Source organism: Kitasatospora sp. NPDC036934 (assembly GCF_055608425.1).
The window spans coordinates 1-54,898 of sequence record NZ_JBVJQR010000038.1 but is presented as its reverse complement, the minus strand read 5'-3'; the positions used below and the strand labels follow the sequence as shown (position 1 = coordinate 54,898).

At 73.5% G+C, this 54,898-nt stretch carries 52 protein-coding genes and 2 pseudogenes (1 of these 54 cut by a window edge); 18 read left to right on the top strand and 36 right to left on the bottom strand.

Annotated elements, in window-relative coordinates:
* A protein-coding gene (locus tag ACZ7BZ_RS34860; RefSeq protein ID WP_470361853.1) for a GNAT family N-acetyltransferase crosses the window boundary here: on the top strand, positions 1-534 show its 3' portion. The gene continues 36 nt to the left of window position 1, outside the view; the window shows 534 of its 570 coding nt (coding positions 37-570); its start codon lies beyond the left edge, outside the window; it ends in the stop codon at positions 532-534.
* Positions 535-854: 320 nt separating this feature from the next.
* Here ACZ7BZ_RS34860 and ACZ7BZ_RS34855 read toward each other — a convergent pair whose 3' ends face one another.
* Together ACZ7BZ_RS34855 and ACZ7BZ_RS34850 are read right to left on the bottom strand one after the other, a co-directional pair.
* Positions 855-2,237, bottom strand: a complete 1,383-nt coding sequence (locus ACZ7BZ_RS34855; protein ID WP_470361852.1) for an erythromycin esterase family protein — start codon at positions 2,235-2,237, stop codon at positions 855-857.
* Positions 2,238-2,473: 236 nt separating this feature from the next.
* Positions 2,474-2,671, bottom strand: a complete 198-nt coding sequence (locus ACZ7BZ_RS34850) for a hypothetical protein (RefSeq protein ID WP_470361851.1) — start codon at positions 2,669-2,671, stop codon at positions 2,474-2,476.
* Positions 2,672-2,969: 298 nt separating this feature from the next.
* Here ACZ7BZ_RS34850 and ACZ7BZ_RS34845 point away from each other — a divergent pair, with 298 nt between their 5' ends.
* Entirely contained in the window at positions 2,970-3,407 is a 438-nt protein-coding gene (locus ACZ7BZ_RS34845; RefSeq protein ID WP_470361850.1) for a hypothetical protein, read from the top strand.
* A gap of 73 nt (positions 3,408-3,480) precedes the next feature.
* On the opposite strand, the gene ACZ7BZ_RS34840 is transcribed toward ACZ7BZ_RS34845, so the two are convergent.
* Complete coding sequence (locus ACZ7BZ_RS34840) at positions 3,481-3,876, bottom strand: DUF6087 family protein (RefSeq protein WP_470361849.1); 396 nt, start codon at positions 3,874-3,876, stop codon at positions 3,481-3,483.
* Positions 3,877-4,034: 158 nt separating this feature from the next.
* Here ACZ7BZ_RS34840 and ACZ7BZ_RS34835 point away from each other — a divergent pair.
* Both ACZ7BZ_RS34835 and ACZ7BZ_RS34830 read left to right on the top strand, forming a co-directional pair.
* A pseudogene (locus tag ACZ7BZ_RS34835) lies at positions 4,035-4,115 on the top strand (helix-turn-helix domain-containing protein); the annotation flags it as partial.
* A gap of 67 nt (positions 4,116-4,182) precedes the next feature.
* Positions 4,183-4,530 carry a hypothetical protein gene (locus ACZ7BZ_RS34830; RefSeq protein WP_470361848.1) on the top strand — a complete coding sequence of 116 codons (348 nt, stop codon included), beginning with the start codon at positions 4,183-4,185 and terminating at the stop codon, positions 4,528-4,530.
* Positions 4,531-4,704: 174 nt separating this feature from the next.
* Here the strand turns inward: ACZ7BZ_RS34830 and ACZ7BZ_RS34825 are convergent, their stop codons facing one another.
* The 3 genes from ACZ7BZ_RS34825 to ACZ7BZ_RS34815 form a co-directional block, all read right to left on the bottom strand.
* Positions 4,705-5,052: a hypothetical protein gene (locus ACZ7BZ_RS34825; RefSeq protein ID WP_470361847.1), complete on the bottom strand. Its 348-nt coding sequence runs from the start codon at positions 5,050-5,052 to the stop codon at positions 4,705-4,707.
* Between the two features lie 108 nt (positions 5,053-5,160).
* Positions 5,161-5,937, bottom strand: coding sequence for an AAA family ATPase (locus ACZ7BZ_RS34820; RefSeq protein ID WP_470361846.1), 777 nt, complete (start codon positions 5,935-5,937; stop codon positions 5,161-5,163).
* A 170-nt stretch (positions 5,938-6,107) separates the two neighbouring features.
* Positions 6,108-6,740, bottom strand: coding sequence for an AAA family ATPase (locus ACZ7BZ_RS34815; RefSeq protein ID WP_470361845.1), 633 nt, complete (start codon positions 6,738-6,740; stop codon positions 6,108-6,110).
* Between the two features lie 301 nt (positions 6,741-7,041).
* On the opposite strand from ACZ7BZ_RS34815, the gene ACZ7BZ_RS34810 reads away from it, so the two are divergent.
* The 4 genes from ACZ7BZ_RS34810 to ACZ7BZ_RS34795 all read left to right on the top strand — a co-directional run bounded on the left by ACZ7BZ_RS34810 (position 7,042) and on the right by ACZ7BZ_RS34795 (position 11,090).
* On the top strand, positions 7,042-7,848 hold the full coding sequence (locus ACZ7BZ_RS34810) for an SDR family oxidoreductase (RefSeq protein WP_470361844.1): 807 nt from the start codon (positions 7,042-7,044) through the stop codon (positions 7,846-7,848).
* Between the two features lie 27 nt (positions 7,849-7,875).
* Positions 7,876-8,769: a helix-turn-helix transcriptional regulator gene (locus ACZ7BZ_RS34805; protein ID WP_470361843.1), complete on the top strand. Its 894-nt coding sequence runs from the start codon at positions 7,876-7,878 to the stop codon at positions 8,767-8,769.
* 151 nt (positions 8,770-8,920) lie between these two features.
* Positions 8,921-9,742 (top strand): AraC family transcriptional regulator, encoded by an 822-nt coding sequence (locus ACZ7BZ_RS34800; RefSeq protein ID WP_470361842.1) that lies wholly within the window; start codon positions 8,921-8,923, stop codon positions 9,740-9,742.
* Positions 9,743-9,920: 178 nt separating this feature from the next.
* On the top strand, positions 9,921-11,090 hold the full coding sequence (locus ACZ7BZ_RS34795) for a 4-hydroxybenzoate 3-monooxygenase (protein WP_470361841.1): 1,170 nt from the start codon (positions 9,921-9,923) through the stop codon (positions 11,088-11,090).
* A 272-nt stretch (positions 11,091-11,362) separates the two neighbouring features.
* Here the strand turns inward: ACZ7BZ_RS34795 and ACZ7BZ_RS34790 are convergent, their stop codons facing one another.
* Positions 11,363-11,806, bottom strand: a complete 444-nt coding sequence (locus tag ACZ7BZ_RS34790) for a DUF2690 domain-containing protein (RefSeq protein WP_470361840.1) — start codon at positions 11,804-11,806, stop codon at positions 11,363-11,365.
* A gap of 571 nt (positions 11,807-12,377) precedes the next feature.
* On the opposite strand from ACZ7BZ_RS34790, the gene ACZ7BZ_RS34785 reads away from it, so the two are divergent.
* Positions 12,378-12,830, top strand: a complete 453-nt coding sequence (locus ACZ7BZ_RS34785) for a hypothetical protein (protein ID WP_470361839.1) — start codon at positions 12,378-12,380, stop codon at positions 12,828-12,830.
* Between the two features lie 384 nt (positions 12,831-13,214).
* Here ACZ7BZ_RS34785 and ACZ7BZ_RS34780 read toward each other — a convergent pair whose 3' ends face one another.
* Entirely contained in the window at positions 13,215-13,880 is a 666-nt protein-coding gene (locus tag ACZ7BZ_RS34780) for a fasciclin domain-containing protein (protein WP_470361838.1), read from the bottom strand.
* A gap of 92 nt (positions 13,881-13,972) precedes the next feature.
* A complete protein-coding gene (locus ACZ7BZ_RS34775; RefSeq protein ID WP_470361837.1) occupies positions 13,973-15,613 on the bottom strand; it encodes a molybdopterin-dependent oxidoreductase in 1,641 nt (546 codons plus the stop codon).
* An 834-nt stretch (positions 15,614-16,447) separates the two neighbouring features.
* Here ACZ7BZ_RS34775 and ACZ7BZ_RS34770 point away from each other — a divergent pair.
* The 3 genes from ACZ7BZ_RS34770 (at position 16,448) to ACZ7BZ_RS34760 (ending at position 18,304) form a co-directional block, all read left to right on the top strand.
* A complete protein-coding gene (locus ACZ7BZ_RS34770) occupies positions 16,448-17,032 on the top strand; it encodes a sigma-70 family RNA polymerase sigma factor (RefSeq protein ID WP_470361836.1) in 585 nt (194 codons plus the stop codon).
* Positions 17,029-17,772 carry an anti-sigma factor gene (locus ACZ7BZ_RS34765; RefSeq protein WP_470361835.1) on the top strand — a complete coding sequence of 248 codons (744 nt, stop codon included), beginning with the start codon at positions 17,029-17,031 and terminating at the stop codon, positions 17,770-17,772. Before ACZ7BZ_RS34770 ends, ACZ7BZ_RS34765 begins: the two co-directional genes overlap by 4 nt.
* A 169-nt stretch (positions 17,773-17,941) precedes the next feature.
* Positions 17,942-18,304, top strand: a complete 363-nt coding sequence (locus ACZ7BZ_RS34760; protein WP_470361834.1) for a DoxX family protein — start codon at positions 17,942-17,944, stop codon at positions 18,302-18,304.
* Positions 18,305-18,463: 159 nt separating this feature from the next.
* On the opposite strand, the gene ACZ7BZ_RS34755 is transcribed toward ACZ7BZ_RS34760, so the two are convergent.
* Positions 18,464-19,429 (bottom strand): amidohydrolase family protein, encoded by a 966-nt coding sequence (locus tag ACZ7BZ_RS34755; RefSeq protein WP_470361833.1) that lies wholly within the window; start codon positions 19,427-19,429, stop codon positions 18,464-18,466.
* Positions 19,429-20,046 carry an NAD(P)-dependent oxidoreductase gene (locus ACZ7BZ_RS34750; protein WP_380458098.1) on the bottom strand — a complete coding sequence of 206 codons (618 nt, stop codon included), beginning with the start codon at positions 20,044-20,046 and terminating at the stop codon, positions 19,429-19,431. Before ACZ7BZ_RS34750 ends, ACZ7BZ_RS34755 begins: the two co-directional genes overlap by 1 nt.
* 208 nt (positions 20,047-20,254) lie before the next feature.
* Here ACZ7BZ_RS34750 and ACZ7BZ_RS34745 point away from each other — a divergent pair, with 208 nt between their 5' ends.
* The 4 genes from ACZ7BZ_RS34745 to ACZ7BZ_RS34730 all read left to right on the top strand — a co-directional run bounded on the left by ACZ7BZ_RS34745 (position 20,255) and on the right by ACZ7BZ_RS34730 (position 25,633).
* Complete coding sequence (locus ACZ7BZ_RS34745) at positions 20,255-20,911, top strand: TetR-like C-terminal domain-containing protein (protein WP_470361832.1); 657 nt, start codon at positions 20,255-20,257, stop codon at positions 20,909-20,911.
* Between the two features lie 553 nt (positions 20,912-21,464).
* Positions 21,465-22,667, top strand: coding sequence for a hypothetical protein (locus tag ACZ7BZ_RS34740; RefSeq protein WP_470361831.1), 1,203 nt, complete (start codon positions 21,465-21,467; stop codon positions 22,665-22,667).
* Between the two features lie 161 nt (positions 22,668-22,828).
* Complete coding sequence (locus ACZ7BZ_RS34735) at positions 22,829-24,127, top strand: MFS transporter (protein WP_470361830.1); 1,299 nt, start codon at positions 22,829-22,831, stop codon at positions 24,125-24,127.
* A gap of 165 nt (positions 24,128-24,292) precedes the next feature.
* A complete protein-coding gene (locus tag ACZ7BZ_RS34730; RefSeq protein ID WP_470361829.1) occupies positions 24,293-25,633 on the top strand; it encodes a hypothetical protein in 1,341 nt (446 codons plus the stop codon).
* A gap of 46 nt (positions 25,634-25,679) precedes the next feature.
* Here ACZ7BZ_RS34730 and ACZ7BZ_RS34725 read toward each other — a convergent pair whose 3' ends face one another.
* The 11 genes from ACZ7BZ_RS34725 to ACZ7BZ_RS34675 form a co-directional block, all read right to left on the bottom strand.
* Positions 25,680-27,338 carry an FAD-dependent monooxygenase gene (locus ACZ7BZ_RS34725; RefSeq protein WP_470361828.1) on the bottom strand — a complete coding sequence of 553 codons (1,659 nt, stop codon included), beginning with the start codon at positions 27,336-27,338 and terminating at the stop codon, positions 25,680-25,682.
* 173 nt (positions 27,339-27,511) lie between these two features.
* Complete coding sequence (locus tag ACZ7BZ_RS34720) at positions 27,512-28,360, bottom strand: phytanoyl-CoA dioxygenase family protein (RefSeq protein ID WP_470361827.1); 849 nt, start codon at positions 28,358-28,360, stop codon at positions 27,512-27,514.
* Positions 28,361-28,498: 138 nt separating this feature from the next.
* Positions 28,499-29,443 carry a hypothetical protein gene (locus tag ACZ7BZ_RS34715; RefSeq protein ID WP_470361826.1) on the bottom strand — a complete coding sequence of 315 codons (945 nt, stop codon included), beginning with the start codon at positions 29,441-29,443 and terminating at the stop codon, positions 28,499-28,501.
* 89 nt (positions 29,444-29,532) lie between these two features.
* Entirely contained in the window at positions 29,533-29,943 is a 411-nt protein-coding gene (locus ACZ7BZ_RS34710) for a peptidase inhibitor family I36 protein (RefSeq protein ID WP_470361825.1), read from the bottom strand.
* Between the two features lie 556 nt (positions 29,944-30,499).
* Positions 30,500-31,609, bottom strand: coding sequence for a YncE family protein (locus ACZ7BZ_RS34705; protein ID WP_470361824.1), 1,110 nt, complete (start codon positions 31,607-31,609; stop codon positions 30,500-30,502).
* 63 nt (positions 31,610-31,672) lie between these two features.
* Positions 31,673-31,840, bottom strand: a complete 168-nt coding sequence (locus ACZ7BZ_RS34700; RefSeq protein ID WP_470361823.1) for a hypothetical protein — start codon at positions 31,838-31,840, stop codon at positions 31,673-31,675.
* A gap of 212 nt (positions 31,841-32,052) precedes the next feature.
* Entirely contained in the window at positions 32,053-32,475 is a 423-nt protein-coding gene (locus ACZ7BZ_RS34695) for a hypothetical protein (RefSeq protein ID WP_470361822.1), read from the bottom strand.
* 198 nt (positions 32,476-32,673) lie between these two features.
* On the bottom strand, positions 32,674-33,765 hold the full coding sequence (locus ACZ7BZ_RS34690) for a vWA domain-containing protein (protein ID WP_470361821.1): 1,092 nt from the start codon (positions 33,763-33,765) through the stop codon (positions 32,674-32,676).
* 298 nt (positions 33,766-34,063) lie between these two features.
* Positions 34,064-34,498, bottom strand: coding sequence for a hypothetical protein (locus ACZ7BZ_RS34685; protein WP_380462361.1), 435 nt, complete (start codon positions 34,496-34,498; stop codon positions 34,064-34,066).
* A gap of 64 nt (positions 34,499-34,562) precedes the next feature.
* Positions 34,563-35,189, bottom strand: coding sequence for a 2OG-Fe(II) oxygenase (locus ACZ7BZ_RS34680; protein ID WP_470361820.1), 627 nt, complete (start codon positions 35,187-35,189; stop codon positions 34,563-34,565).
* Positions 35,190-35,239: 50 nt separating this feature from the next.
* On the bottom strand, positions 35,240-36,316 hold the full coding sequence (locus tag ACZ7BZ_RS34675; protein ID WP_380462363.1) for a CaiB/BaiF CoA transferase family protein: 1,077 nt from the start codon (positions 36,314-36,316) through the stop codon (positions 35,240-35,242).
* Positions 36,317-36,499: 183 nt separating this feature from the next.
* On the opposite strand from ACZ7BZ_RS34675, the gene ACZ7BZ_RS34670 reads away from it, so the two are divergent.
* Positions 36,500-36,922, top strand: a complete 423-nt coding sequence (locus ACZ7BZ_RS34670) for an organic hydroperoxide resistance protein (RefSeq protein WP_470361819.1) — start codon at positions 36,500-36,502, stop codon at positions 36,920-36,922.
* A gap of 137 nt (positions 36,923-37,059) precedes the next feature.
* Here ACZ7BZ_RS34670 and hemL read toward each other — a convergent pair whose 3' ends face one another.
* The 12 genes from hemL to ACZ7BZ_RS34610 all read right to left on the bottom strand — a co-directional run bounded on the left by hemL (position 37,060) and on the right by ACZ7BZ_RS34610 (position 51,034).
* A complete protein-coding gene (hemL, locus tag ACZ7BZ_RS34665; protein WP_380462365.1) occupies positions 37,060-38,388 on the bottom strand; it encodes a glutamate-1-semialdehyde 2,1-aminomutase in 1,329 nt (442 codons plus the stop codon).
* A gap of 107 nt (positions 38,389-38,495) precedes the next feature.
* The gene (locus tag ACZ7BZ_RS34660; protein ID WP_470361818.1) at positions 38,496-40,538 is read right to left on the bottom strand and encodes an acetate--CoA ligase family protein; all 2,043 of its coding nucleotides are present in this window, start codon (positions 40,536-40,538) and stop codon (positions 38,496-38,498) included.
* Positions 40,535-41,851 (bottom strand): glutamyl-tRNA reductase, encoded by a 1,317-nt coding sequence (gene hemA, locus ACZ7BZ_RS34655; protein WP_380462367.1) that lies wholly within the window; start codon positions 41,849-41,851, stop codon positions 40,535-40,537. The genes ACZ7BZ_RS34660 and hemA overlap by 4 nt, the downstream gene beginning before the upstream one ends.
* A gap of 119 nt (positions 41,852-41,970) precedes the next feature.
* Complete coding sequence (gene hemB / locus ACZ7BZ_RS34650; RefSeq protein WP_380462368.1) at positions 41,971-42,996, bottom strand: porphobilinogen synthase; 1,026 nt, start codon at positions 42,994-42,996, stop codon at positions 41,971-41,973.
* Positions 42,997-43,132: 136 nt separating this feature from the next.
* A complete protein-coding gene (locus ACZ7BZ_RS34645) occupies positions 43,133-43,942 on the bottom strand; it encodes an aspartate/glutamate racemase family protein (RefSeq protein WP_380523923.1) in 810 nt (269 codons plus the stop codon).
* Between the two features lie 50 nt (positions 43,943-43,992).
* Positions 43,993-45,195, bottom strand: coding sequence for an FAD-dependent oxidoreductase (locus ACZ7BZ_RS34640; RefSeq protein WP_380462370.1), 1,203 nt, complete (start codon positions 45,193-45,195; stop codon positions 43,993-43,995).
* Positions 45,192-45,941: a maleate cis-trans isomerase family protein gene (locus ACZ7BZ_RS34635; protein ID WP_380462371.1), complete on the bottom strand. Its 750-nt coding sequence runs from the start codon at positions 45,939-45,941 to the stop codon at positions 45,192-45,194. The genes ACZ7BZ_RS34640 and ACZ7BZ_RS34635 overlap by 4 nt, the downstream gene beginning before the upstream one ends.
* Positions 45,942-46,068: 127 nt before the next feature.
* Positions 46,069-46,605 carry a helix-turn-helix transcriptional regulator gene (locus ACZ7BZ_RS34630; RefSeq protein WP_465748126.1) on the bottom strand — a complete coding sequence of 179 codons (537 nt, stop codon included), beginning with the start codon at positions 46,603-46,605 and terminating at the stop codon, positions 46,069-46,071.
* Positions 46,606-46,706: 101 nt separating this feature from the next.
* Positions 46,707-47,657, bottom strand: a complete 951-nt coding sequence (locus ACZ7BZ_RS34625; protein WP_470361817.1) for a DMT family transporter — start codon at positions 47,655-47,657, stop codon at positions 46,707-46,709.
* 223 nt (positions 47,658-47,880) lie between these two features.
* A complete protein-coding gene (locus ACZ7BZ_RS34620) occupies positions 47,881-48,846 on the bottom strand; it encodes a LysR family transcriptional regulator (protein WP_380462374.1) in 966 nt (321 codons plus the stop codon).
* Between the two features lie 89 nt (positions 48,847-48,935).
* Positions 48,936-49,859, bottom strand: a complete 924-nt coding sequence (locus ACZ7BZ_RS34615; RefSeq protein WP_470361816.1) for a TIGR03619 family F420-dependent LLM class oxidoreductase — start codon at positions 49,857-49,859, stop codon at positions 48,936-48,938.
* On the bottom strand, positions 49,856-51,034 hold the full coding sequence (locus ACZ7BZ_RS34610) for an MFS transporter (RefSeq protein WP_470361815.1): 1,179 nt from the start codon (positions 51,032-51,034) through the stop codon (positions 49,856-49,858). The genes ACZ7BZ_RS34615 and ACZ7BZ_RS34610 overlap by 4 nt, the downstream gene beginning before the upstream one ends.
* A 263-nt stretch (positions 51,035-51,297) precedes the next feature.
* On the opposite strand from ACZ7BZ_RS34610, the gene ACZ7BZ_RS34605 reads away from it, so the two are divergent.
* On the top strand, positions 51,298-52,959 hold the full coding sequence (locus tag ACZ7BZ_RS34605; protein ID WP_470361814.1) for a glutamate--tRNA ligase: 1,662 nt from the start codon (positions 51,298-51,300) through the stop codon (positions 52,957-52,959).
* 171 nt (positions 52,960-53,130) lie between these two features.
* On the opposite strand, the gene ACZ7BZ_RS34600 is transcribed toward ACZ7BZ_RS34605, so the two are convergent.
* Both ACZ7BZ_RS34600 and ACZ7BZ_RS34595 read right to left on the bottom strand, forming a co-directional pair.
* A complete protein-coding gene (locus ACZ7BZ_RS34600; protein WP_470361813.1) occupies positions 53,131-53,844 on the bottom strand; it encodes a helix-turn-helix transcriptional regulator in 714 nt (237 codons plus the stop codon).
* Positions 53,845-54,434: 590 nt separating this feature from the next.
* Positions 54,435-54,898: pseudogene (locus ACZ7BZ_RS34595) on the bottom strand (ParB/RepB/Spo0J family partition protein); the annotation flags it as partial.

The window sequence follows — 54,898 nt, the reverse complement described above, 5'->3', positions numbered from 1 at the left end:
CGCCACTTCGCCGCCACCGACGCGGACCTGCTGATCGAGCTGGACAGCGACCCGGCGGTGATGCGCTACCTGACCGGCGGCGCTCCGACCCCGCCGGAGGAGGTCCGCGACCTCGCCATCCCCAGCATCCTCGCCGGCTACGAGCGCTGGGATCACGACCTCGGCCTGTTCGCCGCGCACGAGAAGGACGGCGGCGCGTTCGTCGGCTGGTTCTGCCTGCGTCCGCTGCGCAGCGGCCCGCATGAGGAGGCCGAACTCGGCTACCGCCTGCGCCAGGCGGCCTGGGGCCGGGGCTACGCCACCGAGGTCTCGCGGGCGCTGCTGGCGAAGGGGTTCGCCGAGCTCGGCATCCGCATGGTCTGGGCCGAGACGATGACCGTGAACCGCCCTTCGCGCAACGTCATGGAGAAGCTCGGGATGACGCTCGCGGAGAACATCCCCACGCCGGACGACATGATGGCGGTCGAGGGTTCCGAGCACGGGGGCGTGCGGTACGAGATCACGAAGGAGCAGTGGGAGCGGCGGCAGGCGTAGGCGGCGCGAGGCGCGGGACCCGTGGATGTGAAGTCCGCAAGGGCGGGTCCGAGCACGGCGGCTGCTTCCGCGACGACTTCTTCGTGCGGGCCGAGGTGGGCCAGCTGCTGGAGGCGGTCGCTGCGGCTCTTGAGGACGAGCCGGTGACCGGAGGAGGTGATGCGGGCGCGTGCTGCGGCGGTCCCGGCCGCGTCCCAGGCCGCCCGGGTGCGGGCGGCGCCGGCCACCGCCTTCGCCCAGATCCGCTCCGGCCCGTCCGGTGCGCGCGCCGGCGGGGGCTCCGGCAGCACCGGACGGACGCGCCCCGGTGGACCGCGGGGTCAGAACTTCCGTGCCTGGCTGACCTGGTGCAGGTGAACCAGGACGTCGTAGGCCCGGCCGAGCGCGAGTTGCGGCTTCGGGTCGCTGACGTAGGTCGAGCCCGCCTCGTAGGTGGGGCGGGAGGTGTCCAGCCAGTCGCGGGCCGCCCGGGGGGCGGTGCGCAGGTCGACGTAGTAGTCCCGGTAGCGGACCCGGTCGAGGGTGTACTCGTTCATGTCCGGCGTGGCCGACGGCACCGTGACGGTCTTCCAGTCGTCTGTCAGGACGGCGTCGTTGGTGAGGAAGGAGCCGCTGTCAAAGGTGAAGCCGATCGCCGCGTAGTCGCGGCCGTAGGTGGCGCGCAGCCGCGAGCCCTGCGGCTCGGGGTACAGGAAGGTGTCGGTGGCCAGGTAACCGACGTGCCCGTTGTGCGCGGATAGCAGCACCTTGCCGCCCGTGTGGCGCTGCCACCATGCGGTGTTGTCCGCCATCGCCCGGTCGCGCAGCTGCTCGGCGGCGGAGACCGAGGCCCGGTCGGACATGTCCAGGGTCGCGAAGGCGAAGGTCTCGGCGATGTTCCGGGCGTGCTGCACCGCCCACGCGTGGGCGTCGTCGGCGGCGCCGGCGCCGGCGCCGCTCGCGGTGACCAGGTCGAGCGCCTGTTGTGCCTTGGCGCCGTTCTCCCGGCGTTCGGCGAGCGGCTTCTTCAGGTAGGCGAGGACGTCGTCGAGCGGCCGCAGGCCCGCGTAGAGGCCGTCGAGCTGAGGGAGGATGTCGGGGCGGGCCCCGCGCACGTACGAGGTGACCTGTTCGAAGATCCGGTCGCCGAGTCTCGGCAAGCCGAGATCGTCGCCCACGAAGTGGACCGGGTTCTGCGGGTGGCTCCGGTTGTACTCCCTCATCCAGGCGATCAGGTCGGCGAACTCCTCGCGGTCCCACGGGCTTCCGCCCAGGGCGTCCTTGACGAGTTGCCGCGCGTCGCCGGGCCCGCCCTGGACGTACTCGTCGATCTGCAGGCCGCTGCTCCAGCTCGTCTCCAGGGCGAAGGCGGTGAAGCCCTTCTCCTCGACGAGGTAGCGGAACAGCCGCTGCTTCATCGCGAAGAACTCGTGCGAACCGTGGGTGGCCTCGCCCAGACCGACCACCTTGGCATCGCCGATCATCGCGCCCAGGGCGCGCAGGTCGGTGGTGCGGCCGCCCGGTTCGGTCGTCCGCAACGGCTGGGCGACGCCATCCAGCGCGCGCACCACGGCGGAACGCTGCGACGCGACCGGGTCCGCGGCCGCGGTGGTCGCACCGGACGTCACCGGCGAGGCGACCGCCGCTACCGGGACCAGTGCGGCCGCAGCGGCCACCACCGCCGTCAGCAGTCCACGCCGCCCGATCCCCTTGGTGCCTGCCATCGTTGTGATCACTCCTCGACTCGACGGACTGCCGCTGCCTGCGGCGTTCGGTGAGTTGATCTTCACGGGGCGGGGCCTGCCGCGCGCTGGGGCGGACCGCCGTCTTCACCGGGGGGAAACCCCCGACCGGATTCGGCGGTCGTCCCCCGGCCGCCGTCGGCCCGCCGGCCGTTACCGCGCGACAGCCGCCCAGCCCGGTGCCCGGAGCCCCCACCGGGGCCGAGGAGCGGACGCTGTCAGTCCCAGAGCTCCGACGTGGGCGGCCGCCGGCGCAACACGCCCAGCGCCCGGCCGGCCAGCGGCCGCACCGCGTCCTTCCCCGTGTCGAGCTCGCGTCCGTGCAGCGTGAGCAGGCCACAGACAGTCGCCACCCGCCAACCGCCCGACTCCCGGTCCACCTTCACCGGGCGGGTGTCGCCGTACTGCAGCAGCACCGCGGACACCTCCCCCAGGCAGGGTCCACCACCAGGTAGACCGGCCGCGGCCCCTTGTCCGCCGGGCAGCTCTTCACCTCCCCGCCGAACGGGATTCGAACCAGGCGGTGTCGGCACCGCCGAAATCCATCTCGATCCGGCGGAACGGGGTGCCGTCGGACGGCAGTTCACCAGCATCGAGTGCGAGCACGGGCCACGCAGCGACATGGCTGCCCACGATACCCTGCGCCGCCTCGGCTCCGCGGACTGAGCGCGTGCTGAGCGGGTATGACCGGGCCGAGAAAAGTGAGGTGGCTCTGTGGTCGGGTGGATCGTGCTGGGCCTGTTGCTGGCGCCGGCTGTCCTCTTCCTCCTGGTGCTGGTCGTCGCGACGCTCCACCGACCGAAGAGCCCATTCGGCACCGCGCCTGGACGGCCGGCCGGGGCGAGCGCGTCCGTCGGCGACTTGGGCGCTGGCGGGATAGCACCGTCACCGCCGACGCCCACGCCCACGTCCACGCCCACGCCCACGCCCACGGGCGAGCATTCGTACTCCGAGTTCAATGCCTGGCTCGCGGCCTACCGACGCGCGCACCCCAACGCCACCCCTGAGATGGAGGTGGCCGCCGCACGCGAATACCACGAGGACAAGACGAAGTACCGCGGCGTGTCGCCGGGCGTAAGGGCCGCCCACAAGAAGCTTGAGAAGGAGCGCCGGGGTACCGGCTGGAACGACGACTGGGCGCGCGGCGGGTAGTTGAGCGAACTCTGGGCCGAATTGCATCGCTGCTGCCCAGCAGGCCGAGCACGCCGTGACCGTCTCAGCTTGATCATCCGGAGCCAAGGTGACCGGGCGAAGGTGCCGCTCGGACGCCGACACCGCTCGGCGAGGCCGTCCAGCAGAATCGAGCCCGAAGCACACCTCTCAGGATGACGGCGGCAGTTCGGGGAGGACGATCGCCACCCGGGCGTGCCCGTCCCAGCTCCTGGAGCAGCCGAGGGGCGGTGGGGTCCCTGTGCGCGGCGGCTGTGGTGACGACTCGTCGCGCTCCGACTCGGCGAAGACGCCTGGTGCGGTGTGCGGTCCACGCGCTGAGCGGTTCGTCGGCCACCGCCTGGTTCCCCTCTGGCTGGGTGGTCGGTGCGGTCAGCGTGGCAGGGGCCGGGCGGGGCCGTCCAGCCCCAGTACACGACCGGGCCGGCACCCCTGGGATCGCACTCGTCATCCGAACGAGCCCCGCGCTGTCAGCCGAGGTCAGCTCGTCTGACCCCGGCAGCCGAGGACCCCGCCCACCGGTTCCCTCGTTGCGTCAGGTGAACGCGGGTTCGGCCGACGAACACAGTTCGAAACGACTGAAGCCACAGACCGGCCAGCCCCGGTGACCGTCGGGGCACCGGGTCGGTGGTGACCTGGCGGCGGGCCCAGATGGTGCTGTCCGCCCAGCGCATGCCCGTGGCGAAGATTGGCGGCCGACCAGGACTTGAGTACCCGTACTCAAGACGAAGCCGGGGATCGGCGCGAGGATGACCGGATGCCAACGTGGATAGTCGACGTTCTCGTGGCCGTCGTCCTGACCACCGTGGAGGCGACGGCACTGGTCATCACCGCCTTCGCCCTCGGAATCAAACAGTGGGCCGCCGACAAGGGAGGCCACGGGATCACACCGGGGCTGAGACGGACCGTCCGCGCCGTGTCGGTGGCGTCCCTGGTGCTGCCCTTGGCCTGCGCCTACGGGCTGTTTCTCCTGCACCTACCGATCGCGGCGACCGCCCAACTGCTGCTGGCCGCGGCCGTCCCGTTCCTCCACCCCATCCTGACGGGCGTGAACCGACTCCGGGAACGCCTCACCCGCCACCGGCACGAACGCCCACCGCGCTGACACACCCGGAACCGCCACCAGGACGGGAGCGCCGGGAGGGCCGGCCCCGACGACCGCCGCCGCCCGGCGGCCCCGGACGACAGCCAGGACTCCCGGCACCCGGCGGCAGCGGCGGTCGACGGCACCAGGGCGGACGCCGTCCCGAGCAGCGCCTGCGGCCCGCCCGGCACCCTGTCACACCCACCGGTCGCGCCCGGACCACACACCGGATGAGGGGTATCCGCCCACGTCACAGCACGCGACAGCCCACGCCCGGTCCCAGCGGCGCGGGTCCGCCGGGCGGGGTTCGTCGTGGGCTCGGCCACCCGCGCCGTACGCGCCGATCTCGGTGACCAGCGCGGCGCCATCGGCGAGCTGCCCGGCGTTCCAGCCGGTGACGTCCAGCAGGAGGCCGCCGAGCGGGCCGCCGACCAGCTCGCGGTGGACGCGCCCCCGGCCCCCGTCCCCGGCAGGAACCCGGCACCCCGGCCCACTCCGCGGATCCCGGCCCGGGCGGACCGGGCAGGGCCGAAAACGGCGCATTCGTGGCCGCCTGGACCGACCCCGTCGGCTCAGGACCGACGACCGTACGTCAAGGATGAACAACGCCCCCGGACCAGGCCGTGCCGGTGTTCTTGGCCCGTTTCCGGGTCAGGGCCGGCTGGGGCGCGGTTCGTCCTCGCCGAACAGGTCGCGCAGGAAGCGCTCGGGCCGGTTCACGAAGGCGCGGGTCAGCGCGACGGGTTCGGCTTGGTCGTATCCCACCTGCTCGATGGTGCCGTCGGCTTCGAGCTGCAGGATCCGGGCGCCGGGGAGGGCAAGCAAAATGGGCGAGTGCGTCGCGATCACGAACTGGCTTCCCTGGGTGAGGAGTTCGCGCATCCTGACCATCAGGGCCAGGCAGCCCTGCACGGAGAGCGCCGCCTCCGGCTCGTCGAGGACGTAGAGACCGTTCGGCCCGAAACGGTGGAGCGCGAGGTCCAGGAACGACTGGCCGTGGGAGCGTTCGTGCGGGGAGCGGCCTCCGTAGGCGGGCAGCAGCGGGGTCGGACCTTCGCGGTCCAGGCGTTCGATCTCGGTGGCGACGTTGTAGAAGCTCTCCGCCCGCAGGAAGTACCCGGTGCGCGGGCGCCGGTTCCAGCTCAGCACCAGGTGCTCCCCCAGGACGGACTCGCTGGAGCGGGTGGCGAAGCGGAACGACTTCGACCCACCCTCGGCGTTGAATCCGGCGGCCGTGGCGATCGCCTCGATAAGGGTGGACTTGCCCGAGCCGTTGTCGCCGACCAGGAACGTCACCCCGGGCGCGAACTCGATCCGCCCCGACCCGGCGAGGCGGGCAACCACGGGCAGGTCGAACGGGTAGCCGCCGGCCTCAGGGCCCGGCTCGACCCGGACGTGATGCAGGAACCCCGGGGAGAAGACACTCATCTGACGATCGTAGGCTGGAGAAGGACGCGCTCGCCTGACCGTCCAGCCGGATCATGGCCGGCTGGCACTACTGGGGGCGGCGTGCGATGCGCTCCTGGGCGACGGCCCCCGCCCATTTCACCGCCGGCAGCTCGAAGTCACCCGAGACCGACGGTGCGGAAGGCGGTGGCTCAGTCGAACCGGATGTGCTTGGCCCCTGTCCAGGCCCGGCGGAGGCGCCCTCGTAGTGCGCTTTCGGTGTTCGGGGCGAGCGTCAGTCCCGAAGAGGCGGCGATGCGGTCGGCGACCTGCGGAATCGTGAGGCGGTCGGTCCACAGGTGCTCGGCGAACTCGGCCTCGCGCAGGCGCTCCAGACACACGTCGAGTTTCGACAGGGCGAAGCTTTCCCGGCGCAAAGGAGCGTCTTTCCCGGCGACGAACTGCACGGCGTGTCCGAAGCCACGCTCGCGCAGCCGTTGCAGCACCGTCCCGCGCTCGGCCAGCAACGCGAAGTGCCGGACGTCATGGCCACGCTCCCGCAGCCGACCGACGGTCTCGCGGAAGTACGCCGGCTCCACGACCGTCATCGGCGCGATCACCACGCCGTCGTGCTCGGCGAGAGCACGGTCCAGCACCTCGTAAACACCCTGCCGCCAAGCGGGAAGGTCCTGGAAGTCCCCGCGCAGTGGCGGGGGCGTCATCCGATGAAGACCGAAACCTACGTGCTCGGGGTCGCAGATGACACTGCCAGCAAGCCGCCGTTGGATCTCGTGCGCGGTCTGCGTCTTGCCACCGCCGAAAGGGCCGTTGATCCACAAGAGCATGCACAGACCCTACTGCGCTGATGCGGCAACGGAGCCGCGTCCCAGGCGGCCCGCAGCGCGCCGTCCACGGGCATCAAGCCGGCGGATCCCGACTCGGCGCACAGGCAGGGGGGTTCTGACAGTGCCTGTATCACCAGGGTCTCCCAGACGTCGAAAACGCCTGTCAACCTGGTCGAGTCGAGTCGAAAGCGCCGACGAAACTCCCTGGACACGCACTGCGGCTTACCCCGTCAGTCACATCAGCTGCGCCGGAGTGCGGCCGTGTCGGCGCACGGTTGCACGGCAGAAGGGACGGAGATCAATGGCGAACGCCCAATTCACCACTCGCACAGGACTTTTCGATCTGAGTGGGAAGTGTGCCCTTGTCACTGGCGGCACCAAGGGCATTGGGATGATGATAGCGCGCGGCCTTCTCCAGGCGGGCGCCCGCGTCGTCATCAGCTCACGCAAGGCGGACGCGTGCGCGGAGGCACAGCGTCTACTGTCCGGATTCGGCGACGTTCGGGCAATTCCCGCCGACCTGTCCAGGCACGACGAATGTCAGCGCCTCGCTGATCTTGTCAAGGCCGACGCGGAACGCCTGGACATCCTTGTCAACAACGCGGGGGCGATGTGGCGCGAGCCGCTGGCGACGTTCCCGGACGAGGCCTGGGACACAGTGATCGACCTCAACCTCAAGTCGCCGTTCTGGCTGGTGCAGGCGCTTCTTCCTGCACTTCGCAGGGCGGGCACCGCCGATGATCCCGCGCGGATCATCAACATCGGCAGTATCGCCGCCATCCACGTCGCCGAGTCGCCCAACTACTCGTACGCAAGCAGCAAAGCGGCACTCCATCAACTCACCCGGGTGCTTGCCAGAGAGCTGGGCCCCCAGCACGTCACGGTGAACGCGGTAGCACCGGGAGTGTTCCCCTCACAGATGACGGCGTCCACGCTCGATGCCATCGGCGACACGATCGCGGCGGCGGCCCCTCTGCGCCGGCTCGGCCGCGACGACGACATGGCGGGTATCGCCGTGTTCCTCGCCAGCCGGGCCGGGTCCTACCTCACGGGCACCGTCATCCCGGTGGACGGCGGCATCGCGACGACCGCAACGGGTACCCCCTGAGCTGCGGGACGGGCTTACGGTGAGGGAATGGCCACGATGGATCCACGCACCGAGATTCGGGAGTTTCTCAGCTCGCGTCGCGCCCGCATCGCACCCGAGCAGGCGGGCCTGCCCGCTTACGGCGGCAACCGTCGGGTGAAAGGGCTGCGCCGCGAGGAGGTGGCGCTACTGGCGGGGGTGTCGGTCGACTACTACGTGCGCATGGAGCGCGGCAGCCTCGCGGGTGCCTCCGACGGCGTGCTCGACGCATTGGCCTCTGCCCTGCAACTCGACGAGGCCGAGCACGACCACCTGTTCCACCTCGCGCGCCGATCCGGGGCGCCCAGCGGCCCACGCCGGCGCAGGTCGGCCTTGACGGTGCGCTCGGCACTGCAGCAGGTTCTCGATGCGATCTCCGATGCGCCGGCCTGGATCTGTAACGGCCGTTATGACGTGCTCGCCACGAATCAACTCGCCCGCGCGCTGTTCTCGCCGGTGCTCGCCGACCCGCGACGGCCGGCGAACACGGCGCGGTTCGTCTATCTGGACTCCGCGGCGGCCAGCGACTTCTTCGTCGACTACAACCACGTTGCCGGTGACGCGGCCGCGAAGCTACGCATGGAAGCCGGCCGCAACCCGCACGACGAGGAACTGATCGCCCTCGTCGGCGAACTGTCAACGCGCAGTGAGCTGTTCCGGCAGCGGTGGGCATCTCAGGACGTGCGGCTGCACCGGTCCGGACGCAAGCGGGTGAACCACCCGGTCGTGGGCCGGCTCGACTTGGACGTCGAGTCCCTGGAACTACCCGCCGAACCCGGCCTGCACCTCACCGTCTACACCGCAGCGGCGGGCACGCCGACCGCTGACAATTTGGCGCTCCTGGCGTCGTGGGCGGTCCCCCGACCGACGCCGAGGTCCGAGCTCGAAGCACACGACGGATAGCCCGACCGATGAGCTCGTCTCCCTGCGGGGAGGCGAGCTCCTTGCCCCCCGACCCGTTGCCCGGCGGGGAGAGGTGCCCGGTGCCCGAGGGACGCGTCCGCTCAGTCCTCGTCGACGTCCGCGCCGGCCGCCGCCGGTACGCTGGTGGCCGATGCCGGAAACCCGCCGACCCGTCCCGCCCGCCCCACCCACGCCGGCGCCCACCGAGCCCACCGAGCCGGCCGAGCCCTCGGCGCAGTCGCCCCGCTCTGCGGCCTGGGTCCCGCACGGCTACCACCTCGACGCCCACTCCCACACCCACGGCCAGCTCGTGTACGCCGCCGCGGGAGCGTTCAGCACCACGACCGGGCTCGGGACCTGGATCGCGCCGGCGAACCGGGTCACGTGGACCCCGCCCGGGTTCGACCACTCGCACCGGTTCCACGGCCGCACCGACGTCCGCGTGCTCGACGTCCCCGTCGACCTGTGCGGTGAACTCGCCGCCCGCCCCGCCGTCTTCGGGGTGAGCCCGCTGCTGCGGGAGGCGCTGCTGGCCCTGACCGACCGGCCGCGACTGCGTCCTGGCGCCGACCGGCGGCTTCTCACCGTGGTGATCGACGAACTTGCCGAGGCCACCGAACCGGCCCTGCACCTGCCCGAGCCGCGCGACGGCCGGCTGCGGGCCGTCACCGACCTCCTGCGCGCCGACCCCGGCCTGCCCGCGACCCTGGCCTCGCTGGGGCGCACGGTGGGGGCGGGCGAACGGACCCTGAGCCGCCTGTTCCACACCGATCTCGGTATGAGCTTCCACCGCTGGCGCACCGTTCTGCGCATCCACCACGCCCTGGTCCACCTCAGCGGCGGCCTCTCCGTCACCGACACCGCGATGGAGTGCGGGTGGTCCAACCCGTCGAGCTTCATCGAGGCGTTCACCGGGATCGTCGGACAGACCCCGGGCCGCTACCAGGCCGAACTGCGCGGTGGCGTGCCGTAGCCGCTCGGCCCGGCCTTCGGGTGGGCCCGCACCGCCCGTGGCACCCGTACCCGGCGTCTGTACCGCCTCCGCCGGGCTTGGCGGGTTTCCGGTATCCGCTGGCCGTCTGCCGGTTGGGGCAGGCCCGCGGCCGGCGCACAGTGGTGTCCACAGGGCCTAGCGAGAGGGAGACGGACACATGGTGGACACAGCTGGGAGCACCGACGTCGTCATCGTGGGGGCCGGGGTCGCCGGACTCACCCTCGGCAACCTCCTGGTGCGCAACGGCATCGGCTGCGTCGTTCTGGAGAAGCACGGCCGGGCGTACGTCGAGCGGCGGCAACGGGCCGGCACGGTCGACGCCCGCGGGGTGCGCATGTACCGGGAGTGGGGGCTCGACGGGGTGGTGGAGAGCTCCTTCTCCCCGAAGCTGATGGGCTTTCGGGTCGACGGGCAGGAGGTGTCGCTCGTGTCCGGCGGGGACGACGCCGACGACATCGCCTTCTGCCCGCAGCAGGTCCTGGTCCGAAACCTCATCCGGGCGTTCCTGGACGCCGGCGGCGACCTCCGGTTCGAGGCGGCCGACGTCCGGCTCGAAGGCCTCGACGGCGAGCGCCCCGGCGTCTACTACCGGGACGGGTCGGGCACGCGGTCCATCGACTGCGACTACGTGGCGGGCTGCGACGGCCACCACGGGGTCAGCCGGGCGTCCGTGCCCGCCGGGGTCCTCACCCGCCACTGCCACGAGTTCCCGTACGCCTGGCTGAGCGTCCTGGTCGATGCCCCGGCCGATCCCGCCACCATGGCGATACACCCGCGCGGCCTGGCCGGGCTGATCCCCCGCGGCCCGCACGCCGGGCGGCTCTACCTCCAGTGTCCGGTCGAGGACACCCTCGCGCAGTGGCCCGACGAGCGCATCTGGAGCGAGCTGGCGGCCCGTGTCGGCTCGCCCGTCACGCCCGGCCCGATCGTCGACAAGCGGCTCCTGCCGCTGCGGAGCGTGGTGTACAGCCCCATGCAGTACGGCCGGCTGCACCTGCTCGGGGACGCGGTGCACATCGTCCCGCCGATGAGCGCGAAGGGCATCAACCTGGCCCTCCACGACACCGAGGTGTTCGCCCGCGCCGTCATCCGCCGCTACCGGGACGGCGACCCGGCCGCGCTCGCCGACTACTCGCGGACCTGCCTGCGCCACGTCTGGAACTACCAGGCCTTCGCGGTCTGGCTCACCGAGATGATGCACAACGCCGGGGACACCTCGTACGAGGGCGAGTTCCGCCGACGGATCGCCCGGGCGGACCTGGAGCGCCTGCTCGGCTCGCCGACGGCCAAGCGGCTGTACGACGAGTTCACCGCGGGCGTGAACTAGACCGCGTGCCCGGCACGGGCAGCCGGCACCGATCGCCCGACAGGAAGGACACCGGTGTGCGGCTGCGCCCCGCGGCATCGTGCCGCGGGGCGCAGCGGCCGGCGTGACGTGACGGGGGCACACGGGTCGCCGGCGGCCGGGCCGGGTCCGGCGCCCAGGCCGACCAACCGACCAACCGACCAACCGACGGCGAACGGCCCGGCGCGGTCGTCCAGCATGCCGATCGCCCGGCCGCGGGCCCACTCGACCTGGTGCCCGCGGGCGGGGCGGGGTCAGAACCAGTCCGTGCAGGAGACGCCGCCGTAGCTGTCCACGACGTCGCATGCCCGGGACTTGATGTCGGCGTCGTTCACCATGCGCGTGTAGTACGGCCCGGAGCCGTTGGCCGGAACGTGCAGAGCGTTGAAGTCGGGAGAGGAAGAGGAGTCGTTCCAGATCGAGATGGTGTCGCCCACCCCGTTCATGCCGGACGCACGGCGGGCCCAGGCGGCCCGGCAGGAGGGGCTGTAGCGCAGTTCGACGCCGAACGACGAGGTCTGGATCGTCCGGGCGTCGTCGGCGCAGGTCGTGTCGGCGGGGTTGAGCCCGCTGCAGCTGCTGGCGTAGCAGCTCGTCGCGGCGAACGCGGGCGAGGCGCCTGCGCCCAGCAGCAGGCCGGTCACGGCTATGGCCATGGCGGCACCGGTGCTCGCGATACGGCGGGTCGTCAGGCGCATGGAGGGACTCCTTCGGGGAAACGTCGTGCGGGATCCGCGACGCAGAGTGTCGCGTCCGGGGCCCGTCCGTGTCACCGGCTGCACGTCCCCGCCCGTCCCGGGACGCCCACCTGCATCCCGGGGACGCTGTCCCGTCTACACGTCCCCACCGATGGTGCTCCAGGACGCGAAGCCTGAAGCGATGTCGGATCCGTGAGGACCTCACAGTGCAGCAATGGGCGAAGGCGGAAGCCCACGTGCCGTGGCGATGCGCGGGACTGCCCTGGGGCTGCCGGGCCGGTGCGGGTCGGCTCGACGGCGACGCCCCTGTATGGATTGTCATGGCGTGTGCGGGTTGCGCCACGGGCCTGTAACAGGCGCTGACGTGTGCGGACGGCCGGTGCGAGGATCGCCGTGTCAGCGGGAGGCCGCCTCGGGAAGGGGCGGGGCCGCCCGCACCGCCACCGTTCCGGTGAGACGGCATCGAGAGTGAAAGAGGAACAACATGCGTGTCAAGAATGCTCGTTGGGGACTTTCTGCTGCGGTGCTCGTCGTCGCGGGGCTGGCGCTGACGGCGTGCGGACCTGAAGACGTGGCCTCCTCGGACACACCCTCCGCCACCAGCGCGCCGGTTGCCACGAGTTCCGCGCACGCCAGCGGCAAGCCCACCGCCACCGCGCCCGTGACGAGCGGTCAGGGGTCCTCCTCGACCTCCGGTGGCAGCGGCGGGTCCGACGACGGCCACCAGCAGACGCTCGTGGGCAAGTTGAGCTACCTCGCGCCCGGCAAGCTGACGGTCAAGCCCGACAACGGCGGCACCGATCAGGCGTTCATGGTCAGCAACGCCACCAAGGTCCTCGGCGCAGCCGCGATCTGCTCCCCCGACGGCAGCCACGTGACCATGGACAGCCAGGGCTACGGCACCACGAAGTGCACCGCCGACCAGTTGGAGACGGCCGCGAAGACCGGCGCCGTCACCGTCCGCGTCACCTTGGACTCCTCGTTGGGCGTCGCCCAGACCGTCGCCGAGAAGTACCACCCGTAAACAGGGCGGGTTCGTGGTGGCAACCGGCGGGGCCGCACGGCACGGGCAGGAGGTAGTGGGCGGCGGTGCGCAGGCGTTCAGCGGACACGGGGCTCCCTGCGGTCGGGTAGCCGGGTCACGGCAACGTGATCCGGCTACCCGACCGCAACCCCCTTGTTCAGCTGACGTCGAAGTCGTTCTCGTCCCAATCGAAGTCGTCCGGTCCAAAGCCGCCGTAGGGGCCGCCGTTGAAGTAGTCGGCGAGTGCCTCGCCGATGGTCCCCCGTACCTCGTCCTCGTCCTGCGCTGGGGCCGGAGCGGCGGCCTGCTCCCCGGTCAGGGGGTCGCGCGAGCGACCGGGGCTCGCCCAGGGGCGTGCCCCGGCGTGGCGCGGGGCGGTGCGGGTCAGCTGGTGGGCATCAGGACGGTGTCGACGATGTACACGGTGGCGTTGGCGGTCTGGACGTTGCCGCACAGCACCTTGGCGTTGGAGTTGACGGTGAAGTCGGGGGCGGTGCCGGTGACGGTGAGGTCGCTGGTCTCAAGTGTCCTGTGGGCGCCGGTGAGGGCGGTGGGGGCCAGGCGCTGGGGGACGACGTGGTAGGTGAGGATCTTGGTGAGCTTGTCCTTGTCGGCGAGGACGGCGTCGAGGTCCTTCTTCGGGATCTTGGCGAAGGCGTCGTTGGTGGGCGCGAAGACGGTGATGTTCTGCGCGGAGTTGAGGGTGTCGACGAGGCCTGCCTGCTTGACGGCGGTCACCAGGGTGGACAGCAGCGGGTTGTTGGAGGCGGCGGTGGCGACAGGGTCCTTGGCCATGCCCGCGAAGGAGCCCGCGCCGTCCTTGGGCACGGCGGCGCAGGCGGTGCCGAACGGCTGGTCGCTCACGGCGGCGCCGGAAGCCGCGCCGTCGCCGGCGGACGCGGAGGTCGCGGCGGACGCGGAGGTCGCGGGGGCCTTGGAAGCGGAGGACGTCGTGGAGCCGCTGCTGCTGCAGGCGGCCAGGCTGACCGCGAGCGCGGTGGCGGTGAGGAGCGCGGCGACGGTGTTGCGGCGGCGGGTGATGACGGACATGGGAAGGGATCTCCTTGTGAGGTGAGCCGGCCGCCCTCGTGGGCGGGCCGTGCCGGGCGCTTTGCCCGGCGTTGGGGGTGGGTGAGGGGGGTTCAGGTGACGGTGACGACGGTGCTGTGCCAGCCGGTGGCGCCCGCCGGGTAGGGGGCGGCGCGGTTCTCGGTCTGGGCGGCGCCGGTGGCGTCGGTGGCGCGGACCTCGATGCGGTGGGTACCGGGGGCGGCCCCGGTCCAGGTGTGGGACCACTGCCGCCACAGATCGGGTCCGGCGTCGGCGGCGAGCAGCGTCTCCTGCCAGGGGCCGCCGTCGACGCGGACCTCGACAGCGGCGATACCGCGGTGGGTCGCCCACGCGGTGCCGGCCAGGGTGACGTCCCCGGCCGCGACGCGGGCGAACGGCGCCGGAATCTCGATGCGTGAGGCGGTGCGCACGGTGCCGGTGCGGTCCCAGCCGCGGCGGACCCAGTACGGGTCGTAGGCGGCGAAGGTGGTGACGTCCAGGTCGACGAGCCACTTGGTGGCGGAGGTGTAGCCGTAGAAGCCGGGGATGACGCTGCGGCAGGGGAAGCCGTGGGCGACGGGAAGCGCTTCGCCGTTCATCGCGACGGCGAGCAGTGCGCGGCGTCCGTCGAGCACGGATTCCAGTGGAGTGCCGATGGTCATGCCGTCCTGGGAGCGTCCGACGAGCTGGTCCGCGCCGGGGCGCACGCCGGCTCGGCGCAGCAGGGCGGGCAGGGAGGCGCCGAGCCAGCGCGTGGTGCCGACGTAGGGGCCGCCCACCTCGTTGGACACGCAGGACAGCGTGTGGTCCAGCTCCTCCAGCGGTTCGCGCAGCAGGTCGTCGAAGGTGATCAGAAGGGGGTGGTCGACCAGGCCCCGGATGCGCAGGGTCCAGCGCCGGGGGTCGATACGGGGCAGGGTGAGGGCGGTGTCGACGCGGTAGAAGTCCGCGTTGGGGGTGACGAACGGGGACAGGCCCGGCGCGTGCGGGTGGACCGCGGTGGGCAGCGGTGGCAGTGGCTGGGCAGCCGGGGGGATGCGGACGGCGGCCCGGATGGCGCCGATGTCGTACCGGTCATCGGACAGCCTGCGGCCGACGACACCGGCGAGGGCTCCGAAGGCGATCGTCCCGCCGGTGGCGACCAGGACGGCTCGTCGGCTCGTGCCCCTCGGCTCGGCGGCCTGCTCTCCAGCCCCCGGGTCCTGCTCCGGTGCCTCACCGGCTGCGGCCGGATGCGTCGCCGCCGTGTGGGCGGATCGCAGCAGGTGCGCGAGGGTGTGCACGGCGAAGGCGCCTGCCAGGCCAGCGACCAGGGCGGGCGCGGCGTCCGCGGGGCCGGAGGCGGGACGGGAGAGGGCGGCCCAGGCACCGAGGAGGCCGAAGGCTGGGAAAACGCCCGCGCCGAGGAGCGGGCGGCGTCCTGCCAGCAGGCCGGCGAGCGTGGCGAGCAGGACCATCGTCAGGTAGATCCCGCCGAGCAGCACCGGTTTGTCGTCGGTGCCGAACGTGCGGACGGCGTACTCCTTGAGCGGAGTAGGCGTCAGGTCGATGGCTGCGGAGCCGACCGCGATGACCGGCGCGGTGTCCGGACCGGTGAAGACGGCGACCAGTTCCCCGGCACCCAGCGCGGCTGCGGCTGCGGCCCACCCGGTCGCGGCGGCCGCGCCGGCCCGCATCAGCCGATCCGGGCCGGCGCCGGAACGTCCGGGGGGCTGGGTTGCATCGTTGCTCACACCCCGCATTCGGCACACCTGCGGTCCCGGATGGGTGGCGGTTCGGCGGATGTCGATGTGCCGCACAAAGGCGCCGGGCCGGACTGCACCCGGCAGGCCGCCACCCTCCGGCCGACCGTGGCCGACCGGTCCGAAGACGTGGGGAGTGAGGGTTCGACGCCGTCAAGGTCGTTCCCCTCGGGCCGGGTGCCGCACGAAGTCGATCGCATTCGCGAGCGCATCGGTGCCCGGACCTTCGACGGGCTCTCCGCCCGGGAGGCAGCCCGCCTGCGCTCGGGTGTCACGAGCCCGGCCGGGTGGCGCCGGAGGTCGAGCGGTGCCGCTGTGCAGCCCGGCGGCACCGCGTGCCGGTGCCCGTGCGCCGCCGGTGCGGACGGGCACCGGTTCTGACGGTCGGTCGGGAGGACCGCACAGGGCCGGGCCGGTGTCTCCTCCGGTGGTCAGGGAGGTGCCGATCGGACCGTGGGCGGGCAGGCCGTCGGCGGTGCTGACGGCCCGATGGCCGTGGTGGAAGGTGGCGGCGTCGGCGGCGGGGCACTCGCCGCTGCTCTTGATGTGAATGTGCATGACGTACGGAACACCGTTGAGCAGCCCGCCGGCGTTCACGGTGATCCGGGCGGTGTCGTCACTGTTCGGCACGACGGGCGCCGGGCCCGGCGGGACCGGGCAGCGGGCGGGACCAATCCGGCCCCCCGCGCGCTCCGAACACGATGTGTCAGCCAGCTTCGTCCACTTCGCTGGGGCGCCGCTCCGGTCATGGCCATGGAGGCATGTGATGTCCGCCGTCCGCCCGCTGGGCTCCCCGCCCGCCCGCCGTATCGCCGGCGTGGCGGGATGAGCGCCGTCGTCCACCTGTCCGGTCCCGGGCGGCCGGGCCCTGACTTGAAGGATCTCCTCACCCAGGTGGCCCGCGGCGACCGGGAGGCCTTCTCCCGGCTCTACGACTCCGTCGCCGCGCCGGTGCTCGGCCTGGTGCGCCGGGTCCTGCGCGACCCGGCGCAGTCCGAGGAAGTCGCGCAGGAGGTGCTGCTGGAGGTGTGGCGCACCGCCGCCCGCTACCGGGCCGATCGCGGTGAGGTGATGCCCTGGGTGCTGACCATCGCCCACCGTCGAGCGGTGGACCGCGTGCGCTCCGCTCAGGCCGCCGCCGACCGCGACCAGCGCGCGGCCGCGGCGTCCCACACTCCGGCGTTCGACGAGGTCGCCGAACAGGTGGAAGGCCGGCTCGAGCGCGAACAGGTCCGCAGGTGCATGAAGTCGCTCACCGAGCTGCAGCGCGAGGCGTTGACACTGGCCTACTACCGCGGTTACACCTACCCGCAGGTCGCCGAGGTCCTCGGCGCACCGCTGGGCACGATCAAGACCCGTATGCGCGACGCACTGATCCGTCTGCGCGACTGCCTGGGGGTGGGAGCATGAGCGCCGCCGATCTGCACACCCTGACCGGCGCGTACGCCGCGCACGCCCTCGATCCGGACGAGAGCGCCGAGTTCGAACGGCACCTGGCCAGTTGTGCGGCCTGCGCCCAGGAGGTCACGGAGTTCGCCGCGACCCTGGCACGGCTCGGCGGGACCGAGGCCGTGCTTCCGCCGCCGGCTCTCAAGGCCCGGGTGATGGCGGCGCTGCCCGCTCTGCGCCAGGACGCGCCGCGCACCGCACCCGCTCAGGGGCGCCGTAGCGGTCGGCTCGCCAAGGGCTGGGCGAAACTCGCCCTCGCGGCCTGCCTGGCACTGGCGGTCGGCGCCGGCGGTGTGGCCGTGCAGCAGCGACGGGAGGCGGAGCAGGCCCGGGCCCGTGTTGCTGCGCTCCAGCAGCAGCAGGGCCGCTTCGCCGGGCTGCTGACCGCGCCCGACGCCCGCACCGCCAGTGCGGCCGCCGTCGGCGGGGGCGGCGTGGGCACGGTGGTGTGGTCACACAGCCGCGGCCAGGCCGGGTTCCTCGCCTCCGGAATGCCCGCACCCGCCGCCGGCACGACCTACGAACTGTGGTTCAACGATGCCGGAACGATGCGCCCGGCCGGGTTGCTGCCCACGGGTGACGGCGTTCTGCTGCTCACCGGAGCTCTGGACGGCGCGAGCGGTATCGGGGTGACCGTCGAACCGGCGGGCGGCTCCGCGCACCCCACCACGGCGCCGGTCATGCTGCTGCACTTCACCTGATCCCAGCCGTTGTCCCGGCCGGGCCCCCGCCGGCCGGGACGACGCGGTTCGTACCGAGCCGTCTCCGTCATCCGCGGGGGCCGCCGGGTTGTGACGTCCCGGGAGATACCCTGCGGTAGCCCATGGCCGGGCCGCGAGCCGGCGGCCGACGACAGTCCGAGGAGAAGCCTTGTCCGCCGACCGATCCGCCCGCCTGCTCAGCGCGCTGCTGCTGGGAGCGGGAGCGGCGCACTTCGCGGCGCCCCGTTCGTTCGACGCCATCGTCCCGCGCGCCCTTCCCGGCGATCCGCGGACCTGGACGCACCTCAGCGGGCTGGCGGAGCTGGCGGTCGGCGCGGCCGTGGCCTGCCCGCGCACCCGGCGCGCCGGCGCGCTCGGTGCGGCGACGCTGTTCGCCGCGGTCTTCCCCGCCAACGTGAAGATGGCTCGCGACTGGCGCACCCGGCCCGCACCGCAGCGCGCCGCCGCCATCGCCCGCCTACCGTTGCAGGCACCGCTGATCCTGTGGGCGCTTCGAGTCGCCCAGGGGTGACCGGCTGACCGGCGCGGCGGCGGGCCGACGTCGATTCCGTGGGGTGCCCCTGCCCCCTGGGGCACGGTTCGCGGTCGCCGGAATCGCCGGGTGGCACCCGCACCCGCACCCGCACCCGCACCCGCGAGGCGATGCGCCACGACCCGCCGGCCCCGTGGGTCAGAGGCGCAGCAGGGCACGGGCGTTCGCCGAGCCGATGCGGTGCTTGACCTCCGGTGGGAGGGTGGTCCGTTCCAGGGCGGCTACTGCGGCCCCGGTCTTCTCGTAGGGGTAGTCGACGGCGAAGAGCACTGCCTCCGGGCCGAGTACGTGCACCAGGGCCTCGACCGCGGTCGGCGAGAGCACGCCGCTGGTGGTGGCCAGCACGTTGCTGCCGAAGTACTGGGACGGGCTGCGCAGCAGCGGCGTCGGGACGCTCAGCGTGGCGTACCGGGAGTCGAACCGGGACAGCTGGAACGGCAGGAACTCCCCCGCGTGGCCGAGGATCATCCGGGCCTCCGGGTGGCGGTCGAAGACCCCGGAGAGCACGATCCGCATGGCGTGCCCGCCTGTCGTCGCCTGCCAGCTCCACAGCGCGCCGTTCATCTCGGGGTGCCCGGACAGCACGTGCCAGGAGTCGGCGGGTGGCATGCCCGGGTGCAGGTAGAGCGGGACGCCGAGTTCGACCAGGGCGGTCCAGAGGGCGTCGAAGGCGGGGTCGTCGAGGTACCTGCCCTGGACGTGGTCGTTGACCAGGGCGCCCTTGAAGCCGAGTTCCCCGACCGCGCGCCGGAGTTCGGCGACCGCGGCGGCTGGGTCCTGCAGCGGGAGGGCCGCGAAGGCGGCGAACCGGTCGGGGTGCGCCGCGACGATCGCGGCCGAGGAGTCGTTGACGTAGCGGGCGTTGGCCACCGCGCGCGCCGGGTCCGGGTCCGCCTCGATGCCGGGGACGGTCAGCGACAGGACCTGCACGGCGATGCCGTTGGCGTCCATGTCGGGCAGCCGCAGTTCGGTGACGTCGGGCAGCCGCCGGGTCACGTCGGCGACGAAGGCGGGGTCCATGCCGTCCGGCACCGGGAACGGGGGGCGGCGCTCGGCGAGGCCCGGGATCGCGATGGCCTCCTCGATCGCGATGTAGCCCGCCATCACGCGCCCGCCGTCGGGACGAGGATGCCGGCTCCGGCGGTGGGCAGCTCGGCCTCGTCCAGCATGAGCGCGGCGACGGTGGCGCGGGAGGCGTGCGGCGGCAGCAGCGGCTTGGGGTACTGCGCCAGGGGAACGTTGCGGCGGGTCGCGCTGAGCTCGCCGACCCACAGGTCGGGCGCGTGGAAGACGGTGGCGCCGCCGGCCAGCACGATCGTGTCGGCCTCGCCCTTCTCCGCCAGCTCCTTGCCGACGAACATCCTCATCACTCCTTGGTAGATCCCGCCGCCGGCACCGGTCGAGGCGCCCGAGCCGAGCGCCCCGAGCCAGAGCGTGCGGACCGGCAGGCCCGCCAGCAGCCGGGCGCCGGCGAGCAGGGTGCCCGGGCCGTCGCCCTTGCTGATGCCGAGCGCGGAGACGAGCACGTCCACGTCGCCGAGCTCCGGGAACTCCTGCGGCCTGGTCACGTCCGCCCGCCGGACCTCGACCCCGCCGCGCGCGGGCGGGTCGTACTGCTGCGGACTGCGGACGAGGGCGACGACCTGGTGGCCCCGGTCGAGTGCTTGTTCCACCACCAGGCGGCCGACCCGCCCGGTCGCGCCGAGGACTGCGATGCGCATGACGACTCCGTAACTGAACAGGTGTTGGTTACTTGAGTGAACAGGTGTTGGTTAAGGGTTGTCAAGGCCGGCCCGGGCGCTCCACGGCACTGCGCCGCGCTCGACCGCGGTCCGCCGCGCCGGAGCGGGGCGGCCGCGCCGGACCGGGACGGCCGCGCGACGCCGAAAGGTAAAGTGATCTTCCGTCGCCGACAGGGAGGATCCGGGAATGGGCGGTGAGGAGGCCCCGCGCCGCCGACGCAACCCCCGCGGGCAGGGGCAGGTGCTCAGGGCCGAGCTCGTCGCGGCCGCCGCCCACCTGCTGGCCACCCTCGACCAGCCGGAGACGCTGACCCTGCGGCAGGTCGCCCGCGAGGTCGGGGTCGCGCCCGCCAGCATCTACAGCCACTTCCCCGACCTCGGCTCGCTGGTCCAGCACGTGCTGCGCCTGCGCTACGCCGAACTCGCCCGCCTGATGGACGAGGCCGCGGCACCGGCCGCCGACCCCCTCGACGACCTGGCCGGCCGCTGCGCCGCCTACGTGCGCTGGGGTGTCGAGCACCCCGGCGAGTACCGCACGCTCTTCGGTGGCCGGATGCCCGCCGACCCCGCCCTCCTCCAGGACCACGGCGCCGGCGAGGCCCTGCTGGGCTCCGTCATCGCCTCCCTCGCCGCCGTCCGGCAGCACGGCGGCCAGCGGTCCGCCCCCGCCCGGCAGTGGCAGGACGGGTTGCTGCTCTGGACGGCACTGCACGGCCTGGTCGTGCTCTACAACGACCACGGCGAGCTGCCCTGGCCGCCGCTCGACGCGCTGATCGCCGACGTGCTCGGCCTCCACGCCGGCCGTCCCGCCGAGGAGGTCGCGGCCCGCCTCGCGGCGCAGTGAGCCCCGGCCCCGCCCTCCAAGCCGGAGAAGCCGCCTGTAGCGGCAGACAGACCACCCCGGCCGAGCGAGAGCACCGAGGAGGTGACGGCCGCGAACGTCGTCAGGGCCATGACGAGGAACTGCACTTCACGGCAGCTGCGTACTTCTGCGTGCGGGGCGGAGGCGGGGCGGTCGGGTGGGTGCGATTGCCGCGTGTGTTCGGCAGGCTCACCCGTTCCGGCGAACCGCGCGTTGCGTGCGTCGAGTCGCTGGCGGGTGGCTGGATACTCCAGGATCACGTGCGGGTCCGCCGAGGGCGTTCCAGGGCTGCCGCACGCCTCCCGTTCCCGGAAGGACTTCGACCATGCACCCGGTTCCCGGCCCCGGTGGCCCCGGCAGCGAGCGGGCTTCCGCTGCCAGGGCGACCAGCACGACCACCGTCCTGCCGTCCCACCCCATCGCTCCCCCTTCGGAGGAGGAGGTGGCCGACGGGCCCGGGTACACGTGGGCCGGGCTGGACGAGGACTTCACCCGGGCGGTCGCCGCGATCGCGCGCAAGGCCGAGGGACGGGAGGTGGCCGAGTCCCAGGTCTTCGAGATCGTCCGGGCGCAGCCGCAGGCGCAGGGGCTGCCGTTGCGGGTGCGCCCGCACCTGCGGGGCGAGTTGGACGCGTTCGTCGCCTCGTACCACCGGGTGATCGAGACGGTCGTGGCTGCCTGGGAGCACGATCGTGGACTGCGTGAGGTGTTGACGCTCCCCCGGGTGCTGGGTGAGCTGGTGGCCGGTGCCCGCGACACCCGGGTGCATCTGCTGCGGATCGATCTGCTGCCGCAACCCGATGGCACGTTGCGGGTGTTGGAGACCAATGCCAACTGTCCTGGAGGGCTGCCGGGGGCGGGGCGGGGCCGTTCGGCCTGGCGGCCGCTGCTGGCCGGGCACGGTATCGGTCTTCCGGCTCCGCTGCCGGCCGATGACGCGCTCTGGCCGGGGAGTTGGCTGCTGCACCTGGCGGAGCAGCAGACCGGTGGTCGTCCGGAGGTCGTCGCGCTGTTCTGCCCGGACGGCAAGTACCGGGCCGATACGCGTGACTACGACACCGCTCTGACGGCCTTGGGGGTGCGTGTTCTGCACGCGGATCCGCGCGAGGTCTCGGTCGACGGGCGTCATGGTGTCACCGTGCGTGGGGAGCGGGTGCGGCACGGGTTCGCGAAGGTCGGCATCCAGGATCTGCTGCGGATGGGCGATGATGCGGCGCCGTACCTGGAGGCCGTGCGCGAGGGCGGGTTGTTCGTGCAGAACGGGTTGCGCGGGCGTTTGATCGGCGACAACAAGCTGTGTCTGGCCGTGCTGTCGGACCCGCGTTTCGCCCACCTCTTCGACGCGGCGGACTACCGTCGGGTGCGGCCGGCGATCCCGTGGTCGCGCAACCTCGCGCGCTGTGACGGCGCGACGCTGCGCGCCGTGGTCCGCGACCGTGAGCGGTACGTCCTGAAGCGGCCGTTGGACACGCGCGGCCACGGGGTGGTGATCGGCAGGGAGGTGGCCGACGGGCCTGCCTGGGAGGCGGCCGTGGAGCTGGCGGCGGTCGAGGGGTGGCTGGTGCAGGAGTACGTGACCAGTCCTCATCTGCGCGGTGTGGTGGCCGGCCCGGCGCCCCGGCACGACGTGGCGCTCGGTGCGGTGGACGGGCGGCTGGTCTCCGCCTTCGCCCGGGCCAGTCACGGGGAGCGCCACAATGTCGCGGGCTCCGGGCGGCCGCACCCGTTGTACCTGTGAGGCGGCCGGGCCGGCGCCCCGCCCGTCCGTCGCCCGGGTAGGGCCTGGCGGCGGCCTTCGCCCGTACGGCCGTACCCGGCCGCCCGCTCCGGGTCGGCGGCGTCCTCTCCCGTCGTGCCGTTGTTACTGTCCGAACTTCGGGGAACGCGGAACAAGGGAGGGTGGAGTTGGCGAGCGTCTGCTCCGATCCCGGCCTGGCGGCCCCGGCCGCCGGGCCGGTCAGCGTGTGGCGGCAGCGCAACTTCCGGGTGCTGTGGTCGGCGCACACCGTCAGTGAGTTCGGGACCCAGGTGACGTTCTTCGTCATCCCGGTGTTCGCGCTGACGACCCTGTCGGTGTCGACCGGTCAGCTCGGCGTCATCTCGGCGTTGGAGACGCTGCCGTTCCTGTTGGTCGGGCTGCCGGCGGGTGCGTTGCTCGACCGGTGGGACCGCAGGCGTGTGATGGTCGTGGCGGACGTCGGGCGGGCCGTGGCGATCGCCCTGCTGCCCGTCGGGTATCTCGCCGGGCTGTTGAGCGTGCCGCTGCTCGGTGGGGTCGGGTTCGCGGTGGGGCTGTTCACGGTGTTCTTCGACATCGCCGACCAGGCGTTCCTGCCGACCGTCGTGGCACGGGAGCAGACTCCGGAGGGCAACAGCCGTCTGGAGTTCTCCCGGTCGGCGGCGGAACTGGCGGGCCCCAGTATCGGCGGGCTGTTGCTGCAGACGGTCGTGGCGCCGCTGGTCCTCGTGCTGAACTCGGTGAGCTATCTGGTGTCCGCGGTGCTGCTCGGACTCATCCGGACGCCCCGGGCGCGGGCGGCGCAGCACGGGGCCGGGGTCGGGATGGGGGCGCGGATCGCGGAGGGGCTGCGGTTCGTCTTCCGTCACCGGACCCTGCGGTCCCTGGTCCTGGCGACGGGTGTCAGCAACCTGGTCGGGCTGGGTGGCGCGCTGGGGGCCGTGCTGACCGCGTACGCGTTGCGTGAGCTGGGGTTGTCGCCGGGCGGGCTGGGGCTGGCGTTGACCGTGGGGAACGGTGGTGCGCTGCTGGGTGCCGCGCTCAGCAACCGGGTGATCAGGCTGGTGGGGCTGGGCCCGGTCCTGATCGCGGCCAAGTCCATGTCGGGGATCGCGGTGATCGTCCTGGCGACGGCGGCCCCGGCTCGCGCCGTTCCCACGCTGGTCGTCGCCACCGGCATCATGGCCTGTGGCATCACGGTCTACAACATCGGTCAGGTGAGTTTGCGGCAGACCATCACGCCCACCGGGATGCAGGGCCGGATGAACGCCTCGATCCGGTTCGCCGTCTGGGGTGCGCGGCCGGTCGGGGCGCTGGCCGGCGGCTTCCTCGGGTCCGTTCTCGGGACCCGTCCTACGCTGTGGGTGATCGCGGGCATCGGGCTCCTGTCCTGTCTGCCGCTGATCGTGGCCGACGACGTCCGCAGGCTGCGGGTCTTTCCGGCCCAGGCGCTCGACTGACGGGCGGGGCGTCGGTCATTCCGGCGAGGTCGACCTGCCGGGGGCGTCCCGGCGGGTCGTCGCGGTCGCGGTGGGCCGGGCCGCCGGTGGAAACCGGGTTGCCCGGACGGCGGGCGGTCGAGGATCATCCTGAGGTCCTGACACCCCCCCGACCCCCGGAGACACATGGCCACCGAACTGTCCGAAGCCTGGGAGCTCTTCGAGTCCGGCGACTCGCAGGGAGCGATGCGGATGCTGCGCTCCGCCGCCGGCCGGCTCCCGCCCGCCGAAATCGCGCCGCTGGTGGCCGAGTTGGCCAAGGGTGCCGGTTTCGATGACCTGGCAGAGGCTTCGACAGCGCTGGCGGCCTGGCCCGGGGAGGCCGGCCGGCTCTACACCTACGGCTACGCCTGCGTCGAGCGCGGCATCGACGCGGTGGCCGTTCCCGCGCTGCGGGAGGCGCTGCGGCTGGTCGTCCAGACGCCGGCCGCCGCCACGGCGCGCACCGGACTGTTCCGCCGCAAGCCCAAGCCGCAGGCCGTCCAACAGCCCGGCCTGCGCAAGGTGCTGCTGGAGCTGGTGTCGGCCCTGGAGGGCTGCGAGCGGCACGCCGAGGCACTGGCGGTGCTGCGTGAGCACGACGCCCGGCTCGGCGACTGGCCGGACCGGTACCTGACGGTCTACAACGCGCTGATGAGCGGCCAGATCCCGCTGGCCCGGCAGGTGTACGGGGCGCTGTCGGCTCCCGAGGGGGTCTGGGTGGGCCCCGGGCAGCGGGTCGGGCGGATGCTGGAGCGGGCCGCAGCCCTGCCGCCGGCCGACGACCGGGACCTGCGCGGCTGGCACCACGTGCTCACCGGCGGCCTGCTCACCACCCTCTCCCCGCACGGGTTCGACCAGGGCATGACCGGCCGCTGGGCCTACCTGCAGGACGACTTCGGGCACTGCCGCCACGGCCTGGAGCGGCTGCGCGCCGTGCTGGCCGCCACCGGCCGCCGGCCCGACTCGGTCGCCCTGCTGGCCGACCGGGGCAGCCGGGCGCTCGGACTGGCGGCGGCACGGCTGCTCGACGTGCCGGCGGCGCCGTACCAGCCGGGTACGGCGGGTGTGCTGGTGGTCGCGTACGACCTGAACGAGTGCGATCCCGCCGTGGTGGCGCAGCTGCGTGAGCGGGCGCGGGGCGAGCTGCTCTTCGAGCACGCCACCTGCTGGACCGACCCGCCCGCCGTGACGGCGGACGTCTCCACGCTGCTGGGGCAGATCGTGAACGCCCCATGGGAGCCCGGGCTTCGGTTCGGCGAGGACGGCGAGCCGCAGGAGGACGAGCCCGACCGGCGCTCGGCCGAGGAACTCGCCGACGCGATCCTGGCCGCCGACCCGGCCGCTCCGGAGGGCGACGGCCGGACCCCGCCCGACCCGGACGACGCCCTCACGGCCTTCGCCGTCCGCGCGGCCGGCTGGCCCGCCGAGGGCCCTCGGGACGGCGTCCGCTCCGCCGGGCCGGTGCGGAGCTCGCGCTTCGCGTGACGGTGCGACCGGGCTGGGCTGTCCGGTCCCCGGCGGTCGCCTCCGCTCAGGCGAAGGTGCGCCGCAGGTGGGCGGCGAGCCGTTGCGGATCGGCCGGGTGGAACCGGCCGGAGAGGTAGCCGTCGGGGCGGATGAGGATGGCCTCGCCGTCGCGCGGGGCGTAGGCGCGCGCGAAGTCGCCGGCGTGGTCCCGGACCCGGGGCGGGCGCGGTCCCGGTGGGCGGGCGTCGTCGGGGACGTCGGCGGCGAGCAGCAGGTAGGCGTCGAGGAGGCCGTGGGCGGCGCGGTCGGCCGCCGTGGCGCAGTCCTGGAGCCGTTGGGCCCCGGGGCCGTCGGCGTGGTCGGGCCCGGCGTAGAGCAGGAGCGTGTGGCGGGGGCTGCGGAGCAGGTCGAAGAGCCGCTGGGGGTACCGGGCGAGGTCGCGGACCAGGCCCCGGCAGTCCGGCGCCCGCTCCCCCGGGGCCGGGCCGGGGGCTGCCGGGCTCCGGGGTGTCCGCGGGTCGGTCGGCGGGCCGGTCAGCGGGCCGGCCGGGTAGCCCACGAGCAGTTGGGCCTCCCGCAGGAGGAGGGTGTCCGTGCTGTCGTCCTCGTATCCGGCGCGGGCGTGGCGGACGGTGCGGCCGACGACCTCCTCGCCCACCGGGTGGCGTTCGGCGTGGTAGCTGTCCAGCAGGTCGGCGGCGGCGAGGCCGCGGACCGTCAGGGCCAGCTTCCAGGCGAGGTTGTAGGCGTCCTGGATCCCGGTGTTCATGCCCTGCGCGCCGGTGGGCGGGTGGATGTGCGCGGCGTCCCCGGCGACGAACAGGCGGCCGTTGCGGTACCGGTCCACCAGCCGGTGGCCGATCCGGAAGACGGACGACCAGCGCAGGGCGGAGGCGGTCACGGGCTCCGGGGACAGGCGGTCGAGCACGGCCTGGATCTGCGCCAGGTCCGGTCCGCGCCCGCCCGTCAGCCCGTGCGCCACCGCGTCCGCGGAGTGCGCGCCGGCGTCCTGGCCGGGGAGTGTCTCCGGCACCAGCATGGACATCCGGTAGCGGCGCTCCCCCGGCAGCGGGATGCACACGAGCAGGTCGTCCACCGCGCCGCTTCCGTCCAGGTGGGTCGAGCGCACGGCGTAGCCGGGCGGCAGCCCCCAGTCGACCTCGACGTCCCCGAGCATGTACTGCTCGGGGAAGGCATCGCCCTCGAAGGTGCACCCGGCGGCCTTGCGGACCAGGCTGTGCGCGCCGTCGCAGCCCACCAGGTACCGGGCGTGCACCTGCTCGGCCCCGCCCCGGCCCGTGAGCGTGGCCTCGACCGAGTCCGGGTGCTGCTCCACCTTCTCGAGCCTGGTCCCGCGCTCCACCACCGAGCCGAAGCGCGCCAGGTGCTCGGTGAGCAGGCGCTCGGTGGTGTACTGCGGGAGCGCGGCGAAGCCGTACGGGATGTCGGCCGGCAGCCGCATCTCGAGCCGCGACACGGGCCTGCCGTCGGCGAACACCAACTGGCCGTACAGCGGCCCGGCTTCGTCCAGCGCCTCGCGGACCAGGCCCATGGCGTCCCAGACCTCCAGCGTGCGCGGCTGGACGCCGACGGCCTTGGCGTACCGCAACGGTGCGGGCAGCGCGTCGACGATCCGGCACTGGACGCCGTGGCGTCGCAGTTCGGCCGCCGCGGTCAGGCCCACCGGGCCCGCCCCCACCACGAGAACGTCGACAGTTGCCATGATCGGGCTCCTGCTCCTCATCGCCCGGTGCGCGGGGCTCGGACGGCCCCGGTGTCCGCGGCCTTCGGCCCCGGGCGCACGGCGACACCGGCCGGCCGCCGGAGCGGCTTCACCTCGATTTTCGCTTCCCCGCGTGGGGGCCGCCAACAGGGCGCCTGCCCGCCGCCGTGCGGTCAGGGGGCCTGGTCGCCCGGCATCAGGTCCGTCCCGGTGCTGTGGCCAGTTCCGGGGCCGTCGCCGTCCGGGCCGGGGGTGGGGTGTCCCAGGCCACGGCGGATCGCGATCTCCACGGGTGAGTACGCGCCGTCGGCCCGCTCCAGCTCGTACGGGGCGGCCGGCATCAGCGGCGGCTGGGCCAGGAAGCGCGGGCGCGTGCCGTGGTGCGGCTGCGCGGCGTGCACCAGGAACGGGTGGCACAGGAAGACGTCGCCCGGGGAGCCGGTGGCGAGGGCGATCGGCCGGTGGTCGGAGGCCGCCACCAGGTCGGGCGCCAGGGCCAGCCCGCTCGCCCCGTCCGGCCCGTACTTCTCCAGCACCTTCGGCACGTCCAGGTGGGAGCCGACCCGGATCCGGGTCGGGGCGTCCTGCTCGCCGACCTCGCTGAACAGGAACAGCATCAGCAGGGCCCGGCCCCGGGAGTACAGGTTCGTGAAGTACCAGCTCTCGCCCGCAGGCAGGTAGCTCCCCTCGATGTGCCAGCCCGCGTCGTCCGGCTCCTGCTCGTGCGGGAAGCGCAGCGGGAAGGTACCCAACGAGTAGCGCGGCTCCCAGCGCCCCTCGCCGGCCAGGAGGTCGTACGCGTGGTGCAGGGCCGGGGAGTTGGGGGCGGCGGCGAACGGGCCCTGGGCCATGCCGGCGACCCAGTGCACGGGCTGCGTCCAGGTCGACGGGTCGTCGGGGTCGCAGCCCGTCTCCTGCCACAGCAGCCGCGCGCAGTCCGCGGCCACGCGCGGTGCGACGGCGCCCTCCAGCTTCACGAAGCCGTCGCGCAGGAACCGGGATACCAGGGTCGTGTCGTCCATGCCTCCATTGTGCGGCGTTGGCGGTGGCGGGCACCCGACAGTGCCCGCACCGGTTCTGTCGGGCGGTCACCGGGGGGCGGGCGGCGGCGGCGCGCCGGCCGGGGCGTTCGGTTCAGGGCCGGGTGTCAGTGCTGGGTGTCAGTGCTGGGTGTCGGTGACGGAGGCGGCGACGGCGAGCATGGCCTCGTTGTCGTGCTTGATGCGGGTGAGTTCCGGCAGTTTCTGTTGGATGGCCTGGGCTTCGTAGGCGGATTCGACGGTGAACCAGATGCCGACGAGGTTGGTGGTGGCTTTGCAGGTGACGTCCGCGGTGGCGGTGGCGAGTTCCTCGGGGGTGGGGGTGGGGGTGGTCTTCCAGCGGGGGTCCTTGCCGGCGTCGGTGGGGGCGGCGTAGTCGAAGCCCTTGGCCTTCATGCAGGCGGACCAGGTGCGGAAGGCGTCCTGGACCCGGGGGTCGGTGGTGGACTGCTGGTAGGCGCCGAAGTTGATGCCGACCACGAGGTCCGGGTCGCGGCCGGTGCCGCCGTGGGCGGTGAGCCGGGCGTGGGCCTGGCCGAGGCAGCCGCCGGGTGGGATGGGGTGGCCCTGGTAACTGCCGGGAGTGGCGGATGCGCTGGGGCTGCCGGGGGTGCCGGCGCCGAGCACGGCGGCCTCGTCGGGGCTGATGCCGGGTTCGGGGGGTTTGGTGCCGATGGTGGGGTCGGCTGGGTGGTAGCCGTGGACGGCGGCGACCTGGGGGTCGACGGGGTCGTAGCGATGCGCGGTCTGGCCCGCGGGTACGCCGCTGTCGGTGGCGGGTGGGCGTTCGTAGGGCAGGCCGAAGCCCCGCATGCACTGGCTGACGAGGATGTCCTCGGCGGCGGAGAGGCGGCGGTACTGGGCGCCGTTGAGCAGGTAGGCCTCGATGGGCAGGGCCTTGTCGGCGACCTGGGTGAGGGCCGGTGGCGGGGTGATGGACGGTGGCGCCATGGCGGGTGCGGCGTGCGGGGCCGCTGTGGCGGCGCAGCCGGTGGTGAGGGCCGCGAGTGCGGTCAGGCCTGCGATGAGCAGGGTCGTCGGGGTGGTGCGCACGGTCGGGGGCATCTCGCGGGGTCCTTGGCGATCGGGGTCCTTGGCGATCGGGTGCCGCGCCGCCCCGGGCGGGGGGCGGCGCGGCGTGGTACGAGGAGGAGTTAGACGTACCAGCCCTGCGAGTGGTTGTTGTTGCGCATGTCGACCCAGCCGCCGTTCCACGGGACGGGGCCCAGGTTGGCCCACTGGCTCTTGGGGATGTACTGGTTGGGGCCGGAGAGGTCGGGGCCGTAGTAGACGCGCAGGTTCCACCAGTTGCTGAGGTTCTGCACCGAGGCGGCGTTGTTCATGATGGCCTGGCCGTCGCCGGCGCCGCCGCCGCCGAAGTAGGCGCCGTCGTAGTTGCCGGTCTCGCTCTTGCCGAAGAACGCGCCGGTCAGGTTGGGGCTGTAGTAGAGACAGGCGTCTCCGGCGACGCAGCCCCCGCTGCTGGCCAGGGCCGGGGTGGTGCCGATGAGGATGCCGCCGATGGTGGCTGCGGCCAGGAGTGCGGCCGCCTTCTTGACGAGCATGTGTGGCCTCCGTTTGTGACATGGGATGGCAGTGGGGCGCGCGGCCGCTCCGGTGGGCGGGGTGCGCGGGTTCCCTGCCGGCGGCGGACGCCGGTTGGCGTCGCCGCCTGTCCTGGACGCTGGCACCCGGCCGGGGATCCCGCCATGGCGGGGTGGGGGATCTGGGATATCCCATGCTGTCCCCGCTGGCCCCGGTGCCCCCCCAGGCTTGGGTGCGAATGCTCGTCCCCGCGTCCCTGGTGGCGCGTGTCCGCGGATGGTTCGTGGGAGTCCGCTGTCCGGCGCCGTGGCGTCAAGTTCCGCACAAAGGACCGAAGCTGACGAATCGTCCACTGAGTGCCCGTCAGAGGTCAGGCGCGGGGTCGCGCGCATCCGAAGGGGGACGACGCCGAGGGAGGCGCCCCGGACGGGGCGCAGCGGGGGGTGGCCGGGTTGGTGTTCGGGGCGCCATCGGGCGGTGACGACCGGGCGGGGTGGTGGCGGTCACGCTCGGCAGCGGTGGGAAGGCGCGGGCCCCCGTCCGCGCGGGGGCGGGCGGGGGCCGGGGCGCGAGCGGTCAGTGGGCGACGATCTGCAGGTCGGCGTCCTGTCCGACGGTGCCGCCGACGTAGAAGGTGTGGCCGTCGGGGCCCAGGGCCAGGCCGGTGAGGCTGTCCTCGTCGAGGTCGCCGGCGCCGTCGGCGGGGACGGGGGCACCGGTGGCGGTGTCGAGGGCGAGCACCGAGGCGGTGGTGGTGCCGTAGTTGCTGTCGGCGAGGTAGAGCCGGGTGCCGTCGGCGCTGACCTGCGGGTCCTCCAGGACGTCGCCGCTGCCGGCGGGGTGGAAGGTGCTGGTCACGGTGTCGGTGGCCGGGTCGATGAGGGTGCTCGCGCCGGTGCCGAGTTCGGCGAGGCCGAACAGGCGCCGGCCGTCGGGGGTGAACGCCAGGTTGTAGTCCAGGGCGGTGGCGGTGCCCTGGACGGTGGCGGCCACGCTGGGTGCGGTGGCGGCGGCGCTCACGTGCACCACGCCCTGGCTGGTGCCGGCGTACACGTCGGCGGTGCCCGGGCGGGGCGCGGGGGCGCCGATGTAGGGGGCGGGAAGCTGGACCGAAGCGGTGAACGCCTGTTGGGCGGTGGCGAAGGCCAGGATCCGGCTCTGGCCGTTCTGCCGGTAGGCGGTGGGCCCGTTCTGGGAGACGTAGAGGGTGGATCCGTCGGAGCCGAGGGCCAGTCCGGAGGTCGAGCCCGTGCCCCAGCCGGCCGGGCGGGGCTGGTCGGGCAGGGGGACGGTGGCGAGCAGGGTCAGCGTGGCGGTGTCCACGATGCTGAGGCGCTGGCCGTCGAGCACGTACAGGCGGGTGCCGTCCGCGCTGAGCGCCGGGTGGGCGCTCCACTGGAGGGGGCCGAGGGCCAGCCGTGCGGTGATGGCGCCGGACCGGGTGTCGACGGCCTTCACGGTGGAGGTGTTGTCGGCCTCGGTCACCGCGACGTAGGCCGTGGCGCCGTCGGGGCTGACCACGGGTGCGGCGCCCCGGGCGCCGACGGTGACGGTCGCCTCGTTGCCGGACAGCGGGGCGTCGGCGTGGGCGGTGGCGCCGGTCAGGGCGAGCAGGGCCGCGGTGGCGGTGGCGGTGAGTGCCGCGGCGGTGCGGCGGGTGGTCGTACGGACGGCCTGGCGGGACATCGGTTTCCCCCTCGTGGAGCGCGTGGAGCGCGTGGTGTGGTGGCGCGGCGCGGGCCGGGCCCGTCAGTGCCGGCTGATCTGCAGGCCGGCGGTGGCGGCGTCGTCGGTGCCGGCGGCGTGGCGGGTGTCGGCGGCGCTGATCCGCGGGTCGGACGGGGCGGCGCGGCCGGGGGTGCGGCCGAGGTGGGCGGCGGCGGCCCGACGCGTCGCCCCCGAACGAATGCCCGACATCAACTCCCCCTTCCGCACCGCGTGTTGCGGTGCCGGGGGCAGGCTAGCCGATGCGCGTGACCGTCCGGCCGGCGTTCGGGCGACCGTACGGTGGCCACCGGGCGCTGCGTACCGGGACGGTCCGTCGAGGGGCCGGCGGTTGCCGGGGGTGGTCGTGCGGCAGCCCGTCACCGTCGGGGACGGGACGGGCTGCCGGGGCGTGGGCGTGGGCGTCAGCGCACGGTGACGGTGAAGACGGGCGAGGCGGTGTTGCCGCTGACGATGCGCAGCTCGTTCAGGCCCTTGATGCCGAGCTTGACGCCGAGGGAGTAGGTGCCGGTGCGGGTGGTGTGCACGGAGGCGGGCAGGGTGACCCACGTGCCGTGCTGCTTCTGCTGGAGGGTCACCGTGCTGCCGGCCTTGAGGCCGGTGGTGGTGCCGGTGACCCGGAACAGCTGCCAGGCCCCGACGGAGCCGACCGAGGACTTGGCGGTGATGGAGGCGGCGGCGGGCGCGGCGGCGGCCACCGGCGCGGCGGCCGGGGTGGCCGGGGTGGCCGGGGCGGCCGCCATGGCGGTGCCGGCCGTTCCGATGAGCAGCGCGCTGAGGGTGGCGACGGCGGCCAGGCGCAGGGAGTTCCGCTTGGAGACGATCACGGGTGCACCCCTTTCAGGGGGAGGTGGTCGTTTCGCCCGACGGCACGGTCGGTGCCGTTCGGGTGCTGTCTTTCCTGAGGACGACCCACCGGGTGCCACTGGTTGTGTGCGGAACGTCACTGTTGCGTAACGGTCATAGGGATCCCGGGAGTTGACGGGAGTTCAGCAGTCGGCCGTCGCGGCGGGGCCGGCGCCCGGTCAGAGCATGACCAGCAGCTTGGTGCCGGGGACGAGCTTGCGGTTGACGGAGGTGGACTGGACGAAGACGGTGTAGGCCGGGTTCTCGCCGGGCTTGACGGTGGCCTCGGTCGTGGGCAGGCCGAGGAGTCGGCGGGCGGCGGGGCCGGAGAAGACCCGGCCGGTCATCCGGCCGGTGGCCGGGTCCTTCTCGGCGACGGCGAGTTGCTTGCTGCCCTGGATCTTCTCGCGCTTGGAGAGCTCGTAGAAGGCGCAGCCGGTCTTGTAGGGGTGGCCGGCGCTGGTGACGAAGTCGCGGATGGGGCTCTGCTCGTCGACCGGGACGAGGATGTACTTGCCGGTGTCCAGGGCGTCCAACGTGGCGTTGACGTCCGCGGTGTTGAGGTCCTGGCCCATGGCGAAGAGGTTCTTGGTGCCGCGGACGCCCTGTTCGCGGCCGCGCAGGAAGCTGGTGGCGGCGGACTTGACGGTGCCGATGGCCTCCTCGACGCCCTGGCTGGAGTCGGCGTCCCAGATCGCGATGTTGCCGGCCGGGAAGCCGTACTCCTGGGCGGTGCGCTTGGCCAGGGAGTTGGGGACCAGGATCGCCGAGGTCCAGTGCTCGGGGAGCTCGTCCATGGCGCCGTGGATGCGCTCGATCCAGCTGCGCAGGACGGCGGTTCCCTTGCCGCCGCCCATGCGGGTGTGCATCCGGCCGTTCTGGGAGCAGCCGGAGGCGTTCTCCTCGCCGTCGGTGACGACGACCTGGAGGAAGGAGTGCTCGCCGTAGCCCTCCCAGATGTTCTTGAGGTCGTCGACGGACTTCACGGCGGCCTCGATCAGGGCGGTGGCGCCGTTGTCGACCTGGTAGAGGCCGCGCAGGGAGGGCAGGTGCTTGACGTCCATGTCCCAGACGAGGTTCTGCACCTCGTGGTCGAAGGCGTAGAGGCTGATGCGGGTCTCGTGGCCGAGGCGGTCGGATTCCTCCTGCAGGCCCTTCACGAATTCGTCGACGACGCGGATGAGCTGGGCCTGGTGCGGACGCATCGAACCGGACTTGTCGACCACCAGCGAGACGTGGTTGACCTTGTGCTTGATCCTGTTCACGGACATGGCTCTCCCCTGGTTCCGGCGTCTTTTCGCGGTGTTGACACGCTGATTTCGCGATGCTTTTCGCGGTGCGTTGATCGGGGCCTTTCGGCGTTCCCTTCAGCGTGGTTTCCACTCTAGGGGCGGGCACTGACAATCCGTCGGGGTCGGGAATCCGGTCGACGCGGTGGGGGCGGGCGGTGGCCGGGCCCCGGTGTGAACGGGTCCGGCCGGGCCCTCGGCGTGGGGGTGGCGCCGAGGGCCCGGCCGGGGGCTCACGAGGGGACGGGAGGGGACGGGAGGGGCGGGACGGGTGGGCGGGTCAGGAGGTGGCGGTGCCCTGGGCGATGAACTCGTCGATCTTGGCGCGGCGGGTGAGGCCGCCGTTGACGCTCCAGTAGCCCTCGGGGACCTCCTGGACGATGACCCAGACCGTGGACTCGGCCTCGGTGGCCGGGGTTGCCGTCGACTGGATCAGGCGGGTGAGCTCGACGGAGAGCTGCTCGGTGCGCTCGGGGGTCAGGAAGTCCTCCAGGGCGGTGACCTTGACGATGAAGCCGGGGGCGGTACCGGCGGCACCGGTGGCCGAGGTCTTCTCCGGCGCCTCGTGGACGTAGACCCAGGTGGCGGAGCGGAAGAAGGCGGTCAGCGGCAGCTCCATCCACCGGAGCACCGTGTCGGCGACCTGCTGCTGGAGGCCTTCCAGGCGGTCGGGGGCGATGGAGCCGGCGGGGGCGGTGATGTCGACCAGGGGCACGGGGGTTCTCGATTCGTCTCGTCAGCGGGGCGAAGGGGATGGCGGGGCGGGAGGTGGGCGGAGGTCACTCGGCGCGGCGCGGGCGCACCCGCCAGAACTCCAGGACGGCCGCCCGCAGCGTGCGCGGGGCGGTGACGGTGGAGGTGGCGTGCCACACCGAGGAGTCGAAGGCGATCAGGGAGCCGGCCGTGGGCGGCAGCGAGCGCACCGGCGGGCGGCCGGTGTGGTGGGAGCCGCGGACCTCGAAGTGGCCGCCGCCGTCGGCGGGCCAGTCCTCGTTGAAGTAGAGGACCGCGGTGATGGCCTTCTCCGGCTCGTCGTGGTGCGGGGAGATGAACTCCCCCTCGGCGTGGGTGAACAGGCCGATGTCGCGCGGCAGGGCGGCGAGGTCCATGTCGACCTCGGCGCTCAGCCGGGCCAGGAACTGCGGGCCGGCGAGCTGGTCGAGCAGTCTGGTCCAGGCCGGGTCCAGCTCCTTGAGGGCGGGCAGGTGCTCGCCGTCGCGGTGCAGCCAGAGCGAGCCGAGCTGGAAGCGCTTGACCTCGGTGGCGACGACGACCTTCTGGAACCGGTCGTCGGCGGGGAAGGTGTCGTTGAGCTCGCGGACGTCCTGTTCGGTGAGCAGCTGCTCGGTGAGGTGGGCGCCGATCGCGGGGTCGGGGCGGTGGAAGGCGGTCGCCGGGTTCAGCATGGGGTCCTCCGTGGGGGCGGTGGGGGGCCGGGTCGGCCGGACGGTGGGGGTCAGGCGCTCGGGGTGGTGCTCCAGTCGCGCAGGACGGCGGCGGTGTGCTCGCCGGGCTGCGGCGCCGGCCGGGGGGCTGCGGCGGGGGTGCGGCTGAACCGCGGCGCGGGGGCGGGCTGGTGGCCGCTGCCGACGGGCGCGTAGGTGCCGCGCTCGCGCAGGGCCGGCTGTTCGGCGGCCTCCTGGGGGGTGAGGACGGGCACCACGCAGGCCTCGTGCTCCTCGAAGACCTTGGTCCACCAGTGGCGCGGCTGGGTGGCGAAGCGCTCGGCGATGCGCTCGCGCAGGGCCGGCCAGTTGGCCTGGTCCTGGCGGTCCAGGGTGTCCTCCAGGCCCAGCTGCTCCAGCAGGACGGCGTAGTAGCGGTCCTCGATGGCGCCGACCGCCAGGTACTGGCCGTCCTGGCAGCGGTAGGTGGTGTAGTGCGGGGCGTCGGTGACGGTCACCTGGCCGGGCACCTGGCGCCACTGGCGGATCATCACGTCCAGTACGGCGGCGCCGTCCAGCATGGCCGCGTCGACGACCTGGCCGCGCCCGGAGCCGGCCCGCTCGTGCAGCGCGGCCAGCACGCCCAGGGCCTGGAGCATGCCCCCGCCGGCGAAGCTGGACAGGTAGGTGGACGGCGGGGCGGGCGCGGCCCCCTCGGCGCGGTCGGCGTCCAGGGCGCCGGAGGCGGCCAGCAGCGCGATGTCGTGGGCGGGGCGCTGCGCCCAGGGGCCGATCTGCCCCCAGCCGGAGATCCGGCCGATGACCAGGCGGGGGTTGTCGGCGAGCAGGCCCTGCGGGTCCAGGCCCAGGCGCTCGCAGACGCCGGGGCGGAAGCCCTCCAGCAGGACGTCGGCCCCGGTGGCCAGGGCGCGCACGGTGGCGAGGTCGGCCGGGTTCTTCAGGTCGGCGGTCAGGGAGCGGCGGCTGCGGCCCAGCGGGTCGCTGTCGGGTGCGGGTGCGGCGCCGGGGCGGGCCGGGCGCTCGACGCGCACGACGTCCGCGCCCAGGTCGGCGAGCAGGGTGGCGGCGAAGGCGCACGGGGCGGTGCTGGCGAGTTCGATGACGCGGATTCCGGCCAAGGGTCCCACGGTGGTTTTCTCCTTCTGCTGCGGACGGCGGGTTTCGAGCTTTCCGGCCGGTGCTTCCCGGCCGGGTTCCGAATTCCGGCTCCGGTATTCGGGTTTCCGTATTCCTGGTGCTTTTCCGGCGGGCCTATGGTCGTCGAGGCTTTTCCGCCGGAGATTTACGCCGATATGAAAGGGAGTTGTGTGATGGCTGTCATTTACACCGCCGAGGTGACGTCGTCCGGAGACGGTCGCAACGGCACCGTCCGTTCGTCGGACGGGATCGTGGACCTCGCGCTCGCCGCGCCGAAGGAGGTCGGCGGGCCGGGCACCGCCACCAATCCGGAGCAGCTGTTCGCGGCCGGCTACTCGGCGTGCTTCCACAGCGCGATGCGGATGGCCGCGCGCGAGGCCCGGGTACGGCTGGACGGGGACACCGTGACCGCCCGGGTGGACCTGGAGCGGGACGAGTCGGGGTACCGGATCGGTGTCCGGCTGTTGGTGGCGCTGCCCGGCCTGGAGCCGGACGCCGCACGGGAGTTGCTGGACCAGGCCCACGCCCGGTGCCCGTACTCGCGGGCGATCACCGGGAACGTGCGGGTGGAGATCGGCCTGGTGCCGGGGGCCTGAGGGCGCCGGGCGGGGGTCCGAGGACCCCCGCCCGGCCACCGGGCCACGCCGTTGTGGCCCGGGAGGCGCCGGCCCGGCCGGCGCCGGCTCAGACGGCACCGGCCCGGACGGCCCGGCTCAAGCGGGTTCAAGCGGGTTCAGGCGGTGGCGGCGGCCGCGGCCCGGGCCGCGTACGGCAGCGCCTCGATCACCCGCTCGATCGCCCGGTCGTCGTGGGAGGCGGAGACGAACCAGGCCTCGAACGGCGACGGCGGCAGGTAGACGCCCCGGCGCAGCATCTCGTGGAAGAAGGCGCGGTAGCGGTACGCCTGGCTGGCCTTGACCTCGTCGTAGTCGGTGACCGGCCGGTCGGCGAAGAAGACCGAGAACATGGTGCCGGAGTACTGGAGCTGGTGGGCCACGCCCTCGGTGTCCAGGGCGGCGGAGACCGCGGCGCCGATGGTGTCGGCGACGTGGGTCAGCCGGGCGTAGACCTCGTCGGTGCAGTTGCGAAGGGTGGCCAGGCCGGCGGCGGTGGCGACCGGGTTCCCGGCCAGCGTGCCGGCCTGGTAGACCGGTCCGGCCGGGGCCAGGTGGGCCATCACGTCGGCGCGCCCGCCGAAGGCCGCGGCGGGGAAGCCGCCGCCCATGACCTTGCCGAAGGTCAGCAGGTCCGGGGCGACGCCGTCGCGGCCGTACCAGCCGGCGCGGCTGGCGCGGAAGCCGGTCATCACCTCGTCGGAGATGTAGAGGGCGCCGTGGCGGTGGCACAGGTCCTTCAGGCCGGCGTTGAAGCCGGGCAGCGGGGGCACGGCGCCCATGTTGCCGGGGGCGGCCTCGGTGATGACGCAGGCGATCTCCTGGCCGCGCTCGGCGAAGAGCTTCTCGACGGCGGCCAGGTCGTTGTACGGCAGCACGATGGTGTCGCCGGCCTGGGCGCCGGTGACGCCCGGGGTGTCGGGCAGGCCGAGGGTGGCCAGGCCGGAGCCGGCGGCCACCAGCAGGGCGTCGACGTGGCCGTGGTAGCAGCCGGCGAACTTGACGATCTTGGAGCGGCCGGTGAAGCCGCGGGCCAGCCGGATCGCGGACATGGTCGCCTCGGTGCCGGAGGTGACCAGGCGCACGCTCTCCACCGGCGCCACCCGGCCGGTGATCTCCTCGGCGAGGGCGATCTCCCCCTCGGTGGCGGTGCCGAAGGAGGTGCCGTGGGCCAGTGCCTGCTGGACGGCCTCCAGGACCGCGGGGTGGCGGTGGCCCAGGATCATCGGGCCCCAGGAGCAGATCAGGTCGACGTACTCGTTGCCGTCCACGTCGGTGAGGTACGGGCCGTTGGCGGAGGCCATGAACACCGGGTTGCCGCCCACCGATCCGAAGGCCCGCACCGGGGAGTTGACGCCGCCGGGGGTCACCGCGTTGGCACGGTCGAACAGGGTCTGGGAGTGCTGGGTGGCGCCGGCCGGGCCGACGGTCCGGGACGTCGTGGTCATCGTGGTGCCTTTCGGAAGGAAGTGCTCGGGAGGAGAGCGGAAGGGGATCGGGGTGGGTGGGTGGCGCGGTGGGGCCGGGGGCGGCGGCCCCACCGCGCCGGGGAGGGTCAGTCCTGGGCGGGCGCGGTGACGGTGTAGGCGGCGTCCAGGACGACGGCGCCCTCGGGCAGCACCCGCACCGGGTTGAGGTCCAGCTCGAAGCCGTCCGGCCAGGCGGCGACCAGGTCGGCGACGCGCTGCAGCAGCTCGGCCATGGCGTCCTTGTCGGCCGCCGCGGTGCCGCGGGCGCCGTCCAGCAGCGGGGCGCCGCGCAGTTCGGCCAGCATCCGCGCCGCCTCGCCCGGGGCGAGCGGCAGCAGGCGGTGGCTGACGTCGTCGAGGATCTCGGCGAAGATGCCGCCCAGGCCGACGGTCAGCACGGTGCCCAGCGGGGTGCTGCGGGCGCCGACCAGCAACTCCACGCCCTCGGCGACGAGTTCCTCGACCAGCACGGTGCCGCCCAGGGCGGCGAGGTCCTGGAAGGCCTGGGCGGCCTGCTCGGTGGTGACGCCCACCTTCACGCCGCCGGCCTCGCTCTTGTGCAGCAGGCCCGGGACGACGGCCTTGGCCACGGCCCGGCCGCCGACCTCGCGCACCGCCTCGACGGCGTCCTCGGCGGTGGTGACGGTGCGTCCGCGCGGCACCGCGATGCCGGCCTGGGCGAGCAGCTGCTTGAGCTGCGGCTCGTCGGCGCCCTCGGCCGGGGCCGGGGTGGCCGCGGCGCTCTCCTGGGCCTGCGCCCGCGGGCGGCTGACCTGCCACAGGTTGGCGGCCGCGCGCAGCGCCCGGGCCGGGGTCGGGAAGTCGGGCAGCTGGGCGGCGCGCATCTGCTCGGCGGCGTCGGGGGCCAGGAAGTCCGCGGCGGTGCGGGCCACGAACACCGGCTTGCCGCCCTTGCGGGCGGCCTTGGACAGCGCGGTGACGGCCTTCTCGACGTCGGGGCCGGCCATGACGCAGAAGCAGGCGAGGATGATGTCGACCTCGTCGTCGGCGATCAGCACGTCCAGCGAGCGGTCGAACAGCGTCGGGTCGCTGAGCACGGTGGCGGTGATGTCGACCGGGTTGTCCACCGAGCCGAACGCCGGGACGATCTCGGCCAGCGCGGCGGTGCTCTCCGGGGAGAGGCGGCTGAGCTCCAGGCCGGCGTCGATGGCGTCGGCGGCCAGGATGCCCGAGCCGCCGGAGGTGGTGACCACCGCGACCTTGGGGCCCTTGGGGCGCAGCGGGAACTCGAAGGCCTGGGCGGTGTCGAGGAGTTCGTCGATGTCGTCGACGCGGGCGATGCCGAGCTGCTTGAGGGCGGCGTCCAGGACGCGGTCGTCGGTGGACAGGGCGCCGGTGTGGGAGGCGGCGGCGCGGCTGCCGGCCTCGGTGCGGCCGGACTTGAGGAGGGCGACGGGCTTGCCGGAGTCGCTGAGGGCCTTCAGGGTGGCGATGTCGGGGATGTCCTCGAGGTAGCCGACCAGGCCGGTGCACTGGGGTTCGTCGGCGAGTTCGCGCAGCACCTCCAGGGCGGTGACGTCGGCGTCGTTGCCGGTGCTGACCACCCAGCCGGGGCGCAGTCCGCGCTGGAGGGCGAGGCTGGCGGCGCCGAAGCCCAGGGCGCCGCTCTGGCTGACGAAGCCGAGGGTGCCGGGCTCGAAGGGGACGTCGTCGGCGCCGAAGAGGGGGCTGAAGGTGGCCAGGACGCGGGTGTTGTAGCTGACGGCGCCGATGCAGTTGGGGCCGATCAGGCGCAGTCCGCCGGCGCGGGCGGTGGCGACGATCCGCTCCTGGAGGGCGGCGCCCTCGGGGCCGGTCTCGGCGAAGCCGGAGGAGGCGATGACGGCCAGCGGGACGCCGGCGGCCACGCAGTCGTCGACGGCGCCGGCGACGCGGTCGGCGGAGACCATGATCAGGGCCAGGTCGACCGGGCCGGGCACCTCACGCAGGCTGGGGTAGGCGGGCACGCCGAGGATCTCGCCGCCGCGGGGGTTGATGGGCAGGATGCGGCCCTTGTAGCCGTAGCGCAGGAGGTAGTCCATGGGCTTGCGGCCCAGGGCGCCCTTGCGTTCGGTGGCGCCGATGACGGCGATCGAGTCGGCGTTCCACAGCGCTGATATCGCGCTCATACGAGAGCCTCCTGGGCGCCGGCGGGGGCGCGGGTTTCGGGGGTGAACAGGGCGTGCAGGGCCTCGACGTAGACGTCGCCGTCGGGGGCGGCGGCCAGTTCGCGGGCGCGGACGGTGGGTTGGTGGAGCATCTTGTCGACGATGCGGCGGATGCTCTGGGCGACGGCGTCGCGGGCGCCGTCGTCGAGGGCTTCCAGGCGGCGGGCCAGCCGGTCGAGTTCGGCGGTGGTGGCCTCGGCGGCGCTGGTGCGCAGGGCGGCGAGGATGGGGGTGGCGCGGGCGGCGCGCTGGGCGGCCTTGAAGGTGTCGACCTCGGCGTCGACGATGCGGTGGGCCTCCTGGACGCTGGAGACGGACAGTTCGTCGTCGCCGCCGTCGCGGGCGATGCGCTGGAGGTCGACCAGGACGGTGCCGGGCACCTCGCCGGCCTTCGGGTCGATGTTGCGGGGCAGGGCGAGGTCGAGCAGGTAGAGCTCGCGTCCGGCGCGCCGGGCCATCGCCTGGGCGACCTGGTCGTGGGTGACCAGGGGTTCGGTGGCGGCGGTGCAGCTGACGACGACGTCGACCTCGGCGAGCAGCCGGGGGATCTCCTCGAGCGGGTAGCCCTGGCCGTCGGCGGTCTCGGCCAGGCGCTGGGCCTTCTCCGGGGTGCGGTTGGCCATGTGGATGGTGGTCAGGCCGGAGCGGCGCAGGGCGGCCAGGACGACGCCGCCGAAGGAGCCGGCGCCGATGACCAGGGCGGTCTTGCCGTCGAGGGAGCCGACGGTGCGTTCGAAGAAGGCCAGGCCGGCGGTGGCCAGGGAGCGCCCGGCCTCGTTGAGGCCGGTCTCGTTGCGGGCGCGCTTGCCGGTGCGCAGGGCGGCCTGGACGGCCTTGTTGAGGCCGGCGCTGGTGGCGCCGGCGCGCTGGGAGCGGTCGAGGGCCTCCTTGATCTGGCCGAGGATCTGGTCCTCGCCCAGGACGACGGAGTCGAGGCCGGAGGCGACCTGGAAGAGGTGGCGCAGGGCGTCGTCGGCGGTGCGCACGTACTGGTAGGGGGCGATGTCCTCGGCGTCGACGCCGGTGTGGCGGGCGATCAGGTCGCTGAGGGCGGGGGCGGGGTCGTCTCCGGGTGTGGTTTCGAGGTAGACCTCGAGCCGGTTGCAGGTGGACAGGACGACGGCGTTGCCCAGGCCCTGGGTGTTGATCTCGCTGACGAGGTCGTCGAGGGGGTTGGGGGTCTCGTAGAGCTGTTCGAGGAGTTCCAGGGGGGCGGTGGCGTGGCTGAGCCCCACCGCGACGAGGGTGCTGCTCTCGGGAGTCGGTCGTTGCACGGTATTTCACACCTCAGTAGTCCGACGGGGCCCGGCCGGGGGCGGGGCCCGGCCGGGGGCGGTGACGGCCCGTCGGCCGGCCGTGGCGCGGCCGACGGGTGTCGTCTCGGTGCGGGGGCTCAGGCGCCCAGGCGCGGGGCGAACTCGGTGGCCCAGTAGGTGATGATCTGGTCGGCGCCGGCCCGGTGGATGGACAGCAGGCTCTCCAGGACGGACGCGTCGCGGTCGAGCCAGCCGTTGGCGGCGGCGGCCTCGATCATGGAGTACTCGCCGGAGACCTGGTAGGCGGAGACCGGGACGTCGACGCGGTCGGCGATCATGCGGACGATGTCCAGGTAGGCCATGGCGGGCTTGACCATCACCATGTCGGCGCCCTCGGCGAGGTCGAGGGCGACCTCGCGCAGGGACTCGCGGATGTTGCCGGGGTGCTGCTGGTAGCTGCGCCGGTTGCCTTCCAGGCTGGACTCGACGGCGTCGCGGAAGGGGCCGTAGAAGTGGGAGGCGTACTTGGCGGAGTAGCCGAGGATGGCGACGTTGCCGTGGCCGGCGGCGTCCAGGGCGGCGCGGATGTGGCGGACCTGGCCGTCCATCATGCCGCTGGGGGCGACGATCTGGGCGCCTGCGTCGGCCTGGACGACGGCGGCCTGGGCGTAGAGCTGGACGCTGGCGTCGTTGTCGACGTCGCCGTCCGGGCCCAGGACGCCGGTGTGGCCGTGGGTGGTGTACTCGTCGAGGTTGATGTCGCCGATGACGACGGTGGCGTCGCCGACCTCGGCGGTGACGTCGCGCAGGGCGATCTGCAGGATGCCCTCGGGGTCGAGGGCGCCGGTGCCCTGGGGGTCCTTGTGCTCGGGGATGCCGAAGAGCATCACGCCGCCGACGCCGGCGCGCACGGCGTCGTTGGCGGCCTTGCGCAGGGAGTCGCGGGTGTGCTGGAAGACGCCGGGCATGGAGGGGATCTCGCGCGGCTCGGTGAGGCCCTCGCGCAGGAAGAGCGGCTGGATCAGGTTGCTGGCGTTGACCTGGGTCTCGGCGGTGAGGCGGCGCAGGTGGGGGGTGCGGCGCAGTCGGCGGGGGCGGTGCAGCGGGGCGCCGGCCGGGGTGCTGAACGGGGAGGGGCCGAGGATCGACTGGTGGTTGCTCATGGCGGGTCGGTGCTCCTTAGCGGGGCTGGTCCTTGACGGGGCTGGCTGGTGGGGCGGGGCCTCGGTGGGGTCGGGGCCCGGTGGAACGGGGTGAGGACGGGGTGGGGACGGGGTGGGGACGGGGTGCGGGCGGGTCTCAGAGGGTGGAGCCGAGGAAGACCTTCTCCAGGTGGTGGGTGATCTCCGGGTCGGGCCGGTGGAACCAGTAGCCGGCCCGGGAGCGGTTGAAGATGCCCAGGCGCTGGAGGGTGACGGACAGTTCGGCGAACTTGACGGCCAGGCCGGCCGGGTCGACGACGGGCAGGCCGTGCAGTTCGCGGATGCCGCGGTTCCAGAGGATCTCGTTGGGGATGCCCTCGGCCGGGATGATCACCTCGGCGCCGGCCTTGGCGGCGCGTTCGGCGGCCTCGGTGTAGGTGGTGAGGAACAGGTCGTCGTCGCCCTCCAGGGCGCGGTGGACGCCGTCCCAGCCGCCGGGGACCACCTCGTAGCTCGCGAGGGAGGAGTCCAGGCCGTAGCGGGTGATGTTGGCACGGATCGGCTCCTGCAGCGGCGGCATGAAGCCGAGCAGGCCGAAGCGGTAGCCGGACATCGCGGAGAGGTGGAAGGCGGTCTCGCCGTAGCCGAGGGTGGGGATGGCGGCCAGGTGGCGGGCGTCGCGCAGGCCCGGGTCCTGGCCGGCGGCGACCACCCAGGCGTCGTAGCCGGCGCGTTCGGCGGCCACGGCGCTGTGGGCGAAGTGCTCGCTGAAGAGCACCTGGGCGGCGTGGTGGCCGACCAGGCCGAAGGGGGTGTTGGAAGGGTAGGTCTGGGCGGGCAGGGTCTTGATGTCGATCTCGGTGTCGGGGCCCTTGATGGCATCGAGGTGCTCGCGGTACCAGGTGTCCAGGAGCGGCAGGCGCCCCTCGACGGTGTGTTTGTGGAACCAGATGCGCACGTGTCTCATCTCCTGGGGTCACGGGGACGGCGGGGAGGGGTGGGGGTGGCGCGGGCGGGTCAGTGGATCGGCTGCGGACGGGGGGCGCAGTCGAGCAGGGACGCCTTGATCAGGTACTCGGTGGTGCGCTCGGGGTCGGCGGCGGTGCGGCCGATGTCGTCCAGGGCGCGCTGCAGGGCGGTGGTGTCGTCGAGGCCGGCGGTGCGGGCCTCGCTGCGGGGCAGGACGGCGTCCAGGACGGCGGCGCGGCGCTGGGCGGCGGTGGTGGTCAGGGCGGTGTCGGGCAGCCAGCCGCCGTGGACGCCGGCGAGGGTGCGGCCGTAGGCGACGGCGTCGTGCAGGCCGCAGTTCATGTTCATGCCGCCGGCGGTGGAGGTCAGGTGGGCGGCGTCGCCGGCGAACAGCACCCGGCCGGCGCGGTAGTCGGGCAGGACGAAGCGGGCCAGCCGGTAGGTGTGGGCGTCGGTGACGCGGACCCGGTCGGCGACGGCGGGCAGGGCGCGGTGCAGGAGGTCGCGGACGGCGGCGTGGTCGGCGGCGTGTTCGCGGTCGGTGGTGCGGGGCATCCGGAAGATCAGGCGCCAGTGGTCGGGCATGCCGAGGATGCTGAAGGACTGGGCCGGGTCGCGGACGTAGGCCAGCGGGGCCAGGCCGGGGATGAGGGCGTCCAGCGGGGTGTCGGTGACCACCCGCAGGGCGTAGGAGGGGTAGGGGCTGGCCTCGGAGGGCAGTTGGAGGGCGGTGCGCACCAGGCTGCGGCTGCCGTCGGCGGCGACCAGGTGGTCGGCGTCCAGGGGTTGGCGCAAACCGCCGCGGCCCTGGGTCCACAGCCGTACCGCGTCGCCGTGGGGGCGGACGTCCAGGACGGTGGTGCCGAAGTGGACCTCGGCGTGGGGGTGGGTGGCGAGGGCGTCCAGGAGCAGGGGGGTGAGGCGGGACTGCTCGACGTGGACGCGGTAGGGGTGGCGGGTGTGGCCGGCCAGTGGGGCGTAGGGCAGTTGGTGGATGACCCGCTGGTCGAGGGTGCGCCACTGGATGTGCTCCACCCGGCGGCCGGCCGCGACGAGGTCCTCGGCGACGCCGAGTTCCTCGAGGAGGTCGAGGGTGGCGGGGTGGAAGGTGGAGGCCTTGGAGGCGGTGGAGAGGGCGGGGGCCTGTTCCAGGACGGTGACCGGGACTCCGGCGCGGGCCAGGACGAGGGCGGTGGTGAGGCCGACCGGGCCGGCTCCGACGACGACGACGGGCCGGCGGGCGACGCTCACGCGGTGCGGCCCGCGGCCTGGACCGCGAGGCGGTTGAGCTGCCAGGGCTGCTCGGTGACGCCGGCCGGGGCGCCGGTGTGCTTGTACGCCCAGCGGGCGGAGCAGATGTTGGACGTCAGCAGGACGCGGTCGTTGCCGGTGCCCAGGGTGTGCAGGGCGTCGAAGGTGAACATGCCGGTGCCGGTGAACAGCAGGGCGGCGTCGTCGGCGATGCCGGCGGCCTCGACCTGGCGCACCAGGTCCTCGGTGGTGACGTCGTAGGGGGAGAACCGCTCCCCCGCCTGGATCGGCAGCACCCGGGAGACCTTGAGGCCGGCCTGCTCCCAGTAGCTGCGGGAGAGTTCGGTCAGCCACGGCTCGTACGGGGAGACCAGGACGAGGTCGGTGATGCCGAGGTCGGCGCAGGTGTCCAGGGTGGCCAGGGTGGAGGAGGTCACCGGGTAGCCGGCGCTCTCGCCGAGCTGGTCGCACAGGCGGCGGTCGCCCTGGGGGTCGAGCAGGTAGTGCGATCCGCTGCAGGCCACCACGGCGGCGTCGAGGGCGAGCTTGCCGAAGGTGCTGAGGACCTGCGGGAGGATCTCGTTGTAGGTGTCGAGACGCTCGCGCAGTCCCTGGCCCGGCAGTTGCGGGAACCGGGCCGTGTGCACGTTGGCGGTGGGGCGCATCAGGTGGGCGATCTCGGGCTCGGCCGCGGCGTTGCCGGAGGGGACGACGACGCCGACGCGCGCGGCGGAGTGCAGGGACATGACGGGACCTCATTCAGCGGTGGGAGATGCGTCCGAAGGGCTCGGGCCCTGGCGCGGGAGGTGTCCGCGCCCTTCCTGGGCGGCCGGTGCAACACTAGGAACGCTCCGCTGGGGAGGCACTACGGAATTACGCAGTCAGCAGTTCGGGGCGGATCGGCAGGCGGTGGACGGTGGCGCCGTGCAGGGCGTTGGCCAGTTGGGCGCGGCGCTGGATGGACAGCTTGCGGTAGATGCGGGTGATGTGCTGCTCGACGGCGCGGCAGCCGACGCCCAGGCGTTCGGCGATGGCCTGGTTGGTGTGGCCGTCGAGCATCAGCTGGGCGATGCGGCTCTCGTGGGGGGTCAGCGGGCCGTGGCCGGCGCTCTTGTCCTCGGTCTCGGGGCGGCCGGTGAGGGCGGGGTGACCGAAGGCCAGGTGCCACTGGCGTACGTGGGAGCGGGCGACCAGGCTGTGGCGGGCCAGCGGGTCGGTGCGCAGCAGGCGGTGCAGGGAGACCTCGTCGGAGACGTTGAGGACGAGGAGTTCGCCGCCGTCGCCCTCCCAGGTGCCGCCGCCGATGAGCAGGCCGCGGGTCTCCAGGCCGTGCAGGAAGCCGCGGTGCTGGGTCCAGGCCTGGTGGGTGCTGGTTCCCTCGCGGAAGGTGCGTTCGGCGATGTACGGCATGAGGGGTCTCCGGGTGTGCTGGCGGGGCGGGTCGGGGGTGGTCATGGGTCGGGCCCGGGGAAGGTGGTGGCCTTCCCCGGGCCCGGGTGGGGGTGGGCGGGTTATTCGGCCGGGACGGCGGCGGGGACGGGCGTGGCCGTGGCGGCGGGGGCCGCGGCGGTGGCGGCCGGGGTGGCGGCCGGCTGGGGCTTGCGGCGCAGCAGGACGGTGGCGCCCAGGACGGCGGCGGTGCCGGCGATGACGGTCCAGCCCAGGGGCTCGCCGAGGACGAGGCCGCCGAGGATGACGGAGACGACGGTCATCAGGTAGACGACGGTGGCGGAGGCGGCGGGGCCGTCCTTGGTGATGATCATGGTGTTGAGCAGGACCGCGAAGCCGGTGCACACGATGCCGAGGACGATCAGGGCGATGGTGGCCTTGGCGGTGGCGTGGATGGCGGGCAGGCCCAGGAACGGGGCGGCGATGGCGCTCAGGACGGCGGCGGTGGACAGCTGGCTGCCGGCGAGCATGAACACCGGGATCTTGCGGGGGGCCAGGAAGCGGCCGACGTAGGCGAAGCTGGAGCCGAAGCTGATGGCGCCGACGACGCAGCAGATGAGGCTCTCGGTGGTGACGTGGGTGTCGTGGCTCCAGGGGGCGGAGACCAGGACGACGCCGAGCACGCCGAGGGCGATGCCGCCGATGCGGCCCAGGCCCAGGCGCTTCTCGGAGCCGAGGGCGACGGCCGCGGTCATGGTCCACACGGGTGCGGTGCCGCTGAGGATGCCGGCGATGCTGCTGGATCCGGTCTGCTCGCCGTAGGCGAAGAGCAGCCAGGGCAGGACGTTGCCGAGCAGGGCGGCGACCAGGATGTGGCCCCAGGTGTCGCGGCCCCTGGGCAGGCTCTGCTTCTTGGCGAAGCCGATGCCCAGGACGACGATGGCGCCCAGGACGAGCCGGGCGAAGACCATCTCGACGGGCGAGAACCCGTCACCGGCGACCTTGATCCAGAGGAAGACGGATCCCCAGACGAGGCTGAGCACGCTCAGACGGATCAATGCGGCCTTCGACATGACATTCCCTCTTCTCACACACGCCCCGGCATGGTGGGGATCCGGACGGGGATCCGTTCCGGGCACGGCGGATCGCGGGAGGGCAGGCGTGGCTGCTCCCGGACTTGCCGTGTGGGAGGGGTTCCGCGGGGACGTGGTCGCGGGCCCTTGTGAGTAAGAGCGTCACATCCGCGTCCCTGCGGCGTCCATCAAACTCTGCTACCGATGATCTTGAAGTGGGGGCTTAAGCGTCCTGGTCGGCGGCGCGCAGGGCGTTCGACTCCTCGGCGGCGGCGGTCTCGCGCAGGGCGTCCAGGACGGCGGCGATCTGCGGGACGCGCTGTTCGCCGCGGCGTACGGCCGCGAACACCCGGCGGCTGGGCGCGTCGGTGAACTCCCGTACCACCACGCCGTCGCGGGCCACCGGGCGGGCCAGGCGGGGCACCAGGCTGATGCCCAGGCCCGCCCGTACGGCGGCGAAGGTGGCCTCCCAGTCGCCGATGGCGTGGGTGGCCTGGGGGACGAAGCCGGCGGCCGCGCAGGCGGCCAGCGGGATCTCCTGGCACATGCCGACGGTGGCGAAGATCCAGGCCTCGTCGGCGAGGTCGGGCAGGCCCAGGGTGGGGGCGTCGATGAGGGGGTGGCCGGTGGGCAGGGCGACGTCGAAGATCTCGCGCATCAGCGGGACCTTGTCGAAGCGGGCGTCGTGCGCGGGGGCGTCGGGGGCCTCCACCGCGATGGCGACGTCGGTCTCGCCGCGGGAGAGGCGCTCGAAGCTGTCCGGCGGGTCGACCTCGGCCAGTGCGGTGCGCAGCCGGGGGTGGGTCTGCTTGAGCAGGCCGGCGGCGGGCAGGATCAGCGGGGCCAGGGTGGTGGCGAAGCCGGCCACCGAGACCTGGCCGGCCTCGCCGTCGCGCTGGGCGGCGAGGTCGTCGTAGAGGGTCTCGATCGTGTCGAAGATGCGGGTGGTGTGTTGCAGGACCAGTCGGGCCTGGGCGGTCAGGCGCAGTCTGCGGCCCACCGGTTCGGTCAGCCGTACGCCCAAGTCCTTGCTGAGGGCTGCGAGTTGCTGGGAGATGGCGGAGGGGGTCAGGTGCAGGGCGGCGGCGACGGCGCTGACCGTGCCGTGTTGTTCGAGTTCGGCGAGGAGCTGGAGTTTGCGCAGGTCCAGTTCGCTGGGGTGCCGCAGGCGTCCGGGGGCTGATTCCATGTCAGGGCACAACGTCCGGTGGTGGGGCCGCTGTTCCGGGTGGGCAGGCGCGGTCGCCTGCCCGCCCGGTTCGGCGGCGGGGTGCGGGATCAGGCGGGTTTGACGGTGCCGGTGGCGAGGTCGACGACGTCGCGGGCGAGGAGCTCCAGGGCGGCGAGGTCCTGTTCCTCGCGGCGGCGGGTGCGGGCCTCGCCGGGCATGGTGGGGTCGAGGACGACGTGCTCGACGCCGAGGTCCGTCAGCAGGTTCAGGTCGGAGCGGATCTCCTCGGGGGTGCCGATGCCCATCACCCGTTCGCGGCCCAGCGGCCGGTCGGTGAGGCGCAGTTTGATCCGCGGGGCCAGGGCGGGCACCGGCAGGTCGAGTTCCTTGGCGGTGGCGCGCAGGGCCGGCAGGCCGATGTTGACCAGCCATTCGGCGGTGACGGAGGTGGGGTGCCAGGCGTCGCCGTAGCGCACCGCGCGGCGCAGCGCCCCGCGGCTGTGGCCGCCGACCCACACCGGCGGGCCGGCGGGTTGGACGGGCAGCGGGCCGGTGCTCAGGTCGGTGAAGGAGACGTAGCGGCCCTGGAAGGAGGCCCGCTCCCCCGCCCAGCAGGCCTTGATGGCGGCGAGGTACTCGTCGCTGCGGGCACCGCGCTGGTTGTACGGGACGCCGAGGGCGGCGAATTCCCCCGGCGCCCAGCCGGCGGCGACGCCGAAGGTGAAGCGGCCGCCGCTGAGCTGGTCGATGTTGGCGACGGTACGGGCGACCAGGAGGGGGTGTCGGTAGGGCAGGATCGCCACCGTGGTGCCCAGGCCGATGCGGGTGGTGGTGCCGGCCAGCCAGGCCAGCACGGTGAACGGGTCGTAGAAGGGGGCGGCGAACAGCCGCTGGACCTCGGGGGTCAGGGCGACGTGGTCGGAGACCATCAGCTGGTGGTAGCCGAGCTCCTCCAGCCGGGCCGCCCACCGGCTCATCCCCTGGGGGGTGGCCGATTCACCGTAGTTGGGGACGTTGACGCCGAACTTCACCGCGGCCTCCGGGAGATGGACTGAATGGGGTGGACGGCCTCCGGGCCGGCGGGGCGCAGCCGTAGCGCGGCCGTGTGGAGGAGGAGGGAGCCCAGTGCGCCGGCGGCTGCCAGGACCGGGAGCAGACGGACGTCGGTGCCGGCGGCCAGGACGGCTCCGCCGGCGGCCGCGCCCACGGCGCCGCCGAGGTAGGTGGCGGAGCTGTTGAGGGCCAGGGCCCCGGCCCCGGCGGTGGGGCCGAGGTCCAGCAGCCGGTGCTGCTGGGGCACCACGAAGGCCCAGCCGGCCGCGCCCCAGACGAACAGCAGCGGCAGGGCGGCGGCGCCGGGCGCCACGGCCAGGGCCAGCAGGGTCAGGGCGAGGACGACCAGCAGGATCGCGGCGACCCGGCCGGGGCGCCCGAGGCGGTCGAGCAGCGGGCCGACGCCGATGCTGCCGATGACGCCGCCCAGGCCCCATAGCCACAGGCCCAGGGTGGGCGAGCCGGCGTGGTGGGCGTTCAGCAGCGGCACCAGGTAGGTGTACAGGCCCAGGCTGGCCACGGTCTGGCCGAAGGTGGCGGCGACGGCCAGGCCCACCCGGGCGTCGCGCAGTTGTTCCGCGCGGGCGCGCAGGCCGGGCATGGCGGCGCCGTCGACGCGCGGCAGCCACAGGGCGGTGCCCGCCCAGGCGACCGCGCCGAGGGCGGTGACCAGCCAGAACGCGACGCGCCAGCCGAGGTGTCCGGCGAGCAGGAGTCCGGCGGGCACGCCCAGGACGGTGCCGGAGCTGAGGCCGCCGAGCACGATGGCCAGGGCGCGGGCCCGGCGTTCGGGGCCGGCCAGGGCCGAGGCGGCGGTGGCGGCCACCGGCATGAAGACGCCCGCTCCGGCGCCGGCCACTCCGCGCAGCACCAGCAGCACGAGCGCGGAGGGGGCCAGGGCGCTGGCCGCGTTGGCGAGGGTGAAGACGCTCAGGGCCGCCAGCAGGACGGTGCGCACGTTCCAGCGGCCCAGGGCGGCCCCCAGCAGCGGCGCCAGCAGCGCGTAGCAGAGGGTGAAGGCCGTGACGAGCTGGCCGGTCTGCGCCATCGACCCGTGCAGGTCGTGGGAGATGTCGGGCAGCAGGCCGGCCGTCAGGTAGGCGTCCGTGCCGATGGACAGCGCCCCCAGGCCGAGCAGTAACGCGCGGAACACGCGACCTCCTTGGTTCGGTGCAAGCCCGGCCGCCGCGGGTTCCTGCGGACCGGTGCCGGGCTTCGTGGATCAGCCTGTCCCAGCCGGGCCCGCCGAAGCGCACCGGGACGGGTCGGCTGTTCGGGATCCCGCACCGCCGGGCGGCCGGGCCGGCTCCCGGCGCCGGAAGCTGTCCTAGCTTCGAGAGCGAAGGCAGTCGGAGCAGTTCGCTGCCGACGCCGCGCCCGACCGCGGACACAACTCGGCTACGGAAGGACCCCGCAATGCTGGACCGTGCGCTCGCAGACTCGTGGTTCCCCTCGGGCCTGCCGGAGGTGCAGGAATGGGAGGAGCGCTACCCGGAACGTGACCTCGCCCCGGGGGCCGAGGTGACCCGCTTCGCCCCCAGCCCGACCGGCTCGCTCCACCTCGGTGGGCTCTATGTGGCCCTGCTGTCCAGGGAGTTGGCCCGCCAGACCTTCGGGACGTACCTGGTACGGGTGGAGGACACCGACACCGGCCGTGAGGTCGCCGGTGCGGCGGAGGCCTTCGCCGAGGCGTTCCGCTACTTCGACCTGGTGCCCGACGAGCTGGAGGGCAGCGGGGCCTGGGGGCCCTACCGGCAGTCCGAGCGGGAGGACGTGTACCTCAGCTACGTGAGGGAGCTGGTGCGCCAGGGGCAGGCGTACCCGTGCTTCTGCTCGGCCGAGGAGCTGGCCGCCAACACCGCCGGGCAGCAGCAGTCGCGCTCCCCGCTGGGCTACTACGGCAAGTGGGCGCGCTGCCGCGGGCTGGGCGCCGAGGAGGCGGACCGGCGGATCCGGGCCGGCGAGCCGTTCACGGTGCGCTTCCGCTGCCCGGTGGGGATCCCCGGGCGGGTGCGCTTCCAGGACCGGCTGCGCGGCTCGCTGACCATGCTGGACAACGGCAACGACGTCGTCATCCTCAAGTCGCCCCAGCAGGGCCGCAGTCTGCCGACCTACCACTTCGCGCACGTCGTCGACGACCACCTGATGCGGGTGACGCTGGTGGTGCGCGGCGAGGAGTGGATCTCCTCGCTGCCGCTGCACCACCAGCTCCACAAGGCGCTGGGCTTCAAGCCGCCGCGGTACGCGCACATCGCGCCGCTGATGAAGGTGGAGGGCTCCAGCCGCCGCAAGCTCAGCAAGCGCAAGGACCCGGAGGCGGGTGTCGCGTACTACATGGCCGCGGGCTACCCGGCGGCGGCCGTACGGCACTACCTGCGGGGGCTGGCCAACAACCGGCTGGCCGACCTGCCGGTGGACAAGGCCGCCCAGCAGGCGCTCGCCCTGGACGAGGCCGGGCTGTCGGGCGCCATGGTGGACCTGGCCAAGCTGCGCTCGGTCAGCCGCGACCACATCGCCTCGCTGCCCTCCGAGCAGGCCCTGGAGCTGCTGGAGTCCTGGGCGTGCGAGTACGACCCGGAGCTGGCCGGGCAGTTGCGGGCCAACCGGGTCCTCGCGCTGGGGGCGCTGGAGCTGGCCGGGGCGGGCGGCGGACGCAAGGACCTGGCGTGCTGGAGCGAGTTCCGGGCCAAGTTCGGCTTCGCCTTCCCGGGGCTGCACACCCCGGTGACCCGCGTCGACGACGAGCGGTTCGCGCCGCTGCGGCCCGACTGCGTCGCCGATCTCGCCGACGCGCTGCTGCGCGAGTACCGGCACGCGGGGCCCGACGAGCAGTGGCTGGACCGGCTGCGGTCGGTGGCCACCGACTACGGCTTCGCCACCGACTCCCGCTCCTACCGGGCCGCGCCGCAGGAATTCCGCGGCTCGCTCAAGGAGGTGGCCAACGTGCTGCGGGTCTGCCTGACCGGCTCGCGCAACAGCCCCGACTTGTTCCGGGTGGCTCAACTCCTCGGCGAGGGCGAGGTCCTGAGTCGGCTCCAGGGGCTGCGCAGCGGCGCGGCGGTGCCGGAACTGGTCTGACCGGGCCGGACCTGTCCCGACCCGATCGCACCGGACCGGACCCGGCGGCCGGGGCGGGCGCGCCGTTGTGGGGCGGCGCGCCCGGCCCGGCCCCCGGGTCCCCGGGGCCCCTGCGTCCCCGTGCCCCTGTACCCCTGCGCCGCGGGCCTGGCGGGGTCCGGGGCGCAGGGGTCAGGCGCCCTGCCGGTGCCCGGCCCGGGCCGGGCCGGTGCCGACCGGCTCGGCCGAGCGCTCCAGGGCGACGGCCAGCTGGGCGCGCCGGCTGATGGCGAGCTTGCGGTAGATCCGCGTGATGTGCTGCTCGACGGCGCGCGGCGAAACGCCCAGCCGCGCGGCGATCTGACGGTTCGTCAGTCCATCCAGGATCATCCGGGCCAGCCGCCGCTCGTGGGCGCTGAGCGGCTCGGTGACGGCGAGGGCTCCGGCCGGGGCGCCGGCGGCCTCCCGGCCCGGGCCGGGGCGCAGCGCCCTGGCCGCCTCCAGGATGTTCTCCAGCTCCCGGATCCTGGTCCGCAGGATCAACCCCTGCTGGACGTAAGGGTCCTGGGCCAGCACGTGCTGCAGTGCCGCACTGTCCGCGACCTGCAGCAGCAGGGTCTCCCCCGTGCCCTCGGTCCAGCTGCCGCCGTGCAGGAGGATCTCGAAGGCGGCCATCCTTCTCCAGTAGAGGTGGTGCCGGGGCTCGGCGCGGCGCAGCTGGTCCCCGGCGCGCAGCTCACGTTCGATCAGGAACTTCACGGGTCCTTTGAGCGGGGCCGCTTCCAGCGGATCGGCGTCCAGCGGATCGGCGTCCTCCGGGTCTGCGGCCGCCGGGTCTGCGGCCGGCTGCTCTGGCGGGTTCTGGCGGGATGTCGTACGGGTGGTGGTGGTGAGTGCGTCAATCATGGCGTTTTCGTTTCCACCTCGAGCGCTGAGGGCGTAGGGAGGGGTCGAGCCGGTCACGTGGTAGACCGCCGGTGCGCTCGGCGCGGCTCGGCGGCGGATCGCGTTCCACCGGATCGCGCTCTGCCGGGCCGCGGGGAATCCGGGGCCGGATCGCCGCTCGTGCACCGGGTTCTGGCCTCCCGGACCCGGAACACTCTGCCTTCCGTCCGGGCCTCCCGCAAGCGTGGAAATCGCCCGGGACGGAACGGGTGGAGGGCTGGTTCGGACCATCCGGAATACGTGCGGGAATGCGCCCTCGGGCGCGTGGGATTCATGGCACGGTGGAGCGTCCCGCCGCTCCTGGCGGGCCGTCGGCGCAGGTGGCGGGCCAGGCCGCGGCTGTTGCGCGGAATGCGGAAAAGGCCGTGCCGGGGCGCGGCGGCGGCCGGGGCGCGGATGGTCACCGGCAATTCTTCCGCCGCGACGGATTTCCACCCGGCGGGGCCGTCCGGTCATCGTTTGGTCGAATCGGATGTGCGACTGCTGAACCGAACGCATTTGCACGGCCGTTCGCCGGTGTGGCGGTGAACGGCCGTGCGGTGCGCCCGGTTTCAGGCGCTGAGGGTGCCGGGGGCGGGTTGGGCGGTCTCCACGAGGCGGGCGAACTCGCGCCAGGCGGCGGCGCATTCGAGGGCGAGCTGGGAGATCCGTTCGGCGCAGTGCGGGGGGACGCTGCGGACCAGCTGGTCGCGTTGGGCAGCGGGGGGCAGGCTGCTGGTGAGCATGCGCAGCAGGTGGCGGCCGCTTTCGTTGAGGCGCATGGCGGGGTCGGTCATCAGGCGTTCCATGGTGCGGACCGGGTCCTGGGCGGTGGGTGGTGTGGTGGTGCGGCGGATGGTGCGGGGTTCGGGCCCCACGGGCCCCACGGCCGCTGCGGGCTGGGCGGGTTCTGCGGGTTGGGCGGGCTCGGGTGCGGGTGCGGGGGTGGTGCGGTGGCGGGCGGGCAGGGGGTGCTCGCCGCGGCGCAGGCGGTCGCGGACGTCGCGCACGGTGCCGGGTGAGATGCCGGCCTCCT

Coding starts and splice junctions, on each gene's coding strand:
- hemL (WP_380462365.1), bottom strand. CDS start 38,388: ATGACCACGACGTCCCGGACCGTCGGCCCGGCCGGCGCCACCCAGCAC.
- ACZ7BZ_RS34825 (WP_470361847.1), bottom strand. CDS start 5,052: ATGCGCCGTTTTCGGCCCTGCCCGGTCCGCCCGGGCCGGGATCCGCGG.
- ACZ7BZ_RS34770 (WP_470361836.1), top strand. CDS start 16,448: ATGAGCGCCGTCGTCCACCTGTCCGGTCCCGGGCGGCCGGGCCCTGAC.
- ACZ7BZ_RS34795 (WP_470361841.1), top strand. CDS start 9,921: ATGGTGGACACAGCTGGGAGCACCGACGTCGTCATCGTGGGGGCCGGG.
- ACZ7BZ_RS34725 (WP_470361828.1), bottom strand. CDS start 27,338: ATGGCAACTGTCGACGTTCTCGTGGTGGGGGCGGGCCCGGTGGGCCTG.
- hemB (WP_380462368.1), bottom strand. CDS start 42,996: ATGAGCAACCACCAGTCGATCCTCGGCCCCTCCCCGTTCAGCACCCCG.
- ACZ7BZ_RS34700 (WP_470361823.1), bottom strand. CDS start 31,840: ATGTCGGGCATTCGTTCGGGGGCGACGCGTCGGGCCGCCGCCGCCCAC.
- ACZ7BZ_RS34780 (WP_470361838.1), bottom strand. CDS start 13,880: ATGTCCGTCATCACCCGCCGCCGCAACACCGTCGCCGCGCTCCTCACC.
- ACZ7BZ_RS34660 (WP_470361818.1), bottom strand. CDS start 40,538: ATGAGCGCGATATCAGCGCTGTGGAACGCCGACTCGATCGCCGTCATC.
- ACZ7BZ_RS34815 (WP_470361845.1), bottom strand. CDS start 6,740: ATGCTCTTGTGGATCAACGGCCCTTTCGGCGGTGGCAAGACGCAGACC.
- ACZ7BZ_RS34765 (WP_470361835.1), top strand. CDS start 17,029: ATGAGCGCCGCCGATCTGCACACCCTGACCGGCGCGTACGCCGCGCAC.
- ACZ7BZ_RS34810 (WP_470361844.1), top strand. CDS start 7,042: ATGGCGAACGCCCAATTCACCACTCGCACAGGACTTTTCGATCTGAGT.
- ACZ7BZ_RS34840 (WP_470361849.1), bottom strand. CDS start 3,876: ATGACGAGTGCGATCCCAGGGGTGCCGGCCCGGTCGTGTACTGGGGCT.
- ACZ7BZ_RS34805 (WP_470361843.1), top strand. CDS start 7,876: ATGGCCACGATGGATCCACGCACCGAGATTCGGGAGTTTCTCAGCTCG.
- ACZ7BZ_RS34680 (WP_470361820.1), bottom strand. CDS start 35,189: ATGCTGAACCCGGCGACCGCCTTCCACCGCCCCGACCCCGCGATCGGC.
- ACZ7BZ_RS34605 (WP_470361814.1), top strand. CDS start 51,298: ATGCTGGACCGTGCGCTCGCAGACTCGTGGTTCCCCTCGGGCCTGCCG.
- ACZ7BZ_RS34755 (WP_470361833.1), bottom strand. CDS start 19,429: ATGGCGGGCTACATCGCGATCGAGGAGGCCATCGCGATCCCGGGCCTC.
- ACZ7BZ_RS34790 (WP_470361840.1), bottom strand. CDS start 11,806: ATGCGCCTGACGACCCGCCGTATCGCGAGCACCGGTGCCGCCATGGCC.
- ACZ7BZ_RS34710 (WP_470361825.1), bottom strand. CDS start 29,943: ATGCTCGTCAAGAAGGCGGCCGCACTCCTGGCCGCAGCCACCATCGGC.
- ACZ7BZ_RS34715 (WP_470361826.1), bottom strand. CDS start 29,443: ATGCCCCCGACCGTGCGCACCACCCCGACGACCCTGCTCATCGCAGGC.
- ACZ7BZ_RS34720 (WP_470361827.1), bottom strand. CDS start 28,360: ATGGACGACACGACCCTGGTATCCCGGTTCCTGCGCGACGGCTTCGTG.
- ACZ7BZ_RS34645 (WP_380523923.1), bottom strand. CDS start 43,942: ATGAGACACGTGCGCATCTGGTTCCACAAACACACCGTCGAGGGGCGC.
- ACZ7BZ_RS34855 (WP_470361852.1), bottom strand. CDS start 2,237: ATGGCAGGCACCAAGGGGATCGGGCGGCGTGGACTGCTGACGGCGGTG.
- ACZ7BZ_RS34670 (WP_470361819.1), top strand. CDS start 36,500: ATGGCTGTCATTTACACCGCCGAGGTGACGTCGTCCGGAGACGGTCGC.
- ACZ7BZ_RS34730 (WP_470361829.1), top strand. CDS start 24,293: ATGGCCACCGAACTGTCCGAAGCCTGGGAGCTCTTCGAGTCCGGCGAC.
- ACZ7BZ_RS34630 (WP_465748126.1), bottom strand. CDS start 46,605: ATGCCGTACATCGCCGAACGCACCTTCCGCGAGGGAACCAGCACCCAC.
- ACZ7BZ_RS34635 (WP_380462371.1), bottom strand. CDS start 45,941: ATGTCCCTGCACTCCGCCGCGCGCGTCGGCGTCGTCGTCCCCTCCGGC.
- ACZ7BZ_RS34690 (WP_470361821.1), bottom strand. CDS start 33,765: ATGTCCGTGAACAGGATCAAGCACAAGGTCAACCACGTCTCGCTGGTG.
- ACZ7BZ_RS34625 (WP_470361817.1), bottom strand. CDS start 47,657: ATGTCGAAGGCCGCATTGATCCGTCTGAGCGTGCTCAGCCTCGTCTGG.
- ACZ7BZ_RS34820 (WP_470361846.1), bottom strand. CDS start 5,937: ATGAGTGTCTTCTCCCCGGGGTTCCTGCATCACGTCCGGGTCGAGCCG.
- ACZ7BZ_RS34830 (WP_470361848.1), top strand. CDS start 4,183: ATGCCAACGTGGATAGTCGACGTTCTCGTGGCCGTCGTCCTGACCACC.
- ACZ7BZ_RS34600 (WP_470361813.1), bottom strand. CDS start 53,844: ATGATTGACGCACTCACCACCACCACCCGTACGACATCCCGCCAGAAC.
- ACZ7BZ_RS34745 (WP_470361832.1), top strand. CDS start 20,255: ATGGGCGGTGAGGAGGCCCCGCGCCGCCGACGCAACCCCCGCGGGCAG.
- ACZ7BZ_RS34750 (WP_380458098.1), bottom strand. CDS start 20,046: ATGCGCATCGCAGTCCTCGGCGCGACCGGGCGGGTCGGCCGCCTGGTG.
- ACZ7BZ_RS34800 (WP_470361842.1), top strand. CDS start 8,921: ATGCCGGAAACCCGCCGACCCGTCCCGCCCGCCCCACCCACGCCGGCG.
- ACZ7BZ_RS34705 (WP_470361824.1), bottom strand. CDS start 31,609: ATGTCCCGCCAGGCCGTCCGTACGACCACCCGCCGCACCGCCGCGGCA.
- ACZ7BZ_RS34620 (WP_380462374.1), bottom strand. CDS start 48,846: ATGGAATCAGCCCCCGGACGCCTGCGGCACCCCAGCGAACTGGACCTG.